This is a genomic window from Streptomyces sp. Ag109_G2-15 (assembly GCF_900215565.1).
Taxonomy (GTDB): domain Bacteria; phylum Actinomycetota; class Actinomycetes; order Streptomycetales; family Streptomycetaceae; genus Streptomyces; species Streptomyces diastatochromogenes.
This window is the reverse complement of the sequence record NZ_OCNI01000001.1, coordinates 172,442-230,112: the sequence shown is the minus strand read 5'-3', so window position 1 is coordinate 230,112 and position 57,671 is coordinate 172,442. Positions and strand designations below refer to the sequence as shown.

The following is a 57,671-nucleotide window of genomic DNA, read 5'->3' as shown; positions in this document are numbered from 1 at the left end:
CACCACACCGGGAACAGGCTGTACGCGCTGGCCAGCACCAGCCCGAGGAGCAGGAAACGCTGGCCGCCGCGGGAGCGGGAGGCGGGATCGGGGCGGGTCAGGCGGCGGACCGGGCTCGCCTGGCGGCGTTCTTCGGTGAGCGTCATCAGTCGGCCTCTCGCGCGGTGAGCCGGTAGAAGAGGAAGGAGGCGACGCCGAGGATCAGGGCGAGCAGCACCGAAAGGGCCGCCGCGTAGTGGTAGTTGCCCGCGTTGAACGCCTGGTTGTAGATCACCATGATCGGGGTGAAGCTGTCGCCGACCGTTTGGGGAGTGACGTTCCGGAACAGGGCCGGCTCGTTGAAGATCTGCAGCATCTGGATGATCGACAGCATGCCGGTGAGGACCAACGCGCCTCGCACGTACGGGACTTTGATGCTCAGGGCGATCCGCGGCTCGGAGGCGCCGTCCAGTCGGGCTGCCTCGAACAGCTCGCGCGGTACGGCCTGCAGTGCCGAGTAGATGATCACCATGTTGTAGCCGATGCCGTGCCAGGTCAGCAGGTTGCCGATGGACGGCCAGACCATGGACGGGGCGAAGAAGTTCCAGGTCAGACCGAAGACCTTGCCCAGCGGGGTCAGCGGGCCGACGTCCGGGCTGTACAGGTTGATCCACACGATGGCCGCGACCACCCCGGGGATCATGTACGGCACCAGCAGCAGAATCCGGAACCGGCCCGCCACGCGCGAGGACAGCGCGTCCAGGAAGAGTGCGAGGAGGAGGCTGATCAACAGCATGACCGGGATTTGTACGCAGGCGAACAGCAGCACCCGCAGCACGGAATGGAGAAATGCCGAATCCGTCAGGCCCTGACGGTAGTTGGCCAGTCCCGAGAACTTCTCGGTGGCGCCGCCGAGGCCCAGCCCCGACTGGTGCTCGCGGTACAGGGACTGGTAGACCGCATAGCCGATCGGGATCAGGTACAGGAACACGAAGCCGAGCTGGAAGGGCACGGTGAAGGCGGCGCCCTTCCAGCGCTGGGAGCGGACCATCGGCCTCTCGCCTCAGCCCTTGACGCTGATGCCGCGGGACTTCAGGTCCTTGACCGTCCACTGCTGCATGTGCGCGAGCAGGTCGGTGACCTTCTGCTGCTTGCTGACGACCTTCGCCCAGCCGCTCTGCAGCTCGGTGAACATCGCGGTCCAGTCCGGGCCGAACGTCCAGTTCGTGGTGACCGTGTTCAGGCTGTCGGTGACGACCTTCTTGGCGGGCTCGTAGTGGGGGCCCAGCAGCTTGGCGGAGATCGCCTCGTCGACGTAGGCGGCACTGTTCCTCAGTGCCGGCATCACACCGTTGCCGGTGGTCGGGCTCGCCATCGTCTTCACCGCGCCGGCGTCGGTGGACATCCACAACGCGGCCTCGGCGGCCTGCTTCTGGTGCGTGCACTGCTTGGTGACCAGCGTGACGCTTCCGGTGAGGTTGGTGCCGGCCGGGGTCTTCGCGGCCTCGCCGGTGTAGGCCGGCCAGGGGGCGAGCGCCCACTTGCCGAAGGACTTGGTGAAGTTCTGCACCATGCCGGCCATCTGCCAGGTGGAGATCTGGCGGGTGGCGGTGCCGCCGTTGTCGTAGTTGCGCTGGACGGCCGCGTAATCGGCGAACGACAGCTTGGAGTTGAGGTCGTTGTCGATGATCTCCTGGATGACCTTGGCGGCCTTCAGGGTGCCCGGGTCCTGGAAGTCCACCTTCCAGGAGTTGCCGTCGATGCCGTACCAGTGGGCGCCGGCCTGCATGGCGAGCACCTCCAGCGTGCTGGGGTCCTCACCGGCGTAATTGGTGATCTTGATGCCGTGCTTCTTCAGCACCTTGCCGGCCGCGATGAACTCGTCCCAGGTGGTGGGGGGTTTGATGCCGTACTTGGTGAAGAGGTCGGTGCGGTAGATCGTGAAGTTCGGGGCCGAGCTGGTGGGGACGCCGTACAGCCGCCCCTGCACCTGCGCGGCCGCCCAGGAACCGGAGTTGAACTTGTCCTGGGCCGGGCGCACATACGAGGTGATGTCGGCGAGGGCGCCCTGGGAAACCCAACTGGTCACGTACTCGGCGGTGTTCTGCACCAGACAGGGGGCGTTGCCCGCCTTCACCGCGTTGGTCAGCTGCTTCTGCATGGTCAGCTGGTCGGTGACCTTCGTGTACTTGAGCTTGACGTCCTTGTGAGCGGCGTTGAACGCCTCGACCACGGCGTCCTGGCCGTTCGCCCAGCCCCAGAAGGGCAGGGTGACCGGGCCGTCGGCCGATGCGGAGTCGCCGGAACCGGATCCGCCGCAGGCGGAGAGCAGACCTGTCAGTGCGAGGCCCGCGACGGCGGCGCTGAGGAATCTTCTCCGGGGGCTGGTGGAGTTCATCTGACCGTGTTCCTTCGGAAGTTGGCGCTCCAGTGATTTAGAAACCGGTTTCCACGGGACAGTAGGATGGTCGAGCGGCTCCCAGCAAGGGGTATGAAGCCGATTCTTTCGGCGTACGGCCGGTCGAACGGCCCATCTGTAGCAACCGGTGCGCATGAGCAACCGGTTGCCGCCGAACGGTTTTCGAAAGTCCGCCATCCCTCTTGACGTCCCTTCTGCGCGGGATGACGCTCCCTTCATCGTTCATAGCAACCGGTTGCTCCCCGCGGTTGCGCTCTCGCTGTCCAGTTGCGTTCTCGCTCTCCACAGGAGTTGCTCATGAACCCGTCCCTGTCCCGCCGTACCGCCCTCCAGGCGGCGGGCGCCACCGCGCTCGCCGTCGGCATGTCCGGACTGAGGGCCCCGGCCGCCCGGGCCGACGACGACAACTCCCCGCCCAAGCTGGTCACTTATCCCCGCCCGGCCACCATGCCGACCAACACCGGCTTCAAGGTGCGGGTGCGCAGCGCCCCCGACGGCGACTGGCAGGCCCTGGACATCTGGCGGCCCCAGCTGGAGGAGATCAACCCCAGCACCGGCTCCGGCAAGGTCTACAACACCTCGATGGTGTACTTCGACTTCCACGGCGCCGTCGAAGTCGAGGTCACCTACCTCAAGGGCGGCACCACCAAGGCCCGGGTGAGACCGGACGCGCTCGGCATCTCACCCGAACTCCTCGGCGACACCCTGCGGTTCACCCTTGACGAGCCCAAGGACGTCGTCGTACAGATCAACGACGAGATCTTCGACTGTCTGCACGTCATCACCAACCGTGTCGAGCATCAGGCACCCTCCGCCGACGACCCCGACGTGCTCTACTTCGGCCCCGGCGTGCACACCGTCACCGGCGGCGTCCTCACCGTGCCCAGTGGCAAGACCGTCTACCTGGCCGGGGGAGCGGTCCTGACCGCCCAGGTCTACTTCAAGAACGTCGAGAAGGCCTGCCTGAAGGGCCACGGCATCCTGTACGCCAACCCCGGCGGCGCCATCCTCTGCGAGGGCAGCAGCAACATCCGGATCGAGGACGTCATCATCCTCAACCCGGCCGGCTACGCGGGCACCTTCGGCGAGAGCCACAACGTCCATGTCAGAAAGGCCCGTTCGTTCAGCTCCAAGGGCAACGGCGACGGCTTCGACGTCTTCTCCTCGACCGGCGTCCTCTTCGACGGCTGCTTCATGCGCAACTCCGACGACTGCTTCGCCATCTACGCCCACCGCTGGAACTACTACGGCGACACCCGCGACATCACCATCCAGAACTGCACCCTGTGGGCCGACGTCGCCCACCCCGTCAACGTCGGCACCCACGGCAACACCGACGCCCCCGAGACCATCGAGAACCTGGTCATCAGGAACGTCGACATCCTCGACCACCGCGAACCTCAGATGGGCTACCAGGGTTGCATCGCCCTCAATCCCGGCGACTCCAACCTGATCAAGAACGTCCGCATCGAGGACGTACGGATCGAGGACTTCCGCTGGGGCCAGGTCATCCACCTGCGGGTCATGTACAACACCAAGTACAACACCTCGGTCGGCCGCGGTATCGAGGACGTGTACGTCAAGAACCTCACCTACACCGGCACCCACGCCAACCCGTCGCTCCTCCTCGGCTACGACGCCGACCACGCGATCAAGAACGTCACCTTCGAGAACCTGGTGATCAACGGCAGGGTCATCGCGGACTCGATGCAGAAGCCGAAGTGGTACCAGACCACCGACGCCATCCAGTGGTTCGCCAACGAGCACGTGCTGAACCTGCGCTTCCTCACCACCGCCGAGGCGGCCGCTCAGTGAGCCCGATCAGCCGACGGGGCCTGCTGCGGACGTCGGGGGCGGTGCTGCTCGCGGCGGGCGCGAACACGCTCTTCGTGCCCGGGGCCCGGGCGGAGACGGGCGGGGAGGGCCGGGCGCGGCGGTTCGCCCACCCCGGCATCCTGCATACAGCCGACGATCTCACCCGTATGCGGTCGGCGGTCGACAGTCGGCAGTCGCCCGTGTACGACGGCTACCTCGCTCTCGCCGCCCACCCTCGTTCGCAGACCGCATACAGCATCCAGAACACCGGCCAGATCACCTCCTGGGGCCGGGGCCCGTCGAACTACATGAACCAGGCCGTCGCCGACTCGGCCGCCGCCTACCAGAACGCCCTGCTGTGGGCCGTCACCGGCGAGAGCGCACACGCCGACAAGGCCCGGGACATCCTCAACGCCTGGTCGGCCTCGCTGCAGATCATCACCGGCGCCGACGGACCCCTCGGCGCGGGCCTGCAGGCCTTCAAGTTCGCCAACGCGGCCGAACTGCTGCGGCACACCGGCTACGACGGCTGGACGGACGCCGACATCGCCCGCTGCGCACGCTCCTTCCTCGACGTCTGGTATCCGGCCGTCTCCGGCTACATGCTCTACGCCAACGGCAACTGGGACCTCACCGCCGTCCAGACCATCCTGGCCATCGGCGTGTTCTGCGAGGAACCCACCCTGTTCGAGGACGCCCTCCGCTACGCGGCGGCCGGCGCCGGCAACGGCAGCGTCCGCCATCGCATCGTCACCGACGCGGGCCAGGGCCAGGAGTCCGGCCGCGACCAGGGCCACGAACAGCTCGCCGTAGGCCTCATGGGCGACATCGCCCAGACCGCCTGGAACCAGGGCGTCGACCTGTGGGGCCACGACGGCCGCCGCATCCTCGCGGGCGCCGAGTACGCCGCCCGCTACAACCTCGGCGGCGACGTCCCCTTCACCCCCGACCTCGACCGCACCGGCAAGTACATCAAGAGGACCGTCTCGGCGACCGGGCGCGGCACCCTGCCACCGGTCTACGAGATGTACTACGCCCACTACGCGGGCGTCCGCGGCCTGGACGCCCCCTGGACCGAGGCCGCCGTCTTCCGCGGGCCCTCGGGCGCCCGGATCGTCGAGGGCAGCAACGACGACCTGCCCAGCTGGGGCACCTTCGCCTACGCCGGCGCCACCGCCCCCGCACCGAGCGCGCCCTCGGCACCGGCCGGGATCACCGCCGCAGGCGACGACCACGCGGTCACCGTGTCCTGGCTCCCCTCCGCCGGAGCCACCGGCTATCGCGTACGGCGCGCCGAGCACCCGCAGGGACCGTACGAGGAGATCGCCTCCGGGCTCACCGAGCCGACGTACAGCGACGCCGGCGTGCGGACCGGGCGGACGTACCACTACACGGTCGGCGCGACCAACTCATCCGGTGTGAGCGGCACTTCGGCCGTCGTCTCGGCCACCGCCGGGCTGCCCGGGCCCTGGGCCACCCAGGACATCGGGGCCGTACGGCTCCCGGGGGCGGCGCACTTCGACGGCGAGCGGTTCGTGCTGGAGGCGAGCGGCACCGCCGACTCGTACCGCCTGGTCCACCTCCCGCTGCACGGCGACGGCACCGTCACCGCGCGGATCGTGTGGCCGCTCAGCTCGCAGTACTCCAAGATCGGCGTCACCCTGCGTGCCGGCACCGACCCGGCGGCGGCGCACGCCTCCATGCTGATCCAGGGCCTGCCGCTGCACACCTGGAGCGGGGTGTGGACCGTACGCCCGCGGGACGGCGGGGAGGTGTCGGCGACCGGCAGTACACCGGTGCCGCCCGGCCAGCAGCAGACGATCACCACCGGGGCGGCCTTTCCGATCTCCGACCTGGGGGAGCTGCCCGAGTCGGCGACCCCGCTGGAGGCTCCGTATGTCGAGGGTGCCGGTGACGGATACCGGATGCGGGCGCCGTACTGGGTGCGGGTGACCCGCGCGGGCAACCGCTGCAGCGGGGCGATCTCGGCGGACGGTATGCGGTGGACCGAGGTGGGGTCGACGGTATGCGATCTGCCGCATACCGCCTACGCCGGCCTCGTCCTCACCTCCTGCCTCGGCGTCGACGAGGAGTACGCCGAGACCGGCACCGGCGCCTTCGACAACGTCAGCGTGACCTCGGGCGAGCGCTCCGTCTATCGCGTCCCCCGCCCCGCCCGCACCGTCACCGACCTGCGCGCCACCACGGACGCCGCCGGAGTCGACCTGGCCTGGACCGACCCCGACCCCGCCGCCCGCTACACCGTCCTGCGCTCGCTCTGGGCCCACGGCCCCTACATCACCCTCGCCACCGGCGTCGGCGCGGTCGGCTTCGGCACCCGCGTCCGGTACACCGACGCGAGCGGCGACCCCGGAACGGCGTACCGCTATGCCGTCACCAAGACCAACTGTGCGGGAAACGGCCCCCGTTCGACGCCTGTGCGTGCCGTGATGCCCAGCGTCACCGTCAGTGCACCAGAGACCGAGTCGGCCGCCTCAGCTCTGCCCGCGCCCTGGAGCAGTGGTGACCTCGGTGACGTGGTCCGCGACCGTCGGGCCTTCGGGACGCTCGGTGTGGTCGCCGTGCTCCCCCCGGGCGACGCCGCCTACGCCGACGGCACCTTCACCGTGCGCGGCGCGGGCAGCGACCTCAATGTCAACTCGCAAGGGATGACAGCGCAGTTCGTGCGCCGGCCCGTCGCCGGGGACGCTGAGATCACCGCGCGGCTCGTCTCCCGCTCCGGGGCCGGTGCCGATCGGGTCGGGTTGCTCATGGCCAAGTCGCTGTCGCCGTTCGACCAGGCGGCCGGGCTGATCGTCACCGGCGGCGCCAGCGCCCAGCTCATGCTGCGGCCCACCGTCGCCGGAGCGTCCGCCTTCTCCGGCACCACCCCCGTCCAACTCCCCCTGCTGCTAAGGCTTAAGCGCACCGGGACCGCCTTCACCGCGGCCGTCTCCACCGACGACGGCGTCACCTGGACCCCTCTTTCCACCGGCGCGATCCCGTCCTTCGGTGACGCCCCCTACTACGCGGGCCTCGTGGTGTGCTCCCGCACCCCGCAGGCCCTCGCCAGCGCGCAATTCGAAGAGGTGAGCATCACGCCCACCTGACCTTTCCCCACGAAGGAGAACCATCGCGATGAGCCGCCGCGAGCAACACCACCCCCACACCGACGAGTTGAGCCGCCGCAGTCTGCTGAAGGCCACCGGCGGGCTCGCCGCCGCCCTCGCCGTCGGTTCCGCGTCCGCCGCCTCCACGGCGCACGCGGCACCGGCGAGCTTCACCCACCCCGGCATGCTGCACAACTGGGGCGACATCAACCGGGCCAAGGTCAGGGTCGCCGCCGGCACCGACCCCTGGCTGTCCGGCTGGAACAAACTCACCGCCAACTCCCACGCCCAGTCCACCTGGACCCCCAACCCCCAGTCCACGATCGTCCGCGGCGGCACCGGCGAGAACTACGGCATCCTCTACAACGACATCGCCGCCGCCTACCAGAACGCCCTGCGCTGGAACGTGGCCGGCACCTCCGCGCACGGCGACTGCGCCGTACGGATCCTCAACGCCTGGGCGTCCACCCTCACCACCGTCACCGGCAACGCCGACCGCTTCCTCGCCGCCGGGATCTACGGCTGGCAGCTCGCCAACGCCGCCGAACTCGTGCGCGGCCACGCCGGCTTCGACCTCGCCGCCTTCCAGAAGATGATGGTCAGCGTCTTCTACCCGCTCAACAACCAGTTCCTGACCGGCCACAACGACGCCTGCATCACCAACTACTGGGCCAACTGGGACCTGTGCAACATGGCCTCGATCATGGCCATCGGCATCCTCACCGACGACGCCGCCAAGTACGACCAGGCCGTCACCTACTTCAAGTCCGGCGCCGGCAACGGCTCCATCGGGCATGCCGTGCCCTACCTGTACACCGACTCCGCCGGATACGCCCTCGGCCAGTGGCAGGAGTCCGGCCGCGACCAGGCCCACAGCATCATGGGCATGGGCCAGATGGGCGCCCTCTGCGAGATGGCCTGGAACCAGGGCGACGACCTGTACTCCTACGACAACCGTCGCTTCATGAAGGCCGCCCAGTACGTGGCCAAGTACAACCTCGGCCAGGACGTCCCGTACACCACCTACACCTGGGGCAGCGGCCAGAACTGCGCCCAGCAGTCCCAGACCGCCATCTCCGCGGCCTCCCGCGGCCAGGTCCGCCCGGTGTGGGCGATGCTCCACTACCACTACAACCGGCGCCTCTACCTCGACGACCAGTACATCGCCCAGATGTGCTTCTCGGTGGCCCCCGAGGGCGGAGGCGGCGACTACGGCTCCACCTCCGGCGGCTACGACCAGCTCGGCTTCGGCACCCTCATGTACGCCAAGTAGGGGGTCGTCCATCCCAGGACGCCCGTCGCGTGGTCCGCGCTCCCGCCCCGGGCGGGGGCCGGACCACGGGCTCTCACAGTGCGCGCTGTTCGGCGCGCATCGGCAGCGGGCCCGGGGAGAGGGTGGTGAAGGCACGCGGGCGGACGGTGTACGACGGCTCCGGGCGCAGGCGCCACCGGGGCAGGATGGTGGCGAGGGCCAGGTGGACCTGGGCGAGGCTGAACGCGTTGCCGATGCACTTGTGCGGGCCCGCGCCGTAGGGCAGGAAGGCGTGGCCGGTACCGGTGTAGGACAGCTCCCCCTCGGGGCGGTCCGGGTCGAACCGGTCGGGGCGGGGATGGTGGCCGGGCGCGTGGTGGAGAGCGTACGGGCTGTAGAAGACGTAGGCGCCTTCCGGGATGCGGTGACCGCCGAGTCGAGCACCGGTCGCGGCACGGCGGGGGGTGAGCCAGGCCGGTGGGTACAGACGCAGGGTCTCGGCGACGACACGGCGCAGCAGGCCGAGACGGGGCAGGTCCTCCAGAGTAGGAGGTTTGTCGCCGAGTTCGCGCCGGAGTTCGGTGTTCAGGCGCCGGTCGACGTCGGGGTGCGCGCCGAGCAGGTGCAGGGTCCAGGCGAGCAGGGCGGCGGTGGTGTCCGTACCCGCGAGGAGGAGCGTCATGACCTCGTCGTGGATCTGCTGCTCGGCCAGGGGCTGACCGGTGTGTTCGTCGCGGGCGGCGAGCAGCGCGGTCAGCAGGTCGGGGCTCGGGGTGGGGTCCTGCCGACGGCCGTCGACGAGCTGCGTCACGAGGGCGTGCAAGCGGCGTACGGCGGTGGTGTAGGCGCGGTTCTCGCGCGTGGGCAGCGCGTGGAGCCAGCCGACCGGGAGCGCGGCGCGCTTGCCGACGCCGGCGAAGGCGACGGGCAGGTGCGTGGTGATCTCGTGCACCGCGTCGTCGGGCAGGCGTACCGAGTACAGGCAGCGGGTCAGCGCGGCGGCGGCGATCCGGTACATCTCCCGGTCGACGCGCAGGAGTTGGCCGTTCTGCCACGCGGCACCGCGTTCCTCGGCGACGGCGGTCATGATCCGGGCGTAGTGCTCCATGCGGTGGGGATGGAACAGGGGCTGGAGCGCGCGGCGCTGTCGCAGGTGCGTCTCGCCCTCGCTCGTCCCCAGGCCGTTGCCCACGAGGACACGCACGGTCTCCCACAGCGGGCTGCCGGTCTTGGTGAACTCCTGGTGCCGTACGACGAGCAGCTCGTGGACCAGCCTGGGGTGGTTGACCAGGTATCCCGGGACCGGTCCCAGCCGCAGGGCGACCAGATCGGCCTGTCCGCACAGCGAGTCGAGGAACCGCAGGGGACGGAAACGCAGTTGCCAGGCATGCCCCAGCAACGGAAGAGCCCCCGGGGCGGCGGCCAGGGTCGCGGCGCGGTCCGGGGGTTCGGTGTCAGGGGTGGAAGGCTCGGCAGTCATCGTCAAAGGGCCCCTCTCCCGTGTCGGACGCGGCCGGGAAAAGACCATCACCCGCTCCCACCACCCCGAAAGCCGCTCCGCCACGCGCACGGGCGCACGCGGGGGAGCACGGCAGGCCGGACACGTTGGCCTGATGGCGTCGCTGCGGCGACCGTCAGGGCCTTCGTACGCCCGAACGGCCCAGCGTGGGGTCTGTGCACCGGAATACATCCGGGCGATGTGGTGCTCTGATGTGAGCGGTGTACGCGCACGGTGAAGGGCTGGTGGGCGATGACGGCAGACCAGACGGGCCCCGTGGTCACGACGCCCCACGGGGCCGTACGCGGTCGGTACGAGCAGGGCATCGCGGTGTTCCGGGGCATTCCCTACGCGGCCCCGCCCTTCGGCCCCCGGCGGTTCCGGCCGCCCGAGCCGCCCGAGCCCTGGGACGGGATCCGCGACGCCGGAGCCTTCGGGCCCACCGCGCCGAAACCTCCGTACTCCGAGGCGTTCGCCCAGTACCTGTCGGACCCGGTCATCCCCGGCGACGACTGCCTCAACCTCAACGTGTGGACTCCCGAGCCGGGCCCCGGCGCCCGGCTCCCGGTCCTGGTGTGGCTGCACGGCGGAGCCCTGACCAGGGGATCCTCGGCCGTACCCGTGTACGACGGACGCACGTTCGCCCGTGATGGAGTCGTCTGCGTCTCGGTCAACTACCGGCTGGGAGTGGAGGGCTACGGGCTGTTCCCGGACGCACCGCCCAACCCCGGCCTGCGCGACCAGCTCGCCGCCCTGCGCTGGGTGCACCGGAGCATCGCGGCCTTCGGCGGCGACCCCGGCAACGTGACCCTCTGCGGACAGTCGGCCGGTGCCATCAGCGCCGGCGTCCTGATCGCCGCACCCCAGACCCAGGGCCTGGTACGCCGGGCGGTTCTGCAGAGCGGGCCGCCGGAAGTCTCGGAACGCGACAAGGTACGGCGCATGGTGCGCCGCATGGCCACCCGGCTGAGGATCCCCGCCACCGCCGAGGCCTTCGCCACCGTCGACCGCGACCTGCTGCTGCGCACCCAGGCCGAGGTGGGGCGGCTCAGCAGCCCCGTCCTGGGCGGCCCCTCCTTCGGCATCGTCGTCGACGGCGACCTCGTACCCCGCGACCCGCTCCAGGCCCTCATCGACGGCAAGGCCGCCCAGGGCGTGGACCTGCTCCTGGGCTGGACCCGGGACGAGTACCGGCTGTGGCTGGTGCCCGGCGGACTCCTGGAGCGCGTCGACCGGCTCGGCCCGGTCGCCCTGGCCGGAGCCATGGCCCGCTGTCACGTCGGCCACGAGGTCCCCCGCGGTTACCGCACCCTGCACCCCGACGCCGGCATCGCCGAGATCGTCGGCCAGATGGTCACCGACCACCTGCTGCGCATCCCGCTGCACCGGCTGGCCGACGCCCGCCCCGGCACCTCGTACCTCTACGAGTTCGCCTGGCCGTCCCGCCTCCCCGGCCTCGCCGCCTGCCACGCCCTGGAGCTGGGGTTCGTCTTCGACACCGGCGACGTCCCGGAATCCGCCCGGCTGGCCGGCGAGGGAGCTCCGCCGGAGCTGTGCACCACGATGCACGCGGCCTGGGTACGGTTCGCCGCGACCGGGGATCCGGGCTGGCAGGCCTGGGACGCCTCCCATCCGGTACGGATCTTCGACGAGGGTGTCCCGCATACCGCATACGGTCCACGGGATCCGGAACTCGACCTCTGGTCGACCGCCGCCACGGTCCCGGATCCGACCCCCGCCTCCGACGCCCGGGCCCCCGGAGCCGAACTCGCCTCGGCGGTACGGCGGTTGCGGCGCTCGGTGGGGGCACGGCGCCGCTGACTCGTCGACCCGTCAGTCACCTACCGCCGCCACCGACCCCCGCACCACCACATGCGTGCCCAGCAGCAGATGCTCGTCGGCCGTGTCGGCGGTGTGGTCCAGCGCGGTGCGCACCGCCAGCCGGCCCAGCTCCTCGTACGGCACGTGCACCGTCGTCAGCGCCGGGTGCAGGTCGCGGGCGAACGGTATGTCGTCGTACCCGGCCAGCGACACGTCCCCCGGCACGTCCAGGCCGGCCTCGTGCAGCGCGGTCAGCGCGCCCGCGGCGACCATGTCGGTGGCGGCCACCACGGCCGTGAACTCCAGGCCGTGCTCCAGCGCCTGGCGCATGAGGCGGTGGCCGGAGTCGCGGGTGAAGTCGCCGTGGAGGAGCAGTTCCGGGTCCGGGTCCAGGCCCCGCGCGCGGTGGGCGGCGAGGTAGCCGCGCTCGCGGCCCTGGGCCGTGGTGTGGTCCGGTCTGCCGCCCAGGAACAGCACGCGCCGGTGGCCCTGGGCCAGCACATGGGCCACCAGGGCGCAGGCGCCGCCCTCGTTGTCGTACTCGATCACCGTCACCGGCGCCCCGGGGCCGAGCGGCGGCCGTCCGCACAGCACCAGCCGGGAGCCCGCCGAGGCCAGCGAGTCGGCGATACGGCGCGTGCGCTCGCGGTACTCGGGGGTGTCCGCGGTGCCCCCGACGAGGATCACCGCGGCCGCCCGCTGGGCGCGCATCATCTCGATGAACTCCAGCTCGTGCCGCACGTCCCCGTCCGTGCTGCACACCAGGCACAGATGGCCGAGCCGGGCCGCCTCACGCTCCACACCCTGCGCCATGTGCGCGAACGACGGCCCCGTGATGTCCTCCAGCACGAACGCCAGCGTCGGCGTCCCCGCCCCGGCGATCGCCTTCGCGCGCGCGTCGGCCACGTAGTCCATCTCGCGGACCGCCCGCAGCACCCGCGTCCGCGTGGCCGCACTCACCGGATACACCCCGCCCAGCACCCGCGACACCGTCGACGCGGACACTCCGGCCCGCGCCGCCACGTCCCGGATGGTGCTGCGCCCGGCGTCCTCGCTCTTCCTCGTCATGCCCGCCTCGTCCCTCCCCGGGCAGGGTGGCCCGCCCCCTCGGGAACTGCGGCAACATGACGGCAACCGGTTCCCGGTCGGAGGCTAGCAGTGGGGAGGGGCCGGAGCGGTGGCCTGCGCCGGGCCGGGCCCCGCCCAAGGGGCGGTCGGCCGCCGCGAGTTCAACGGGTGAGTGCCCTGCGCAGCGCGGCCAGTACGTCCCGCGCGGAGTGCAGCAGGAGGACGAGGACGCGGTGGGCGGCGTTGCGCCGGTGCCGGTGGTGGGACCACACGGCCGGGACGATCACACCGGCGAACAACAGCAGGAACATGACGAGGAACAGCGTGCCGAACGGGGTGAGGAACTCGGCGGACCAGACGACGACGGCCATGGGCACTCCCGGATCGAGGGTGGGCGGGTACGGAAGCCGCGTGCGGCGGCAGACATGAAGGTGTCCGTCCAGCGGGGCGTTCCGCGACCGTCTGCGCACCTTGGCCGGCCGGCCCGCGAAGTGCCTGTTCAGCGCCGTAGACTTCCGGGGCGTCCAGTCCCGTCCGCTGGACGGTCGAACGCTGGGGGAGCGGGTGGCGAACGGAACGCGCGAGGGGGGCGCGGGGGAGTCCTTCCGGGCAGGACTGCGCCGGCTCGGGGAGTTGCACCGGGTCCGGCTGGCCGGGAGCCCGAGCCTGTCGGTGCTGGCACGGGCGGCCGGGGTGAGGTCCAAGTCGACGGTCAGTGCGTGGCTGGACGGCGACCGGATGCCGAACGATGTCGAGCATCTGCTCGGCGTGGTCCGGAAGTTGCGCGAGCAGGCGAGCGCGCTGGAGCAAGCGATTCCTGCCGTGGACCAGGAGTTGCTGCAACCGGCCTGGTGGCGTGAGCGCTACACGGAGCTGGCGGGCGCACGGAACCACGCCACGGGGCTGGCGGTGCAGAGTGCGCAGGCCGCCCGAGCCGTGGAACGGTACGACGCGGAATCCCGCCGCGCCGCGCTGCCGGACCTGCCCCGGCCGGTCGCCGACTGGCATCCCGGCGGCCTCGGAGTGCACCCCGCCGTCCCCGGCACCGCGGGTGCTCCCGGCGGCACGACCGGCGCGGCGTCGACGGAATTCACCCTGCCCACCCATGTGACCGACTTCGTCCTGCCCACCTATGTTCCGCGCGACCACGACCGACACCTGCGACACCGGCTGCGGCGGGCGGCGCTCGGTCAGGATCCGGCCCTCGTGCTCGTCCTGGGCGAGTCCTGCACCGGCAAGACACGGACCGCGTACGAGGCGGTACGGGGCTGCCTGCCGGACTGGGACCTGGTCTTCCCGAAGGACTCCGACAGCCTGCTCGGCCTGCTCGACGCCGGCCTGGCACGTCCACGGACCGTGCTGTGGCTGGACGAAGGGCAGAACTTCCTCGCCCGGGAGCGGGGCGAGGAAGGCGCCGCACAGCTGCGCCGACTTCTGGAGCGGCCCCAGCCGATCGTCGTGCTGATGACCATGTGGCGTGAGCACCACCGCGCGCTGACCGCCCAGCCCGACGCCCCCGGCAAGGACCCGCACCCGCAGGCGCGGGCCCTGCTCACGCAGGCGATCGGATTCCGGGTTCCGGCGGCCTTCTCGCCCGATGCCCTGCGCGACATCAGCGGCACGCGCGATCCCTCCCTGGCCGTGGCGAGCCTCGCGAGCCGGGACGGCACCCTCACCCAGACGCTGGCGGCCGGACCGCAGCTCGTCGAGTACTACGAGGCCGCCGACGGCTCACCGGCCTGCTACGGCAAGGCGGTTCTCACGGCGGCGATGGACGCGCGGCGCCTGGGCCACGGTCCCGCGCTCCCGGACCGCTTCCTGGAAGCGGCCGCCCCGGCGTATCTCAACGAGACACAGCGGGCCGGAGCCGCAGCCGACTGGTTCGCCGGGGCGCTGGACCACGGGCGGCATCGGATCAAGGGAGTCGTGGCCCCCTTGGGCGAGGTGGCCGCGGCCGGCGGGATGGGCGCGCGGCCGGGGCAGCGAAGGCTGGCCGACTACCTCGACCAGTACGGTCGCCTCGCGAGGTCCTACGTCTGTCCCGGCGCGCCTTTCTGGGAGGCGGCCGAGCGGTTCGCGGCCGACGCCGCCGACCTGTACGAGCTGGCGAACTCCGCCCGCCGCAGAGGACGGTACGCCGTCGCCGACACCCTCTTCCGGAGGGCGGCCGAGCGAGGGCACGCCCCTGCGTGGACCGCGATGGCGAGCCTTCGGGAGACCCGCGGATGCCGGGAGGAAGCCGTCGAGCTGATTTGGAAGGGGCACGACGCGGGTGACTCCACCGCACTGCTCGATCTCGTCACCTGGCATGAGGAGGACGGCGATGTCGAGGCGGTGCGACGGCTTGTTCCTGAGATCATCGGGACCGGCCATCCGGAGGCCCTGCTCTTCGTCGCGGAAGGCAAGGAACTCGCGGGCAGCGAGTACGAGGTGGAGCGGCTGGCCAAGGCCGCGGCCGAACTCGGCTGGGCCGCGGCGCTGACCTTCCTGGGCCGCCGTCGCATGCTCGCCGGAGAACTGCGCGCGGCGGCGCGGTACTTCCGCACGGCCGTCGCCGCCGGAGACCACCATGCCGCTTTCGAACTGGCCCGTATGCGGCTGGTGGACGAAGACGACGTGCCCGGTGCCGTCGCGGCGGCGTATCAGGGGGCCGAGCTGGGCGACTTCTTCGTCCTGGGGACCATGGCTCAGCTCGTGATGAGCGTCGACCCGGCGGAGGGGGAACGCATGGCCCGGAACGCCGCGGCTCTGGGCGGCCTGAGCCCGGCACGGATGGTGAACCTGTCGTTCTGGGAGTACATGGGCCGACAGCAGGGCCTGGCCGTGCTCGCGGACCACGCCGAGGCGACGGACGGAGCCGGAGCGGGAGAGGCGATCCTGCGGGCGGCGGCCGACGAGGGAGACATGCACGCCATGGCGTGGCTGGCGCAGCGGCAGCGGGACTTCGGCGATCCGGTGGAGGCGGAGCGCCTCTACGAGCAGGCCGCCGAGGGCGGTCACGCCCCGGCGTTGTTGTCGCTTGCCCGCATCCGACGCGAGGCCGGTCACGTCTCCGAGGCCGAACGGCTGTGCCGGGTGGCGGTGGACGCGGGGGAACCGTCGGCCGTGGGGGAACTCGCCCAGACGTGGGAGGCCGCGGGCATGCCGGAGCGCGCGGGCAGCCTCATGGTGCACGGGCTGGACGCGGACGGTGAACCGGCCCTGCCCTGGCTGCCGAGCCGGCCGGAGCACGACACGTCACAGGGAATCCACGCGGTCAAGGGCTGGATCCAGATCCGGCACGGACGGGCGATCGAGCAGGACGAGCCGGACGAGCAGGACGAGCCGAACGAGCGCTGACAGAGCCCGACCGGGCGGGCGTTGCTCCAACCGGCTCGACCCGCCCTACACAGCCAGCGCCCCCGCAATCCCCGCAATACCCTCCGGCCCCACCCGGCAGCACCCCCCGATCAACCGCGCCCCCGCATCCCGCCACCCCTTCACCTGCTCGGTGCTGAACGTGGTCCGCCCCGTCCAGGCACGCGCCTCCGCGTCCCACGCCTCCCCGCTGTTGGGATAGACGACGACCGGCTTGCCGGTGACCCGGGCCGCGGTCTCGACGGCGTACTCCACATCCTCCGGGGCGCAGCAGTTCACACCGACCGCGATCACCTCGTCGACGTCGGCAGCCAGGGCGAAGGCCTCCTCCAGCGGCTGCCCGGCGCGGGTGCGCCGACCGTCGACGGTGTACGAGAGCCACGCCGGCACCCCGAGCCCCCGCACCGCCCGCAGCAGTGCCGCCGCCTCGTCGGTGTCCGGGATCGTCTCCAGGGCCAGTACATCCGGACCGGCAGCGGCGAGCACCTCCAGCCGCGGCCGGTGGAAGCGCTCCAGCTCGTCGACGCTCAGCCCGTACCGCCCCCGGTACTCGGAGCCGTCCGCGAGCATCGCCCCGTACGGCCCGACCGACGCTGCCACCCACAGCGGCCCCGCGACCCCGGCGTCCTGCGCCTCCCGTACCGCCTCCCGGGCCAGCTCCACGCTCAGCCCGAGCAGCCGGGCCGCCTCCGCGTGGCCGATCCCGCGCTTGGCGAAGCCCTCGAAGGTGGCCTGGTAGCTGGCGGTGATCGCCACGTTCGCGCCCGCCGTGAAGTAGGCGAGGTGCGCCTCGGTGACCGCCTCGGGCCGCTCGGCCAGCAGCCGCGCCGACCACAGTTCGTCGCTGAGGTCGTGCCCCGCGGACTCCAGCTGGTTGGACATGCCGCCGTCGAGCACGACCGTCCCGGCGGCAAGGGCTTCGGCGAGGCTGGGGGAGGTGTTGCTGCTCATGTCATGACGCTAGTCGATGCGGATACGGGTCCCGGATTGTGTCCACCTGATGAACAAATAGACCAGCATGTGGAACGCCGGGATACGATCACGGCCCCCATCCCCGCTGCACCCCCGTACGCCGCGCCGCGCCCCCGCGCGTCCCCACGCACCCCCGGAACCGTCATGACCGCCCCGCACACAGCCGACTCCACCGAGGCCGCCGAGCCCGAGGCCCGGCCCGCTTCTCCCCGCCGCACCTTCGGCCTGGCCGCCGCCACCGCCCTGGTGATGGGCAACATCATCGGCGGCGGCATCTTCGCGCTGCCCGCCACCGTCGCCCCGTACGGCACGGTCAGCCTGCTCGCCTTCGTCGTCCTGTCCGTCGCCGCCGTGCTACTCGCCCTGCTCTTCGGGAAGCTGGCCCGGCGCAGCCCGGTCACCGGCGGGCTGTACGTGTACCCGCGCGACGCGTTCGGCCCGTTCGCGGGATTCCTGTCGGCGTGGTCGTACTGGACGATGTGCTGGGTCAGCATCGCCGCGCTCGCGGTCGCCTTGGTCGGCTACGTCGACGTCCTCATACCCCTGCACGGCAACCACCTCGCCGAGGGCCTGGTCGCGCTCGCCGCGCTGTGGCTGCCCGCCGCGGCGAACTTCGCCGGCACCCGCTGGGTCGGCGCGGTCCAGATCGTCTCCACGATCCTGAAGTTCGTCCCCCTGCTCCTGGTCGCCACCATCGGCCTGTTCTTCGTCGACGCCGACAACTTCGGCCCCTTCAACGCCTCCGGCGACAGCGTCCCCGGCGCCCTCGCCGCCTCCGCCGCGCTGCTCCTGTACAGCTTCCTCGGCGTCGAGTCGGCGGCGGTCAGCGCGGGCGAGGTGGACGACCCGGAGCGCACGGTGGGCCGCGCGAGCATCCTCGGCACGCTCGGTTCCGCCCTCGTCTACATCCTGGGCACGGTCGCCGTCTTCGGCCTGGTCCCGCACGACAAGCTGGTCGCCTCCGGCGCGCCCTTCGCCGACGCGGTGGACGCGATCACCGGCGGCCACTGGGGCGGTACGGCGATCGCGCTGGTCGCCGTCGCCTCGATCGTCGGCTGCCTGAACGGCTGGATCCTGATGGCCGCGCAGATGCCGTACGCGGCCGCCCGCGACGGACTCTTCCCGGCGCCGTTCGCCAAGGTCGGCAAGGGCGGGGTGCCCGGCTTCGGGGTGTGGGCCTGCGTGGCCCTCGGCACGCTGCTGATCGCCCTGAACTACACCGCAGGGCCGGACACCACCTTCCGTGTCCTGGTCCTCATCACCACTTTCACCGGCTGCGTCCCGTACCTCCTCTCGGCCGCCGCCCAGCTGTACTGGCTGGCGCGCGGCACCCGCGAGCAGGTCCGCCCGGCCGGTCTGGCCCGCGACCTGATCGTCGCCGCGCTCTCCTTCGCCTTCTCCTTCTGGCTGATCGCGGGCGCCGGGTACGCGGCCGTCTACCAGGGCGTGCTGTTCCTGTTCGCGGGCATTCCGGTGTACGTGTGGCTGCGGGGGCGCCGGGAGCCGGCTGACGCGTCCTGAACTGCGTGAACCGCAGACGTTGCATGAAAATGCGAGATGCTGCATAATCTTGCCATGTCCAAGGTCCTCACCTCCCTCCCCACCGGCGAGCGCGTCGGTATCGCCTTCTCCGGCGGGCTCGACACCTCGGTCGCCGTTGCCTGGATGCGGGACAAGGGTGCCGTCCCGTGCACCTACACCGCCGACATCGGTCAGTACGACGAGCTCGACATCGAGTCGGTGCCCGGCCGCGCCTTCGCCTACGGCGCCGAGATCGCCCGCCTCGTCGACTGCCGTGCCGCGCTGGTCGAGGAAGGCCTGGCGGCGCTCGCCTGCGGCGCGTTCCACATCCGGTCGGGCGGGCGCCCGTACTTCAACACCACGCCGCTGGGGCGTGCCGTGACCGGCACGCTGCTGGTGCGGGCCATGCTCGAGGACGGCGTCCAGATCTGGGGCGACGGCTCCACCTTCAAGGGCAACGACATCGAGCGGTTCTACCGGTACGGGCTGCTCGCCAACCCGCACCTGCGGATCTACAAGCCCTGGCTGGACGCGGACTTCGTCACGGAGCTGGGCGGCCGCAAGGAGATGTCGGAGTGGCTGCTCGCGCACGGGCTGCCGTACCGGGACTCGACGGAGAAGGCGTACTCCACGGACGCCAACATCTGGGGCGCCACGCACGAGGCCAAGACCCTGGAGCACCTCGACACGGGCATCGAGACCGTCGACCCGATCATGGGTGTGCGGTTCTGGGACACGTCGGTGGAGATCGCCACGGAGGACGTGACGGTCGGCTTCGACCAGGGCCGCCCGGTCACCATCAACGGCAAGGAGTTCGCCTCCCCGGTCGACCTCGTCATGGAGGCCAACGCGATCGGCGGCCGGCACGGGCTCGGCATGTCCGACCAGATCGAGAACCGGATCATCGAGGCGAAGAGCCGCGGCATCTACGAGGCGCCCGGCATGGCGCTGCTGCACATCGTCTACGAGCGCCTGGTCAACGCGATCCACAACGAGGACACCGTGGCCGCGTACCACAACGAGGGCCGGCGCCTCGGCCGGCTGCTCTACGAGGGCCGCTGGCTGGACCCGCAGGCGCTGATGGTGCGGGAGTCGCTGCAGCGCTGGGTCGGCGCGGCGATCACCGGTGAGGTGACCCTGCGGCTGCGGCGCGGCGAGGACTACTCGGTCCTCGATACCCGTGGCCCGGCGCTCAGCTACCACCCGGACAAGCTCTCCATGGAGCGGACCGAGGACTCGGCGTTCGGCCCGGTGGACCGGATCGGCCAGCTGACCATGCGGAACCTGGACATCGCCGACTCCCGTGCCCGGCTGGAGCAGTACGCGGCCCTGGGTCTGGTCGGCACCGACCACCCGGCCCCGATCGGCGCGGCCCAGGCGGCCTCGACCGGTCTGATCGGCGCCATGGACCAGGGCGGCGCCGAGGCGATCGCCTCGCGCGGCGAGGCCACGGAAGAGGAGACGATGCTCGACCGTGCCGCGATGGAGTCCGGCACGGACTGACCCCGCGGTCGTACGTCCTCAGGCAGTGGGCCCCGGCGGATTCCGTTCCGCCGGGGCCCACTGCCGTATGCCCTCTACCCCTGCGCCGCGTGCCGGCCGCCCCTGCGCCGGCCCCTGCCCCGACGGGTGCGCAGGGTCGCCGGGAACACCAGACCGCCGAGCAGGCCGAGTGCGAGGACGTACGGCCACCAGCCGAACCCGTCGGCCGCGGTGTTCGCGGTCCGGGTGGCCACGGAACTCGGACCGGCGGCGGCATTGACGTGGGCGCCGGGGGCGCGGCTCGCGCCGGTCGCGGTCAGGACGACGTCGTTGCCGTCGCCGCCGTTGTAGCGGATCCGGTAGTCGGTGTCGGCGAGCTTGAGCTTGGCGCCCTCCGGCAGACCGTCGAAGGCGCCCGTGGTCCGGGAGCGGCTGCCGTGCTCGACGACGGTGATCTCGGGCGCCGGGTCGGTCCCGGCGGCGGACATGTCGAAGGACCCGGCCAGACGCAGCCCGCCCGTCACCTTCAACGGCCGCTCCCGCAGCACCAGTTCGCCCTTCGCGTGCTGCGTGTAGTCCCCGGCCACCGTCAGACCGCCGGTCACCAGGCCGTCGTTGGTCACGGCACCCCGCACTGTGCCCTTGCCGGAGAGCGAGGTGGCCACCCGCAGCCCCGAGGTGCCCGCGTCGAGCCGCGCGCCCGCCGATGTGAGTCTGATCGCCCTGCTGTGCAGCAGGGTCGCCCCGGAGCGCAGGGCCAGCGTGCCCTTCGTCACGGTCGTCGTCCCGGTGTACGTCACCGCGTCGCCCGTGAGCGTGGTCGTCGCGGCGCCCGACTGGACCAGCGCGCCGCTCCCGCCGACCTGGGCCAGCCGCACGGGGGTCGAGACGTTCCGTACGAACAGGGTCCCGTCGTTCACGATCCGCCGGCCCGCCGTCCCCGTCATCAGGGAGCCGTCGCCGCCCTTCGTGCCTGAGCCCAGCCGCAGCACCGCGCCCTTCCCGACGGTCGTCGAGCCGTCGTAGTACTGCGCGGCCGCGAAGGTCACGTCGTTCCCGCGCGTCCCCGCGATCACCACGTCCCCGGCGCCGGGCGCGGCGAGCGTGTCGTGGTACCTGCCGCCGCCGATGGGGGCGCCCAGCGTCACCGGGCCGTTGTAGTCGAAGGTCAGCCGGGACCGCCGACCGCTTGCGGCATGCAGATTGATGTACACGGTGTCCCGCGTACCCGGCATGAAGATCCGGTGCGTGGTCCCGTCGCCCCACCGCACATCGGCACCCTCGATGTTCGTACCCCGCTTGTTCAACTGGTGCGGAACGGCTCGCCAGTTCAGGGCCGGGACGCTGAGCGAGGGGTGGGTGTCGCCGCCCCGGTCGCTGTAGCTGTACTGCCCGGTGAGCACCACCTTGCTGCCCGGCCGGGTGTGGACGTTGATGTCGCTGCCGTACTCCCGCTGGTAGAAGTCCTGCCGCAGGGTGATCGTCTGGTAAAGCGGGGTGTCGATGATCCACGAGCCCTGGTTGAGGATCGCCCGGGCCCGCGGCAGCGCCACCGGGAACTCGGGGCGGCCCACGGCCATCCCGGTGCCGTTGTCGATGACCCCGGAGAAGGGGTGGGTGCCGGCGAGGTCGAGGGTGCCCCACATGTTGCGGGGCTGGGTGACCAGGCCCGAGCCACTGATGGTGCCGATGTTGAAGGTGCGGGTCAGGGACAGACGGAGGGTGCCGTCGACGCGGACGTTGAGCTGGTTCAGCTGATAGCCGGGGGTGTTGTAGGGGAAGTGGCCGATCAGGCCGGTGCCGCCGCCGGTGCCGTACTGCAGGGTGGCCCCGCGTTCGACCGTGATCGCGGGCGGGTCGGGGTTGGTCACGGTGGTGTACGGGTGGTTGCCGCCCTGGGTGCGCACGACCTGCCGTTGCCGGGACTTCGGCAGGGTGAAGTCGCTGTCCTTGGTGAGGATCAGCGTGCCGCCGCCGCGCACGGTGAGCGTGCCCTCGCCGTGGAAGACGCCGTCGTACGTGGTCGTCCCGGACGGGACGGTGACCACCGCGTCTCCGGTGAGCGTCACGTCCCGCCCCGCGAGGACGTCGGCGGTGACGTCCTGGGTGCCGGCCGCGGCGGAAGGGGAGGGAGCGCCGATCGTGAAGGCGACCGCCGCGAGGGCGCCTACGGCCGCTGCTGTCCTGTGGGTTTGGGTGCGCACGACTGGGAGACGTGCGGACCTGCCGACGGATAACAGAAAATCGGACCCCGTTAGAAATCGCTTACCCCCTTGTCCGTCAGACCCGTTGACCTCCTGGTTGCTCACCCTTACCTTTTCGGCGTTCGGAATGGCAGATGGCGTTCGTGATATCGAACTCCTCGCTTTCCCCACCGAGAGGCAATCCGCATGAGCCGCGACCCCCACCCCCTTCCCCAGCCGCCCACCCGCCGCCTGCTGTTGAAGGGCGCCGCGGCCGCCGGCGCCCTGGCGGCCACCTCCGCGAGCCCCGCACTCGCGTCCCCGACCTCGTCCACCTCCCGCGAGACGGCCCCCTTCGTGAACCCCCTCGTCCTTCAGCGAGCCGACCCCCACATCACCCGCCACACCGACGGCCGGTACTACTTCACCGCGACCGCCCCCGAGTACGACCGCATCATCCTGCACCGCTCCCGCACCCTGAACGGGCTTTCCACGGGCGCCGAGTCGGTCATCTGGCGGGCGCACGCCACCGGTCCGATGGGCGCGCACATCTGGGCGCCGGAGCTGCACCGGATCGGCGGCAAGTGGTACATCTACTTCGCCTCCGCGCCCGCCGAGGACGTGTGGGCGATCCGCATCTGGGTGCTGGAGAACGCCAACCCCGACCCCTTCCAGGGAACTTGGGTGGAGAGGGGGCAGGTCAAGACGGCCTGGGAGACCTTCTCCCTGGACGCCACCACCTTCAAGCACCGCGGCACCCGCTACCTCGTCTGGGCCCAGCACGAGCCCGGCATGGACAACAACACCGCGCTGTGGATATCGAGGATGGCCAACCCCTGGACGCTCACCGGACCCCAAGTCCGGCTGTCCACACCAGAGTTCGACTGGGAGTGCGTCGGCTACAAGGTCAACGAGGGCCCGTACGTCCTCCAGCGCCACGGCCGCGTCTTCCTCACCTACTCGGCCAGCGCCACCGACCACCACTACTGCATGGGCCTGCTCACCGCCGACGCCGGCAGCGACCTGATGAACGCGGCGAGCTGGTCCAAGTCCCCGACCCCGGTCTTCACCAGCAACGACACGACGAAGCAGTACGGGCCCGGCCACAACTGCTTCACCGTCGCCGAGGACGGGCACAGCGACGTCCTCGTCTACCACGCCCGCCAGTACAAGGAGATCACCGGCGACCCGCTGCACGACCCCAACCGCCACACCCGCATCCAGAAGCTCGGCTGGAAGCCGGACGGCACCCCTGACTTCGGCAGCCCGGTCGCCGACACGGTCAAGGAGAGTGTGTGAAATGAGACGCGCGTACGCCATCCTGCTCGCCCTGTGCTGTGCGCTCGCCGCGGCCCTGGCGACCGCCGGACCCGCCCAGGCGGCACCGCAGACGATCACCAACGGCACCCAGTTCACGGACACTTCGGGCAACCCCGTGCACGCGCACGGCGGCGGGGTCGTCAAGGTCGGCTCCTACTACTACTGGTTCGGCGAGGACCGCAACTCCGACAACACCTTCCGCTCCGTGGACGCCTACCGCTCCACCGACCTGAAGAGCTGGGAGTTCCGCGGCCACGTCCTGTCCCAGTCCTCCGCCACCGAGCTGGCCACCGCCTACATCGAGCGCCCCAAGGTCATCTACAACGCGTCCACCGGCAAGTTCGTCATGTGGATGCACAAGGAGAACGGCGTCGACTACAGCGAGGCCCGCGCCGCCGTCGCCGTCTCCGACACCGTCGACGGCTCCTACACCTACCAGGGCAGCTTCCGGCCGCTCGGCCAGTACATGTCCCGCGACCTGACCACCTTCGTCGACACCGACGGCACCGCCTACATGGTCTCGGCCGCGAACGAGAACTACGACCTGCACATCTACAGGCTGACCGCCGACTACACCGGCATCGAGAGCCGGCTCGCCAACCCCTGGCCCGGCGGCCACCGCGAGGCACCGGCCCTCTTCAAGCGGGGCGGCGTGTACTTCATGCTGACTTCGGGCGCCACCGGCTGGAACCCCAACCAGCAGCAGTACGCCACCGCCACGTCCCTCGCCGGTCCCTGGACCGCGTGGACGAACATCGGCGACACCACCGCCTACGGCTCCCAGACCGCCTACGTCCTTCCCGTGCAGGGCAGTTCGGGCACCTCGTACCTGTACATGGGCGACCGCTGGGGCAACTCCTTCGGCGGCACGGTCAACGACTCCCGGTACGTGTGGCTGCCGCTCACCTTCCCGACCTCCACCTCGATGTCCATGTCCTGGTCCCCGGAGGTCACGGTCGACACCGCCGCCGGCACGGTCACCGGCACGAGCGCCACGTACAACACCCTGGTCGCACGGCACAGCTCCAAGTGCGCCGACGTACCGAGCCAGTCCCTCTGGCAGGGCGTCGCGATCAGCCAGTACACCTGCAACGGCGGCGCCAACCAGAAGTGGTGGTTCAAGGACCTGGGCAACGGCTACTACGAGCTGATGGGCCGGGGCAGCTCCCTGTGCCTGCAGGAGAACGCCTCCGACGTCGCCCAGGAGAACTGCACCGGCGCCACCACCCAGCAGTGGTCGCTCGTCACCTCCGGCTCGTACGTGAACCTCAAGGCCCGCGCGAGCGGCGAGTGCCTGGACGTGTCCGGCGCGTCCACCGCCAACTCCGCCGCGATCATCACGTACACCTGCAACGGTGGGACCAACCAGCAGTGGACGCGGGGTAGTTGAGCGCCACCGCAGTCCGCGTCCCTGAAATCACTTCGCCCGTGCTCGCCTCGTCCGGTACGGTCGCGGGAGTTCCCAGGCTGAGAGCAGGTTTCTTCATGGCATGTCGTATCGGTGAGCTTGTGCTCGGTTGCCGCGACCCCGAACTGTTGGCGCAGTTCTGGTGCGAGGTCCTGGGCTACGTCGTGGTCGGCCGCGAGGAGGGCTGCGTGGAGATCGGGACGCCGGAAGGGTTCGGCGGTCCGCAGCCCACGATCTTCTTCAGCGTCCGGGACGAGCCGGAGCCGGGGAAGTCCCGGCTGCACATCGACGTCAACCCCACCGACCGCGACCAGGACGCCGAGCTCGAACGCCTCCTGAAGCTCGGTGCCCGCCGGGCCGACATCGGCCAGACCGGGGACGAGCAGTGGCATGTCCTGGCCGACCCCGAGGGCAATGAGTTCTGCCTGCTCAAGGCCCGCATCAAGCCGCTCTGAAGTTCGTGAGGTCTCCGGCGGAGGGTTCATCGACCAAGAAGAACCTGAACACCGGAGACCTCGTGGCCACCCTCACTCCTGCGTCGCCTTCAGCGCCGAGAGGGTCAAGGTCAATATCTCCCCGATCGTTTCCGCTTCCATGACGCCTTCCTCGTCCAGAACGACGCCGAAGCACCGCTCGATGACGCCCACGGCTTCGAGCACCGTCAGTGAGTCGGCCGCGATCTCCACCAGAGGCACGTCCAGCTCCAGCTCCACTTCACGCTGCCTGACCTCCATCTGCTGTGCGAAGATCGCGACCACTTCGTCCCGCACCTCACGCTCGTACGGATTCAGCAGCGACCGCTGCCGCGACGCGAGGACCCAGAGGGCGTGCACCTCGGGCAGGACCTCCTGAGGCGACGTGCCCGGAGCGCGCGCCGCGAGGATCTCGACCAGCGCGTCGACGGTGTCCCACGGCGGAAGCCGCGGCTCCGTGAAGGCGTCGTGCAGGCGGGTACGGGAGATCCGCTTCTGCAGCAGGCGGTGCATGATCTCCAGACTCGGCTGCCCCGCGATCAGATGCAGTGCGTGGAGGGCGTCGTTGAGATCGCGCAACCGGCCTGCCGGCAGAGACGGCTTCTTGAACTGACCCGGAACACCCACCCTGTTCCCCCGTCCGGTTGTGTCGGCTGCCGTAGGAATTCGTCCGTACGGCCGCCGGGTGGGACGACAGTAATGCACATGAGCGTCACTCACATCCTGGCCGCCCTCGGAGGACTCAGTGTGATCCTCGCGGCGGCATCCCGTCTTCCCGAAGCAGCCGCAGACGTGCTCCGCGGCTGCGTCGGCCTCGTCCGCGCCGTCCACGAACTACGGGCCGCCTGGCGTCAGCCCGACCCTGAGGGTGACACTTCTGACCGAGCCGGCTGACGGGATCACCGGCTCGCCGTCAGGCCAGCAGATCGATCGCGTCGATCGCCGTGCCCGCGCTGAGATAACCCGTCGTCCCCGAACCGCTCACCACGTTGATCTTCAGCACGTTGTACTGGCTGGTGTCCGTCAGCCAGGCGCTCGCCGGGATGCTGTAGGTGAACGTGTAGTTGTTGCCCCGATAGGAGCCCACGGTCAGGGACCGGGTGCTCGGCTGGGTGGGCGGGGAGGGGATCGCCGAGGTCCAGGTGTCGTTGACGGTGATCTGCGGCCGGCCGTTGGCGTAGGCCGTCGTCACGCCGATCCGCAGGGTGTGCGCGGCGGCGGCCTGGGCCGCGGTCAGCTTGAAGTAGACCAGCAGACCGCTGTTCACGTCCTTCCAGAGGTAGGCGGGGAAGGCGGAGGTCTCGCTGCCGCTGCCGATCACCACGTTGCCGGTCCAGGAGGCGGCCCGTACGTCGGACGGATGCGCGTACGTCATCAGGTCCGCGTTCTTGAAGCCGCTCGGGGTGCCGTTCCAGTCACCGATCCGCCAGATGGCCGTGGCGTTGCCCGGATCGTTGGAGGACGGGATCGTGAGGGTGTTGAGGGTGGTCGTCGCGCCCGCCGAGACGGTCACCGAGCCTGTGTAGACGGCGAGTTCACCCTTGAAGACGGTCAGGGTGTACGTCCCCGGCAGCACCCCCGCGATGGAGAAGTAGCCGTCCGAGGCGCGCGCCGAACCCCAGTACTGCGCCGCCGAGTTGGCCAGCCCGACCGTGTACGCGTACGCCGTGTTCCGCCCGGAGATCCCGACGCCCGCCACCCGGCCCCGCCCGCTCGCGCCGACGTACCCGGAGATGCCGAGCGAGTCGGCCCACGAGGTGGTGAGGTTCGCGTGATACAGCGAGGAGGAGGGCGCCCCGCCGTCCGTGAAGGCGATGACGTACGGCCCCTGGAGGCCGAAGCGCTGGTCCTCCGTCTGGTTCTCGCCGTAGTACAGGATCTCGTACAGGCCGCCGCCGTCCGCGCTCTGGTGGCGCAGCAGCGAGCGGTAGAACGGGCCGCCGGAGGCCTTCTCGTGGTTGCTGCGCACGATCCACAGGCCGACGCTGCCGGTCGTCCAGCCGATGTAGTCGTAGTCGATGACCCGGAGCTTCGAGTAGTGCTTGGACCGGGTCTGCCCGTCGGACTTCGCGAACACGTCCGAGGCCTCGATGGTGCTGGTCGTGTACGTGTAGGAGTCCGGCTCGTCGTTGAGGAACAGCCCCGCCTTGACGCGCACGATGTAGCGGGTCGCGGAGACGGAGGTGTCCGCCTTGTTGGTCCACAGGTAGACGTTGTTCTCGCCGCTGCGGGCCGCGTAGTAATGCCTGAGGGTGCCGTACGCGACCGAGATCAGGATCGTCGAGCCGGACTGAGCGATCGTCACGGCCGAGGTGCCGAGACCGGATTCGACGTGCGAGTTCCTGCCGCCGTAGCCCTGGTACTCGGTGCCCTTGTAGACCAGAGAGGTCAGGTCGCCGTTGGTCTTGCTGACCTTGAAGACGAGGTTCGCGCCGGTGTCGACGACGTAGTCGGAGCCGTCGTCCGACCAGCCGAAGCCGGCGGCCGAGGCGGCCGGGGCGAGCGGGCCGGCGAGGGCCGCGGACCCGGCGGCGGCCGCGGCGCCGAGCACGAAGGTACGGCGTCCGACCGAACTGCTCTCAGATGCGGACATGGGGGTGCCTCCTTCGGAAGCGGGTGGGGGTGCGGGTGTTGGCAGGGTGGCAGTTGAACCGATTTCGCGAAAGGGCTTTCGCTTGCGGAAGGTTGGCAGCCTTGTGAAATCACTCCAGGGGCTAGAAAGCGCTTGCCAAAGGCGGTACGGTCCAGCCGCCACCTTGTCGGCGTGACGGAGGAGCCCCGAGTGAGACGTTTCAGCACCGCCCTGCTGGCGGCGGTCACCCTGAGCGGCGCGCTGTCGGCCGTACCCGCGCAGGCGCACGACCGGCAGCCGCCCCTCGGTATCGACCACTGCACCGCGACCGCCTGCCACTTCGACGTCCCGCCCGGCACGTACGACGTCCGGGTGACCCTCGGCGGCGAGGCGGCGTCGAGCACGAGCATCGGCGGCGAGACCCGCCGCTCCCTGCTCCCGGAGACCGCCGTCGACGCCGGCGAGCAGGTCACGCGCAGCTTCACCGTGAACGTCCGCACCCCCGAGGGCGAACCGACCGGCCCCGACGGCACCCCCGGCCTCGACCTCACCCTCGGCGGCTCCGCACCCGCCCTCGCCGGCATCCGGGTCACCCCGGCCCGGCACGCCCGGCAGATCATCCTGATCGGCGACTCCACGGTCTGCGACCAGCCCGGCGACCCGTACTCCGGCTGGGGCCAGCAGCTCCCGCAGTACCTGCGCAGGGGACTGTCCGTCGCCAACTACGCGGACTCCGGGGAGAGTACGGTCACCTACCTGCAGAACCCGCAGCTGTGGGCCACCGTCCAGCCACTGATCCGGCCCGGCGACCTCGTCCTCGTGCAGCTCGCCCACAACGACAAGACCACCGACGAGGCGACCTACCGGGCGAACCTGGAGACCCTGGTGGCGGGCATCCGGGACCGGGGCGGCGAGCCGGTGCTCGTGACCCCGATCGTGCGCCGCTGGTTCAACGCCGACGGCACCCTGAACAACAACACCGCCCTGCTGGTCAACGGCCTCGGCGTCGACCACCCGGCCGTCATCCGCTCCGTCGCCGCAGCGGAGAGCGTCCCGCTGATCGACCTCACGGCAAAGACGAAGGCGCTGGTGGAGTCGCTCGGCGTCGAGGGCTCCAAGGCGCTCTACCTCTACAACGAGAAGCGGGACAACACGCACACCTCCGTGCACGGCGCCACCGTCTACGCGGGGCTGGTCCGCGACGAACTCCTCGCCCAGCATCTGGTGCCGGAGGGCAGAGTGCGGGTGGGATGAACTCCTGGGGCGCCTCGACCGGAACCGGGGCGTCCCAGGACCGCCCAAAGCGGGGCGCGCGCCCTAGGCTTGCCGGTCGCCGGTCGCCGGTCGCCGGTCGCCGGTCGCCGGTCGCCGGTCGCCGGTCGCCGGTCGCCGGTCGCCGGTCGCCGGGTCGCCGGTAGACGGTCGCCAGTAGACGGTAGACGGAAGCCCCAGGGCCACCGGACCCGAGCGTCCCGGGCCCGTCAGGAAAGGAAAGCCACCCGCCGTGATCGAACTGCCCGCCGACGACCGCTCCGCGAGCCCGTACACCGGCTACACCCGCGCCCACTGGGAGGCCGCCGCCGACGCCCTGCTCGCCGCCGTCGAGCCCTACGCCACCGCCGACCGCGCCCTCTACCACCTCCCCGGCGACCACGTGAGCCACGCGGGCCACCTCTCCGACGGCCTTGAGGGCTACGCCCGGACCCTGCTGCTGGCCGCCTTCCGCCGGGACGAGACCGCGCTCGGCCGCTACGCCGAGGGCCTCGCGACCGGCCCCGGCGGAGTCTGGCCCGAGATCGCCGACCGCAGCCAGCCGCTCGTCGAGGCCGCCTCCATCGCCCTCGCCCTGCGGCTGACCCGCCCCCTGCTGTGGGACCGCCTGGACCAGCCGGTGCGCGAGCGGACGGCGGCCTGGCTGGCGGACGCGCTGACCGCCGAACCCTGGCCCTGCAACTGGGAGTTGTTCCCGGTCACCGTCGGCGGCTTCCTCGCGGAGATCGGCCACGCGCCCGAGGCGGCCCGCAAGGCGATCGACCGCGGCCTCGCGCGCATCGAGGACTGGTACGTCGGCGACGGCTGGTACACCGACGGCGACGGCCGCAAGTACGACTACTACAACGGCTGGGCCATGCACCTCTACCCGGTGCTGCACGCCTGGCTGGCCGACGACGCCGAGCTGCTGGAGCTGTACGGCGCCCGGCTCGAACGGCATCTCTCCGACTACGCCCGCCTGTTCGGCGGCGACGGCGCACCCCTGCACCAGGGCCGCTCGCTGACGTACCGTTTCGCGACCACGGCCCCGCTGTGGCTGGGCGCGCTCACGGGTCGTACGCCACTGGCGGCCGGTGAGACCCGGCGGCTGGCCTCCGGAGCGCTCAGGTACTTCCTGGACCGGGGCGCCGTGGACTCCCACGGGCTGCTGACCCTCGGCTGGCACGGCCCGGACGAGTCCGTCCTGCAGACCTACTCGGGGCCGGCGTCCCCGTACTGGGCGAGCAAGGGCTTCCTGGGGCTCCTGCTGCCCCCGGACCACGAGGTGTGGACGGCCGCCGAGGAACCGGGCCCGGCGGAGCGCGCCGACGCGGTGACGCCGATCGCGGGTCCCAACTGGCTGCTGCAGTCGACCCGTTCGGACGGCGTGGTCCGCCTCCACAACCACGGCAGCGAGGACGTCCGCTACGACCCGTACTACACGCGTTTCGCGTACTCCACGGTCACCCGGCCTCTCGGGTCGCCGCCCGACAACATCGTCATGGTCGACGGCGACCCGATCCGCACGGGCATCGTGCCACTGGGCGTGGGGAAGGACTGGGCGGCCTCCCGGTACACGGTGGGCTCCGGGGCGGAGGTGACCAGCCTTGTCGTGGCCGACGGCGCGGTGGAGGTGCGGGCCCATCTGGTGGCCGGGGCGGACCCCGGCACCGAGGTGCACATCACCGGCTGGGTGCCGTGGGAGGACGAGCAGGCCGAACTCGTCCCGGTCCACGGCCTGTCGGACGGCTTCGCCCCCTCCGGCACGACCGGCGCCACCCCCACCCTGTTCGTGGCCCTCGTCCGCCTCACCGCGGAACCCGACCCCCTGCCCCTCCGGGACCTGGTGACCGTGGAAGTGCGGGGCGACTACGACCTGAGCGTCCGCTGGGCCTCGGGAGAGGTCAGGCAGTTCCGGTTCACGGCTTCAGACGGGCGATCCGCAGGGTCGTCGTGGTCGGTGACGCCCCGGTGATCGGGGTGGCGTAGGACGGGGTGACGGGCGCGTAGGCCCAGGTGAGGGAGCCGTCCTTGAGGACCGCGATGTCACCGGTGATCCGCGCGCCCACCACCTTGTCGGCGCTCACGAACTTGCCGTTCCAGTCGACGAGTCGGAGGTGGGTGCCCGTGAAGGTGCCGGTGCAGGTGCCCGCCGAGCACTTGGCGTTCTTCAGGGACTCCCAGGACAGCAGCAGCTTGTCCTTGCCGTACGGGGCGAGGTGCACGTTGACGTGCTCGGTGCCCTTGGTGTTCGACAGGTAGATCGCCTTGCCGGGACCGGAGTTGCGGTTCTTGAGGAAGGCGATGGCCACCTGGCGGGTGCTGGTCTTGGGGGTGACCGTCCAGCCGCGGCCGCTGGAGTCGTCCGGGTTCTTCTTGGCGGAGGCGGCGCCCCGGGAGGCGAAGGCGGTCGCGTAGCGCCCGGAGGCGGACTTCACCAGGTCACCGGTGCGGCTCGGGAACGTACCCCCGCAGTACCCCGCCCAGCACTGCTCACGCTGCACCACCGGAGCCTCGTCCGGGGCGCCGATGCCGGTGGAGACGAACAGCCCCGAGCGCCAGTCGTCGAAGCAGAGGGAGGTGAACGCGCCGGAGGCCTCGGCGTGCAGCGCGATGCCCTCGTTGTGGCTGCAGCCCCAGCTCCAACCGCCGCTGAGCTTGGTGCCCTTGGCGCTGATGTACGACAGCTTGTCGCCGTAGTGTCCGTCCGCGAAGCCGCCCGCGCCGTGGACGACGAAGTAGGCGCCGTACTTGGTGCCGTTCCAGGTGAGCTGGCCGTCCAGGGTCGGGGCGGTGTCGTGCGAGGCGGTGCCGGTGAGCTTGGTGCGCCAGGCCTGCTTGCCGCCGGTGTAGCGGACGATGGCGGCGGCCGTCTCGTTCCACTTGTTGCTGTCGGAGACCCGGGTGAGGAGCGCGAAGCCGTCGTTGTGGGCGACCAGGCCGCCGACCTCCTTGGTGCCCTTGACGACCGTGTCCGCGCCGGAGCGGCTGCCGGCCGCCGTGAGCGGGGTGACGTGGACGCCGTCCGCGGCCGGCCAGGCGACCCGTAGGGTGCCGTTCGGGGCGACCGCGGTGGCCGTGCGGTTCCACTCGCGGGTGTTGTTGTAACCCGCGGACAGGTAGGGGTACTTGGCGCTCAGGTTCACGGCGGTGCTGGTCACCGTGAGGTCGGGGGAGCTGGTCGTCGCCGCCCCGGCGGTCGCGTACCACGCCCCGGCGAGCACCCCGGCCGCCGCCAGGGCACCGATCGCGGGCTTGCGGGCCACCCGGACCCGGCGGTGGCGTGTCGTGCGTCGTGCAGATGTCATGGCCTCTGGTCGCCGCCGGATCGGGAAAGGTTGCCAAACTCGTTTTCCATTTCTGGGGGCGACCACCAGAATCCGATGCATGACTTCCAAGATCCGGCACGTGACGATCGACTGCGCCGACGCCTACGCCCTCGGCAGCTTCTGGTCCCAGGTCCTGGGCCAGCCCCTGCACGAGGACGACAATCCGGGGGATCCGGAGGCTCTGATCGAGGCCGCCGGCCTGCTCTTCGTGACCGTGCCGGAACCCAAGACCGTCAAGAACCGCGTCCACGTGGACCTCCAGCCGCAGGACCGCACCCGTGACGAGGAGGTCGAGCGGCTGCTCGCCCTCGGCGCCACCCTGGTCGACGACCACCGCAAGCCCGACGGCACCGGCTGGGCGCTCCTCGCCGACCCCGAGGGCAACGAGTTCTGTGTGGAGCGCAGCGCGGCGGAGCGCGGGGAGTGAGGCCAGGGGCTCGCTCCGACCGTTCGCTGACGGAAACCAGGTGGGGGCTCGGCTTACTACCTGGGTAAGGTCGGGCAATGCCCGAGCTGAAGCGGCTGCATGCCGGTCATGCCCCGGCGGTCCTGGCCTTCGAGCTGGCGAACCGCGCCTACTTCGCTGCCTCGGTCTCCGACCGCGGCGACGACTTCTTCGACCAGTTCGCCGACCGGTACCACGCCTTGCTGGCCGAGCAGGAGGCCGGCATCTGTGTCTTCTACGTGCTCGTGGCCGAAGACGGCTCGGTACTCGGCAGGTTCAATCTGGTCGACATCGAGGACCATACTGCGGAACTCGGCTACCGGGTCGCGCAGCACGTCGCCGGCCGCGGCGTGGCGACCGCGACCGTCCGGGAGCTGTGTCGGCTGGCGGCGGCCCGGCATGGGCTGCGCACACTGCGGGCGGCGACCGCCCGCCAGAATGTCGCGTCCCAGCAGGTGCTGGCCAAGGCCGGGTTCGTCCCCGTCGGGCCCGCCGACCCGGCCCACCTCGGCGGTAAGCCAGGGACCTGGTATCAGCGCGACCTGGTGCTCCAGCCGTACGGTGCGATCTTGCCGGGGGCCGGCTGAGGCAAGCATGGATCTTCTGTGTGGAGCGCAGCGCGGGGAGGAGGACCCGGGACAGCTGGTCCGCACAGTTCGGCCGGCGCCGAAACGACCCGCGCCTACCGTGGGCGTATGACCGCAGAGCCTGCCGTGACAGCCTTCGCCGCACTCCACCACCGCCCCGGCGAGCCGCTGCTCCTGCCCAACGCCTGGGACCACGCCTCGGCCGCCGCCCTAGCGGCTCGCGGCTTCCCCGCGATCGGCACGACCAGTCTCGCCGTGGCGGCGGCTGTCGGACTGCCCGACGGCGAGGCGGCGACCCGCGACCACACCCTGCGCCTCGCCCTCACCCTCGGCTCGGAGCCGTACCTGCTCTCCGTCGACGCCGAGGACGGCTTCTCCGACGATCCCGACGAAGTCGCCGAACTGGCACACCAGTTGTGGGCCGTCGGGGTCGTCGGCATCAACTTGGAGGACGGGCTCGGGCCGGCCGCCCGGCACGCCGCGAAGATCGCCGCGGTGAAGGCGGCCGTGCCCGGCCTGTTCGTCAACGCCCGTACGGACACGTACTGGCTGGGCGACGGCGACGAGACGGACACCCTGCGCCGCCTCGACGCCTACCAACAGGCGGGCTCCGACGGGGTGTTCGTGCCTGGACTGACCGATCCGGCCCGGATCGACGCCCTCGTCCGGCGCGTCGACGCCCCGCTCAACATCCTGTACTCGCCCGCCGGCCCCACCGTGCCCCGGCTCGCCGACCTCGGCGTCCGCCGCGTCAGCCTCGGCTCGCTGCTCTACCGGCGGGCGCTGGGCGCGGCCCTGGACGCGGTGTCGGACATCGCCGCCGGGCGGGTGCCGGGCGGTACGACACCTTCCTACGACGAGGTGCGTGCGCTGGAGAGGAGTGTTTCGGCGAGGACGTCGGCGAACTCCACGGGGTGATCCAGGGTGCCGAGATGCCCGCCCGGGAACTCCATCAACCGGCTGCCGAAGAGGTCGGCGAGCAACTCGCCGGTGCTGTAGAGGAGTTGTCCGCGTGAGTCGGCGCCGACCGCGACGGTGAGACGGTGCTCGGGGGCGGTGAGGGAGGGAAGGTGGGCGGAGAACGGGCGCAGGACGTGGGCGAGGAAGACGCCCATCGGGGTTGCGTCGGCGCCCTCGGCGGGCGGCCGTCCGGGTCCGTCCAGTTGCCCGATCAGCTCCTCCCGCCGCTCCCGGCCGTCCGGCAGTACCGTCACGCACGGCGGCTCGTGCGCCACCACATGCGCCAGCCGCCGCGGGTGCCGTGCGAGCAGGTCGAGGACGGCGATGCCGCCGGAGCTGGTCCCGAACACGTACGCCTGCTCGTCCGGGGGCAGCACCGTCTCCAGTACCCGGTGCGCCCCCTCGCTCCAGTCCGCCGGCCGCTGGTCCGGGACCGGCAGGCCGAGCCGGCCGTGGGCGAGGCCCAGCGGGTCGTACGTCACCACGGTGAAGCGCTGCGCCAGCCGCTCGGTGAGCGGTCCGAGCCCCATGGGGTGCCCGGCGCCGCCCGGCACGAGCAGTAGGACGGGACCGCTGCCCGTGACGTCGTAGGAGTCGTAGGACAGGGACTCAGTCATCGTTCTTCCGCTCCCGGGGCCAGTGGCTGAGGGCGAGGTGCAGGGCTTCGACCGCCTTGTCCCAGGAGGCCTGCACGTCGCGGGCCGCGCCGAAGCCGCCCGTGGACTCCAGGGCGCAGTAGCCGTGGAAGGTGCTGCGCAGCAGACGGACCGCGTCCGTCAGATCCGGCTCGTCCAGGCCGTAGGCGCGCAGCATGCCGTAGGTGATCTCGGCCGTGCGGCGCATGGCGGGGGAGTCGGCGATCAGGGCCTGCTCGATGCGGATCTGGGTGGCCGCGTACCGGCCCGGGTGGTCGAGCGCGTACGCCCGGTACGCGCCCGCGAACGCGGCCAGCGCGTCCTGCCCGGCCCGGCCCGCCACGGCCGCCGCGATCCGGTCGATCAGCTCGCCGCCCGCGTGCAGGGCGAGCCGGGTGCGCAGGTCGTTCAGGTTGCGGACGTGCGAGTACAGACTCGCGTCCTTCACCCCGAAGCGCCGGGCCAGCGCGGACAGGCTGACGTTCTCGAAGCCCGCCTCGTCGGCGAGGTCGGCGGCGGCCGCGACCAGTCGGTCGACGGTGAGTCCCGCACGGGCCATCTGACACCTCCTCCTTGGTCACCTAGGGGCAATCCTAGGGGCTCTAGGTTCAAGGTGTCACTCAGGCGCCGCAGCGCCTGCCGCCGGCGGCGGCCAACTGCACGTCCTCCGCCCGCACGCGCAGCGCATGGCGGGACGTGTCCTCGCCCCGGGCCGGGTCCGGGTCCCAGAGCCAGACGGTGTCACCGCTCGCCTGGAAGACGAGGACCGGGTGGGTCGTCGGTACCGGCCCGTTGATGACGGGAATCTTCGGATTGAGCGGTGCTACGCAGACGAGTTCGCCCCGGATGCCGAAGTACGCGGCGGGGTAGCGCTTGCCGGCGGTGGCGTCCGCGATCGTTCGGTCGGCGGCCTGGTCCACACCGGTCAGCGCCTCGATCGCCACGGACAGGACCGCGACCAGCACCATCAACGGCAGGACCCATCGGACGAGCCCGCTCGCCCCCGTCTGGAGGTTGAAGTGACGGGCCCAGCCGCCCAGCGCGACCAGCACCAGCGAACACGCCACGGCCAGTCCGAGCGGCCGCAGCGCCACGGCGTACTGCCAGTAGAAGGCCACATGCACCGAGTCGGCCGGGATCCCGAAGCGCTCCTCCAGGTACATGGAGTGCAGATACGACCCGGCCCACGGCAGCACGAACGGCAGCGGAGCCGCGAGTACGGGCAGGAACCACTGCATGTTGCGGCTGAACCAGGACTCGCTCAGGGCGTACCACAGGCCGAAGACCGTGAAGCCGATGAGCAAGGTGAGGAGAATCCCGGCGAACTGTCTGGACAGTCCCCCCGGCTGGGAGTCCCCCCAGATGAACCCGAAGGCGGTCAGGCCCCAGACCAGGGCCACGCCGATCCCGAGCCGGACGAGCCACGGCCGGGGCTCGTTGGCGGACACCCACGTACCCACCGGCCAGCACATACCGAGCGGCCAGGCCAGTGCCAGGAACCGCCAGGGCGTGGTCGACGCCCCAAGGGTGATCCCGCACGCGAGACTCACGAGTACGACCACACCGATGACGGCGAACTGCAGCGCCTTACGGTGTCGATCCGTCGATCCGTCGCGGGGCCGGGGACCGATCGCCCTACGGATGTCGTGCGCATCGGGGTCGAACGGCGCGCCGCCGAGGTTCCGCCCGCTCAACTCGGCGAGCGCGCGGTCGCGTTGCTCTTCGGTGTGCTCGCCACGCAGATGCAGCGTATGGCGTACGTCCCACCCGCCGACGGCTATCCAGTGCTCGGCGAGCCACCGCAGAGCGGGGCTCGCACCGTCCGGCACCTTGTGATGGACGTGGTACGTCGTGTTCGGCTCGGCGGGCTTGGGCCGTACGAGCTTGGCCTCGCGCACCCACACGTCCAGCTTCCGCCGGGCGGCGAGTGTCGTCACCTGCTCGGCGGCCATCGACCTGGCCGTCAAGCGGGAGCCCCGGAGCGGAACTTCGACGATCAGCCCGGAGTATCCGTCGTCCGCGCTGACCGCGTCGCCGTCCCGCGCCGGGCGAACCCGCCATCCCTGAGCGGCGAACACGCCCTCCGCCAGCTCCAGTTCGTCACGGTCGTCACGTACTTCGACGACCAGCCGCACCCGGCGGTTGAAAGGCTCCGACCTCACCCGCGGTCGCGGGCGGCGAACGCCAGGAACTCCGTCCAGGAGGCCGGGGTGAGGGCGAGCTGGGGGCCGGTGGTGTTCTTGGAGTCGCGGACGTGGATGGTGGTGGGGCAGGTGGCGACTTCGATGCATTGGCCGGAGTCGTCGCCGCTGTAGCTGCTCTTGAACCAGACCAGTTCGGTTGTGCTCATAGCGCTCCTCGCATCCGCTGCAGCAGGCTCCTGGAATCCTCGGGGGTCAGAGCCTGTGAGCGAAGTTTCGCATACCGCATGTGGAGTGCGCTGATCTTCTTTGCGTCAGTGATGAACTGGCTGTTCTCCTGTCCCTCGCAGTAGGCGAAGCACTCGTTCTCCGGCGTTTCCAGCAGCCGGATGGGACCGTCCATACTGGCGTGGGCGCCGCGCGCCATCGGCAACACCTGGCACTCCACGTTGCGCGGCTCCGTCGCCTCCAGGACGTGTTCGATCTGCTCGCGCACGACCTTCACGCCGCCGGTCTGACGCAGGAGCACATGCTCCTCGATGATGAAACTGAAGGCTGTGTTGGGGCGCTCCCTCAGCAGCGACTGGCGTGCCAGCCGTGCCGTGATTTGAGCCTCGATCTCGGAGTCGCTGAGCATGGGGACGCGTTCGCTGAAGATCGAGCGCCCATACGCCTCCGTCTGCAACAACCCCGGCACCAGCCGGTTCTCGAACGTGTACAGACTGATCGCCTGCTCCTCCAGCTCCGCCCACTGTCGGAACCATGAAGCGAGCCCCTTCTCCCTCGTCGCATGCCTGTACACCCCCCTCAACACACCGAACGCGTCCAGGACTTCCTCCGCCCGCTCCACGAACACCCGGGGCGGAAACCGCCGCCCCTGCTCGATGGAAGCGATCGTCCCCGGCTGGTACCCGACCAGCGGCGCGTACTGCTCCTGCGTGTAACCCGCCCGCCTGCGAAAGGCCTTGTGTGCCGCGCCGAACGCCTTCAGGCTGTCGGACGGCTCGGGCTCGTTGGTGGTCTGCTCGATGCTGATGGTGCTGTCGGTCATGTCGACCAAGGGTCACGGAACGTCACGGTGACTGTCCAGAGCGTGAACTCGTACAGTGCGCAGCGTACGAGTTCTGTCGCTGGCCGACTCCCGTGTCAGGCGGGACGGTTGGGGCATGCAACGTACGTTCACCCAGCTCTTCAGCGCGACACCGCACGGCGCCCGGCGGGCGCGGCAACTGGTGGCGAACCGGATGGATGTATGGGGGTTCGCACACGGGAGCAAGGTGAGCGACACCGTCACGCTCGTCGCCGCCGAACTCGCCGCGAACGCCGTACGACACGGTCGGGTCCGGGGGCGCGGCTTCCGCGTGCGGCTGTTACTGGAGGGGGACGTCGTGCGCGTCGAGGTGCTGGACGCGCGCGTGGAACGGCTCCCCATGCGGGCGCAGGGGGAGCCGGACGAGGGTGGGCGCGGGCTGCTGATGGTCGAGGCGTTGGCGGAGAAGTGGGGCGTGGAACTCCGCCCGGACGGCGTGCACAAGACAGTCTGGGCGGACGTCCCGCTCAGCTGATCGGCGCGTACAGCACCCCGAGCTTGTCGATCTCGTCGCCGGAGCGGCCGGTGAAGCCGACGATCTGCCAGCCGGACGGCGCGGTGAAGGTGACGGTGTCCGTGGTCGCCGTACCGGCGGACAGGGTGTGTCCCTTGTCGGTGCCGAAGGCGGCCGAGAAGATCCGGGTACGGCCGTCCTTCTGGCCCTCCGTCAGCTTCACCGAGGTGAGGTGCTCACCGGAGGCCAGGGTCAGGGAGGTCGCCGTACCGCCCGTGCCGCCGTGGCCGAGGACCGTGCCGCCGTCGTGGGTGAGGGAGACCGCGTCCAGGCGGGCGTCGCCGCGCAGGGTGAGCGTGCGGGGGGCGAGGGTGGCCGGGAGGTCGTCGGCGTCGTTGAAGGCCGTGCCGTGCGGGCCGCCGAGGAAGTCGCTCGCGCGGAGCTTCGTGTTGAGGGTGTACGAGAAGTCGACGGTGTGCGGGAAGTGGTCGGAGAGGTTCCCGCCGGACGAGTCCAGGAATTTCGCCCACTCGTCGTTGTACCGGGTGGCCGTCAGGTTCACCAGGTTGCTGCCGCGGTAGAGGACCTTGTCGACCACCTCGCAGTCGTTCGTCGGGGCCGACGTCGGGCAGAGCAACGGGTCGGCGCCCTGCGTGGGAGCCGTACCGCCCTTCACCAGCTTCACCCACGCGTCGGTCAGCCCGTTGTCGTCGACGAGCGTGCGGATGTTGTCGCCGGCGCGGGTGTAGCGGGTGTTGGTGTCGCCCATGACGATCACGGCGTTGCCCGCCGAGTTGGCCTTGATGAAGGCAGACACCTGGGCGATGTTGGCGCGGCGGGCGGCGAGGGCGTCGTCGGTGTCGTCGGCGTTGGGGTGCAGGTTGTACAGGTCGACGAAGACACCCTCGGCCAGGCGCACCCGGGTCAGCGTGAAGCCCTTCGGGGTCAGGCAGTTGGTGCCGGTGCAGTTGTTCCACTTGACCCTCTCGAAGTCCTCGAAGGGGTACTTCGAGAGGGTGTTGAGACCGTCGCCGATGCCCGCGCCGCCGCTGGTGGCCGTGCGGTACGGGTGGTTGTCGCCCGCGTACAGCGCCGCGTGGTAGTTGAAGTCCTCCTGGACGTTCACGATGTCGTAGCCCGCCAACCGCGGTGAGATCAGCGGGGTGTTGGTGGCCGGATGACTGGAGCTGAGCCCCTCCGGGAGGCCGGCCACGTTGTACGTGAGCACGTTGAACGTGCCGGAGGTCGCGGCCTGGGCGGTGCCGGTGGAGGCGGTGAGTCCGGCGATGGCCAGGGCGCCCGCCGCGAGGGCGGTGAGGAGTCGTCTCATGGGTCGCATGGGCACCATGTTCATGCCAACCTGTTTGATTTTGAAGGATAGTTGAGAAAATTGTTCAACATCAGTGCGTGACGCGAAAGTTCGTAGCGCTCGGGCACGTCCCGCCAGGGCGAGCCGGTTCGCTCCCGCCACCAGTTCCCGTCGAAGACCTGCCGAAGGTCGGGTGGCGGTCGGCCCATCTTCGGTATCGGCAGCGCGACGCCGGCCGCGACCATCCTGACCGTCGTCGGGAGCAGCTTCGCGTCGAACATGGCAGGGCGCATCCGGACGCCATGCGCAGCAGGAACGCGCTCCTGCGGATTGACGGTATTTCGCCTTCGCCCGTGTCGGCCGCGAGCCCGCGCCCCTCAGGGTCCGGTGTCATCCCCACGTCTGACACGGCTTCGCGCGGTCCGACCGAAGTCGCCCATCGGAACGGGAACTGCGGCTGACTTCACGGCCCGCTTACGCCGATGTTCGCGCAGTTCAAGGAGAAGACCGGGCCCATCGTCCTGGCCAACACCTTCGTCGTCCCGAAGGAGAGGACTGAAGCGTTCCTGACTCTCTTTCGCAGGCAGGCGGAGTTCATGAAGGGTCAGCCGGGATTCGTCTCCCTGCAGATGCACAAGGGAACGGCGGACAGTCAACTTCTGATGAACGTCGCGGTCTGGGAGTCGACCGAGGCGCTCGCCACGGCGTTCGGCAGCCCGGAGTTCCAGCGCATGGCGGCCGAGTTCCCCGACGACATCGTGTCGTACCCGCACATCTTCGAGCAGATCGACGTATGACACGGCAGCTGCAGCCGGGGGAGGGCAGCAGGGAAGCCCTGCCCTCCCCCGGGTAGCCACGCATCCCTGCACCATGCCGGGTCGCCAAGGCCGCCGAGCACCCACCACGCGTAGCCCCGCCCCTGAAGAGGAGTCACTATGACCGTGGAACTGAATCACACCATCGTCCCCGCCCGTGACCCGCAAGCCTCGGCGCAGTTCCTGGCCGAAATCCTCGGCCTGAGCAGGAGTTCGACGCCGCCCTCGCCCGCATCCAGCACGGCGGAATCACCCACTACGGCGATCCCGCGTGCCAAGAAATTGGGCAGATTTATCACAGCGAGCGCACCATAGGCCGCAGGGGCACCTACTTCCACGACCCCGACGGACATCTCATGGAAATCCTCACCCCGGGCGGCGCCGGGTCGTGAGACCGATGGCGGCAAACTTGAATACCGGCAACAAGACCCCTCTCAAACACGCTCCAGTCGGGTTCGAGGTCGCAGGTTGTCGGCGTCATCGACACCACCTTCGAGCAGCGGGTGACGGTAGGACCACCCCCCATCCGGTGTCCAGCCCCAGCGACGAGGAGCGCCGGGAGCGGCAGGATTCACCTCGTCGGCAATGAACCGACGAGGAACCCAGCACACGGACAACCCAGGGGGACACCCATGAACGAAACCATCGCCAGGCGCCTGACGGGCCTCGCCGGAATCGCCGCCGCGGCCGCCTTCATCGTCGAAGTGCCCCTGTACTTCATCTACTCCGGCCCGCCGCCGGACTCGAACGTCCTGGCCAGGCTGCTGATCGCAATGGTCGCGCTGGCGTTCCTGGTCGTGTTCGTGACGGCCTTCCGCGAACTGGTCAAGCGCGTGAACCCCGCCTACGAATGGGTCGGCACGATGGCCTTCGCCACCGGACTGGTCTACGCGACGATCACCCTGGTCTCCAGCGGGCTGGAAGCCGGCGCGGTCATCGCCGCCGACCACCCGATCGACCCGACCATCACGGTCAGCGGCACCTACATCCTCTACGGGGCGATCGGCCGCCTCATGCTCGCGGTCTTCCTGATCACGGTGGGCTATGGCATCTGTCGTACGAACCTGCTGGCGCGCTGGACCGGCCGCTCGGCTTACGTCCTGGCCGGAGCCAACCTGATCTTCGTGCCGTCCCTGTTCTTCGGCAACAACCCCGCACACTTTTACGCGGCGAACGGCTGGGGCACCACCGCCCTGATGGGCGCGATCCTCAGCTACTGGCTGCTCGCGCTGGGTATCTCCACCTACCGCAGCGCCGCACGACGTGCACCCGTCGGCTCACCGGCCCTACCGCACTGACGCCGCCGTCACCCCTCCGGGGCGCCGCGAGCGCGCGGTTCGAGTGCACGCGGTGGTGCACGGGAGCCGAGCGCAAGATTCACCGGGCAGCGACGCCGTCACCCGTTCACCCCCGTGTAGTGCCCGGGGCTCCACCGCCACAGCAACCGGGAGAGCAGATACGCGACCAGGCCCAGCAGCGGCGATGCCGCCGCCAGCCAGTACGGTGCACCGGTCGTGTGGCCGTGGCCGGTCAGGACCGCGGCCGGGAAGTACGCGACGAAGGCGAGCGGGAGGCCGTAGGTCAGGAAGCCGCCCACCGCCCTGGGGAGCACGTTCAGCGGGTAGCTGCCGAAGGTGGTACCTCGTAGATGTCGCGCAGGATGGCGAACGACTCCCGCACCGGCAGGTCCCACCACAGCTGGGTGCGCTGCCCGAACACCGCCCCGATGTTACGGGCGTTGCGCTCCCGCTCCCGGTACGGCACCACACCGGCGACCCGCGCCTCACCGGACGTGGGCGTGAGGATGCCGGTGAGCATCTTGATGGTGGTCGACTTGCCCGCGCCGTTCGGGCCGAGCAGGGCGAGCAGTTCGCCCGCGGCGACGTCGAAGGTGATGTCGGAGACGGCGTGCTTGGCGACGCGCTCCGGGTTGACCAGGGAGCGCAGCGCGCCCGCGAAGCCCGGGCGGCGGACCGTCGTGTGTCAGGTGCGGGTCAGGCCGCGGACCTCGATGTTGCCGATCACTCGATATGTCTCCTCGTCCGCCGGATCCGACGCACGCGGGACGCGACCACGGCCGGCCGGGGGAACAGCCGCCGGCCGGCCGCGGAAGGTGTCAGGACCGTGTCGGTCACCTGGTCTCCGAGGCGGGGGCCTCGGAGAAGACGAACGAGAACTCCGCCGGCCCGGCCGCCAGGTGGTACTGGGGCAGCGGGCCGGGACCGCAGGACTGGGAGCCGAGGCCGTGCTGGCCGTGGTCGAGGTTGACCCACACAGTGCTGCCGGGGGAGAGGTCGGTGCGGTGGGACGCCGCGTCCAGCTGCTCGGTGGTCCAGCGGCGGGCGGTGAAGAAGAACTCCGGGTCGCCCTCGATGCGCAGGCCGCCGATCTCCGCCCAGCGGACGTCGGCGCGGGCGCCGTTCTCCTGCGGACGGACGTACGGCGTCTGCAGCTCGTCCACGGACGACTGCCAGCGGCCGACCGTCGACGCCGTCCTGCTGTCCGGATACGCCTCACCCGGGCCGCCGCCGTACCACCGCACACGGTCCGCCGCGGACATCCCGAAGCGGATGCCGAGCCGGGGCAGCGGTACGGTCCAGTCGCCGTCCGGTGTCACGGACACGGTCAGCTGGAGACGGTTTCCGTCCGACGTCCAGCGGTACACGGTCGACAGCCCCATCTCCCAGGCCGCCGGCGCCACCCGGGTGCGGACCGTCAGCGCGTCGTCGCCCAGCTCCACGGCGTCGAGGCGGTGCCGCATCCGGTGCAGGCCGAACTTGCGCCACAGCAGGCCGTAGCGGATGTCCGTCTGCCAGGCGGCGCCGTCGTCGTTGTCGGTCGTCGCCCGCCACACGTCCAGGCGCAGCCCGGTGACATCCACCCCGCCGACCGTCCTGAGGGCGCCGGTGCGGGCGTCGAAGGAGGCCGGGCCGAGGGTGATCAGCGCGTCGCCGAGCACCGGACCGTCGGTCGCCGCGACCGACGGCGCCTGGCGCGCGGACACGGCGACCTGGCCCCAGGCGACGACATGGTCGCGCGGCGCCCACGGGGTGTCGGCGGCGAGCAGCGCCCGTACCGCCCAGTGGGCCTCGCCGGCCGGGGCGGTGGCCGGCGGCTCGGGCAGCTTCACCTCGGCCGACTCGCCGGGCGCCAGCGCGGGCACCGTCAGGTCGCCGGAGCCGACCGTCTCGCCGTCCACCTGGTACGACCATGTGAACGCCAGCGCCGCCAGGTCGGCGAAGTCGTACTTGTTGGTGATACGCAGGGTGCCGCCGCCGTCGCCCTCGATCGCGACCGGCTCGATCACCTTCTTGTACTCGACCAGGCCGGGGGAGGGCTGCCGGTCCGGGAACAGCAGGCCGTCGCAGACGAAGTTGCCGTCGTGCAGCTCCTCGCCGAAGTCGCCGCCGTACGCGTAGCCGTACCGCTCGTCCTTGATGCCGTGGTCGATCCACTCCCAGATGAAGCCGCCCTGGAGCCGGTCGTACGACTCGAAGATCCGCTGGTAGTCGACGAGCCCGCCAGGGCCGTTGCCCATGGCGTGCCCGTACTCGCAGAGGATGAAGGGGAGTTCGCGGCGTTTGTGGGTGCCGCCGTCCAGGCCGCGGCCGATCCGCTCGACCTCGGCGTGGTCGGCGTACATCCGCGAGTACATGTCGGTGTCTCGGCAGCCCAGGTCGCCCTCGTAGTGCAGGAGCCGCGAGGAGTCCCGGCCGCGGATCCACTCGGCCATCGCGGTCAGGCCGCGGCCGGTGCCGGCCTCGTTGCCGAGGGACCAGATGACCACCGAGGGATGGTTCTTGTCCCGCTCGACCATCCGGGCGGCGCGGTCGAGCAGCGCCGGGGTCCAGCGGTCGTCGTCGACGGGGTTGTCCCGCCAGGCCTGCTCGGTGAAGCCGTGGGTCTCCAGGTCGCACTCGTCGATCACCCACAGGCCCAAGTCGTCGCACAGGTCGAGGAAGGCGGGGTGCGGCGGGTAGTGGGAGGTGCGGACGGCGTTGATGTTGTGCCGCTTCATCAGCAGCACGTCCTCGCGCATGGTCTCCAGGTCGAGCGCGCGGCCCCGCTCCGGGTGCCACTCGTGCCGGTTGACGCCCTTGAAGAGCACCGCCCTGCCGTTGACCTTGATCAGGCCGTCCGACAGCTCCACCGTGCGGAAGCCGATGCGCAGTGGCACCCGCTCGCCCTCGGTGGCCAGTACGCCGTCGTACAGCGTCGGCCGCTCCGCCGTCCACGGCTCGACCGGCACCGTCACCGGCTCGCCGGTCGCGATGTCGATGCCGAGGCCCGGGACGGTCACCCGGCCGTCCACGTCGGAGTCGACGCGCAGGGTGCCGGTGCCGGTCACGTGGTCGTAGGAGGCGTGCACGAAGAAGTCGAGGGTGCTGCCGGCCGGGCGGTGCAGCAGGGTGACGTCACGGAAGATGCCGGGCAGCCACCACTGGTCCTGGTCCTCCAGGTAGGAGCCGGCCGACCACTGGTGGACGCGGACAGCGAGCACGTTGCCGCTCGGCTTCAGCAGGTGCCCGACCGCGAACTCGTGCGGCAGCCGGGAGCCCTTGAACTCGCCGATGTCCGTGCCGTTCAGCCAGACCCGGGCGCAGGACTCCACTCCGTCGAAACGCAGTACGGCCCCGCCGTCGGCAGGCCAGTCCTCGGGCAGGTCGAAGACGCGCAGATGGTCGCCGGTCGGGTTCTCGGTCGGGACACGGGGCGGGTCGACCGGGAACGGGTAGAGGTGGTTGGTGTAGATGGGGGAGCCGTGCCCCTGGAGGACCCAGTGGCCGGGGACCGACACCTCCGCCCAGCCACCGGCGTCGTACCCCTCCTCCGCGAAGGAGTCGTCCTCGGCGTCGGCCGTGTCCGACAGTCTGAAACGCCAACTGCCGTTGAGTGAGAGGGACTTGGCGTCCGAGGACGCGTACCAGGCCCGGGGCGGCAGCGCCCCCGATCCCGGCGAGACGTCCTCGACGTACTCGGTGGCAGTGCGGAAAGTCATCGGTCTCCTAGCTCAGCCCTTGATGCCGGTCTGCGCGATCCCCTGGACCAGCCAGCGCTGGAGGAAGAGGAAGACGAACAGCAGGGGCAGGATGGAAATGGCGGTGGCCATGAAGATCAGGTGGTAGTTCACGGTCTGGTTGGTCATGTACGACGACAGCGCGACCTGGACCGTCCAGGCGCTCGGGTCCTGGCCGATGACCAGCGGCCACAGGAAGGCGTTCCAGCCGTTGATGAAGGTGATCGTGGCGATCGCCGCGAAGAAGTTCAGCGAGTTCGGCACCACGACACGCCAGTACGCGCCCCAGTAGCCGAGCCCGTCCACGCGCGCCGCCTCCTCCAGCTCCTTCGGGAACCCGAGGAAGTACTGCCGGAACAGGAAGCAGGTGAAACCGCTGAAGAGGCCCGGAATGATCAGACCCCGGTAGCTGTCGACCCAGCCGAGGGACGACACGAGGACGAAGCTGGGGACGAAGGTGACGGCCGTGGGGACCATCAGGGTCACCAGGACGCCGTAGAAGATCTTGTTGGCGTGCCGGTAGGGGATGCGGGCCAGGGCGTAGCCGGCGAGGGAGCACACGAGCAGCGTGCCGACTGTATGCAGGATGCCGACGACCAGCGAGTTCCACATCGACTGGCCGAAGTCGACCGTGGGGTCGTCGAATGGCTCGGTGATGTTGCCCCACTGGATGTGGGTGGGGAAGAACTTCCAGTTCTCGCCGGTGATCTCCGGGTCCGTGGAGAGGGCGTTGCGGACCAGCAGGTAGAACGGGATGAGGAAGAACAGGGCGGCGACGCTGGTGGCGATGTACAGGCCGGTGGAGCTCATCACGCCGCCGCGCCGGGCGCGCTTGCGGGTCTCGGGTGCGGTGGTGGTCACCTGGACTCGTCACCCCTTCCGAATCCCATGATCTTGCCCTGGAACAGGGTGACCACGCAGATCAGCACGGTCAGCACCATGGCGCCGGCGCTGCCCTTCCCGTAGTTCTGGTCCTGGCCGAGTGCGGTGTAGTACAGGTCGACGAGCGGCGGGCGGCCCCAGGTCGTCTTGGACAGCAGGTTGAAGAACTCGTCGAAGGCCTGGTAGGCGGCGACGAGCAGCAGCAGGACCACGGCCGTGGAGGTGGCCCGCAGCTGCGGCAGCGTGATGTACCGGAAGGTCTGCCAGCCGGGCTTGGCGCCGTCGATGGCGGCGGCCTCGTACAGCTCCTGCGGGATGTTCTGCAGCGCGGCCAGGAACAGGATCATGTAGAAGCCGGACTGCAGCCACAGCCGGGCGGTGACGATGACCAGCCAGTACCAGGGCGGGTCGGGGTTGGCGAGCCAGGCGATGTTGTCCACGCCGAACCAGCCGATGACGGTGTTCGCCAGGCCGAAGCGGACGCCGTTGAAGAGGGACATCTTCCAGATCAGCGAGGCCGCGACATAGCTGCACGCGGTCGGCAGGAAGAACACCGACCGGTAGAACGCCCGCATGAACCTCAGGCGGTTCACCAGCAGGGCGAGGCCCAGCGAGACCGCCCAGGTGGTGGGCACGATGAACGCGGCGAAGACGGTGAAGGTGACCAGCGAGCCGGTGAACTGGCTGTCCGAGAAGATGTCCCGGTAGTTGTCCAGGCCGACGAAGTCGCTGGGCGTGACGGTGAAGCGGGCCTCGAAGAAGCTGAGGTAGGCGCTCCAGATGATGGGGATGTAGACGAAGACGATCAGCCCGATCAGGAACGGGCTGATGAAGAGCCAGAAGTTGAAGGTGCGGCTGCCGCGCAGCCCCCGCCGCGGCCGGGGCTTGGTGACCTCGGCCGGGGCGGGGCTCGCGAGACCGCGCGTGGTGGTCGTCGACATGTCGTGGTCCGTCCGGTGGCCTATCCGAACAGCTTCTTCAGCTCGGCGCCCACCGTCTTGTCGCACTTGTCGAGCGCGGCCTCCGGGTCACCGCCCTTGCGGACGCAGTCGGCGAAGACGTTCTCCGTGGCGGTGATCATCGCCTGGGTCCAGCCGATGTTGTCGAAGTGCCCGTACTCGGTGAAGAGCTTCACGCCCTCCGCCGGCAGGCCCGACTTCAGCTTGGTCGCCGACTGGGCGATCGAGGTGCGCGGCGGGATGTGGAAGCCGTACGAGGTCGCCCAGTCCTCCTGGTACTTCTTCTGGTCGATCCACAGCCACTTCACGTACTCCTTGGCCGCCTCGACGTTCTTGCCCTTGGCGTTGACGAACATCGACCAGCCGCCGTTGTAGACGGACGGCTTGCCCGCGTCGGTGACCTTCGGGAACGGCATGATGCCGAGGTCGTCGCCGAGCGTCTGCTGGAACTGCGGCATGGCCCACATGCCGCAGAACTGGATCGCGCACAGGCCCTGGTTGAGCGCGGACGGGTCCCAGTAGTCGGCCGGGGCGTCGAGCAGGAGGTCGCCGCTGGTGAACAGCTTGCGCATCTTCTTCAGACCCTCGACGACGCCGTCCGTGTGGTAGGCGATCTGGTTCTTGTCGTCGAGGGTGTCCGCGCCGGCCGACCAGATCAGCGGGTTGATCACCGCGTGCAGGTCGTTGCCGAGGAAGAGGCCCTTGACCTTGCTCGTGGTGAGCTTGGCGGCCGCCTCGATCAGCTCGTCCAGGGTGGTGGGCGGCTGGATGCCCGCCTTCTCCAGCAGGGACTTGCGGTAGAAGAAGAACTGCGGGTCGTCGATCATCCGGACGCCGTAGATCTTGCCGTCGACGGTGTGCGACTTGATGTCGGCCTGGTTGAAGTCGTCCTTGACCGGCTCGATGATGTCGGTCAGGTCCGCCACCTGCCCGCTCTTGACGAGCTGGATCTGCGGGTGGAACTCGAACAGGTCGGGCGCCTGGTCGGTCAGCAGCGACGCGAACAGCTTGCTCTCGAAGTTCGAGCCGGTGATCCACTGCGTGGTCACATCGGCCTTCGAGTACGCCTTCGCGTACCGCTTGATGGCCTGCTCGGTGCCCGCCTCGCCGTACGCGTGGAAGTACTGGACCAGGTTCTTGCCCGAACCGGAGCTGCCGCCACGGCCGTTGTTGCCGCCGCACGCGGCCAGCGTGCCGGCGGCGGCCAGGCCCGCTGCGGCCCGGAATATCGATCGGCGGTCCCAGTTGCTGCTCTGTGCCGACATGCTGACGTCCTTGTCTGTCGAGTGCGGCTCGGCGGCTCTACGCCTGAGAGCCCAGTGGCTCAAATTGCGTTGCGGTGCGGGACGTTAACCTTCGGCTAAGGCTTCGGCAAGGGGTTGGACGAAGTCTGTGCGAAGCGTTGTGTCCGGTTCGGAATCCCGAACAGGGCTGTGGGCAAAGGGAGATGAGGGCCGCCGGGTCAGGGAGATGGCCGGCGGCCCTCGGTCAGGGGGATGCGGGGACTACTGCCTGGTCCACGCCTCGTTCGTGCCGCCGTTGCAGCTGTAGGCGATCACCTTGCTGCCGTCGGCGGTCGCCTGCCCGCTGACGTCCAGGCACTTGCCCGAGGCCTCGTTGACGATCTGCCCGTTGGAGTTCAGCAGCCACTGCTGCGTACCGTCACCGGTCGCGGTGGCCGACGTCAGCCCCGAACTGCCGTCTGTCAGATAGCCGTTGGCGCTCTTCAGCGTGCCCTTCGCGTCGTACGACCACGACTGCGCGGCCGCGCCCGTGCAGGTGGCGAGCGCCGCACCCGAGGCGTCGGCGGTCAGGCACTTGCCCGACTGCTTGCCCACCAGCGCCCCGGTCAGCGCCGAACTGCCGTGACCCCGCTGGTCGAAGACGTAGGTCGTGATCGAGCGGGCCGCGAGCGTCGCCGTCGCCGTACCGCCCTTGACGGCGGGCTTCGCGACCTTCGCCCAGTTCTCGTCGGCCGAGGTGCGCACGGCCTGCGTGGCCCGCATCGGGGTCGCGCTGTTGAAGTGCAGGTTCAGCTCGGTGTCCGTGGTGTTGTGGTTGTTCACCACGACGACCCACTTTCCGCCGCGGTCATAGGCCGACACCTCCACGCCGTCCGGCGTCCCGGTCACGTTGTGGGCGACCGAGCCCGGCTTCACGAACTTGCTGTACTGGCCCAGCGCGTAGTAGCGCTTGGTGAAGTACAGGGTCTGGTTGCCGTTCGTGGCGTAGTTCGGGTCGTAGTAGAGCAGGCCGTCGTTCCAGCCGTCGTCGTTCTTCGCCAGCGGGTCGCTGCCGATCATCTCCGACAGCGCCACCCACCACTGGAACGCCGAGTCATGGGCGGTCGCGAAGTCCTTGTAGATGATCCGCGACAGGTTCAGCCCGCCGTCGATCGTCGGGTCGTACTCCTGCGCCCAGCCCGTGCCGCCCTTGCCGAAGCAGCAGATCTCCGTCGACCAGGACTGCTTTCCGGCCGCCTTGGAGGTCTCGTAGACCTTGGCCCGGTTGGCGTCGCTGGGGTTGTCGTAGGTGTGGTGGGCCAGCTTGGAGACGTACTGGGCCGTGCCCGGCTGCGAGATCCACTGGGGTATCTCTTCGTTGAACTTGACCGTGCTGGTCGACTCGTCGGCGATGATGCTCGTCTTCTGGTGCCGGGCCCGCTGCTCGGCGCCGAGCGCGCGGACGATGTCGTCCCGCTGGGAGGGGTCGACGAGCATGCCCTCCTGGCCGCACGAGTCGAAGCTGTTCGTCGGCTCGTTGAAGGGGCTGATGTAGTCGAGCTTCACGCCCTGGCGCGCGAAGTGGTCGGTGACGTCGGCGACGTACTTGGCGAAGTCCTGCTCGTTCTCCGCCTTCAGATAGCCGCCGCAGCTCTTGCCGTTCGTCTTCCACGCGGCGGGCGCGCTGTTGACGAACCCGATCAGGTCCTTCACGCCGTACTTGGCGGCGGCGTACAGGAAGTACCGGCCGGCCTTGTCCTTGCTCCAGTCGTAGCTGCCGTCGGAGTTCAGGAAGTCCTCGGGGGCGCGCGGCGCATAGGTCACGCCGGTACCGCCGCCGCCGATGTTGTAGCGGTACGCGCTCAGGTCGAGGCCCTGGTGCGAGAAGAGCAGCTCGGCGACCCGTGCCTGGACCTTGGGGTCGAAGTTCTTCAGGTCGTTGACCCACCAGGCGCCCGAGGCGCCGATGTCGTCGATGGTCTGGGCGGCGTGGGGGGAGACCTCGGCCGTCGCGGGTTCGGCGGCGCTCGCGGCCGGGGAGGTGAGGAGCGCTCCGGAGACAACCAGTGCGGCCGCGGTTGTCAGCAGGACGGATCTCCTCGTGCGGAGGTGACCGGTGCGGGGGTGAGACACGTGCATCCCTTCCGTCGTCATGAAGGCGGTGCGGTACGGCTCCTTGCGGGTGGGGTGGTGCGCTTGGTGCCAGTCGTGTTGACCTTTTGCGGGGCGCCTTGAGCCGGCGTCGAGACCGCGACCGTGCTCAGCCCTTCGGGCCTCCGCGCGCTCGCGCCCTCGACACCGGCGCGCCCCGCTGTCCGACGGACTGCAGGGCCCCCTCCAGCGCGAACGTGGCCGCGCCCAGGGACACCGGGTCGGTGGGGATCGGGGAGAGGACGATCTCGGTGGCGGCCAGCGGCCGCCTCAGCGCGTGCCGGGCGACGGCCGCGCGTACCTCGCCGAGCAGCGGCTCGCCCAGCCGGGACGCCACCCAGCTGCTGAGCACGACCACTTCGGGGTTGAGGAGGTTGATCAGGTCGGAGATCCCGGCGCCCAGGTAACGGGCGGTGTCCCGGACCACCTTGAGCGCCACCGGGTCGTCCGTGGCGACCGCCCGGGCCAGCGCGTCGATGGTGGCCGTCTGGTCCTCGGGGTGCAACAGCGTGGACTGCGGGCTGAGTTCGCGCAGATTCTGCATGATGCCGGGCGCGCCGACGTAGGTCTCCACGCAGCCGTGGTTGCCGCAGTGGCACAGCCGTCCGTCCAGCACGAGCGTGGTGTGCCCCCACTCGCCGGCGCTGTTGCTCACGCCCCGGTGCAGCCCGCCGCCGAGCGCCAGACCGGCGCCGACGCCCGTGCCGAGGTTGACCACCACGGCGTCCCCGCGGCCCCGCGCGGCTCCGAACCACAGCTCGGCGACCGCGCAGGCGCGCAACGGGTTGTCCAGGTACAGGGGGTACGAGATGTGTTCGGCGAGCAGGTCGAGCAGCGGGACGTCGTGCCAGTTCCAGTTGGGCGCGTACTCGGCGATCCCGGTGTCCCGGTCCACCTGGCCCGGCACGCTCACCCCGACGCCGAGCACCCGGGCGGCCTCGACCCCGGCCTGGGCGACCACCGAGCCGACGGCGGTGGCGACATGGCCGACCACCTGCTCGGGGCGGCTCTCGCCGGGCCGCATGTCCTCGTCGGCGCGGGCCAGCACGTTCAGCGCCAGGTCGAACAGCTCGACATGGACGTACGTCTCCGCGATGTCGACACCGATCAGCGCGCCCCCCGCCGCGTTGACGGCGACCAGACCCCGGGGGCGGCCCCCTGCCGAGTCCTCGAAACCGACCTCGGTGATCATGCGCAGGTCCAGCAGCTCGCCGACGAGCGTGGCGACCGTGGCCAGGCTCAGCCCGGTGGCGGCCGCGAGTTCCTGCCGGGAGGTGGGAGACTCGGCGATGATCTGGCGCAGCACCTCGTAGCGGTTCGCGGTGCGGATGTCACGTGAAGTGCGCTTCACGGAGCTGCCCCTCCCATCCCGTCAGGCCAGGCCGGGGCGAGGTGGGCACCGGCGCGGCGTCAGGCTATGGGCTGGGAGGGACTTTCGACAAGGGGTTAGGAAAGGGGGTGGAGAAAGTCTGTCACCCGTCGACGTCCGTCAGTCTCCGAGGACACCCCGGACGAAGGCGTTGGTGAACTTGCCGGTGGCGTCGAGGGTTTGGGCCAGGGCGCGGAAGTCGGCCAGGCGTGCATACCGTCCACGGAGTACCGTCGACGGCACGGTGAAGACCTTCCCCCAGTGCGGGCGCGGATCGAAGGCGTCCAGCGCCTCCTCCACCCGGCGGACCACCGGCAGCACGGCCGCCGCGTCCTCCACCCAGGTGAAGTGCAGGGCCACCGAGTCACGGCCGTGCGCCGGACTGAGCCACTGCGGGTCGGCGGCGACCGTCCGCACCTCGCAGGTCTGCAGTACACCGGCGACCGCCGACCGGATCCCGTCGATCGCATGCAGCGCCTCGACGGCGGCCGACCGCGGCAGCAGATACTCCGACTGCAGTTCGTCACCGCTGCTCGGCGTGAACTCCGCCCGGAAGTGCGGCAGCCGCTCGTGCCACGGCCCCGGCACCCCGAACTGCTGGGTGCAGTTGCCCGCGGGCATCCCCGGCACCGGGTGCATCGCCTCGGTCGCGGGCGCGGCCCACGGGAAGTCCACCGGCGCCTGATCGGTACGGCGCTTGACCCACACCTGCCCGAAGCCCGGCTTGCGCCAGTCGGTGAACAGGCTCACGCTGTACGCCGCCCCCGCCACCGCCCCGAAGTCCAGCCCGTCCAGCGGCAGTTCGGTGAACACGTACTGCTCCACCTCGTACGACGGCTCCAGGTCGAGGGTGAGCGCGGTGACCACGCCGAGCGCGCCGAGGGAGGTCACGGCACCGTCGAAACGGGCGTCCCCCCGGGCGATCGACACCGTCGAGCCGTCCGCGGTCGCCAGCTCCACCTCCCGCACCGCCGCCGCGAGCGGTCCGTTGCCCACCCCCGAGCCATGGGTGCCGGTCGCCACCGAGCCGGCCACCGAGATGTGCGGCAGGGAGGCCATGTTGGGCAGCGCGAGGCCGTGCGAGTGGACCGTGCGGGCCAGTTCGGCGTACCGGACGCCGCCCGAGACCCGTACCGTACGGGCCGTGGTGTCCACGTCGATCACCGGCGGCAGGTCGGCGATCGACAGCAGGACGCCGTCGGCGCCCGGGTCGGCGATCTCGTTGAAGGAGTGGCCGCTGCCCAGCACCCGCACCCGCGCGCCCCGGGCCACCAGGGTCCTGAGCGCGTCGAGCGAACGCGGGCGGTGGAACTCCTTGGCCGCATAGGTGATGTTGCGCGCCCAGTTGGTGGTAGCCGTGCCGGCCGTTCCCGTCATCCCTGTCGTCCCTCCGGGTGAGTGCGTGTCCATTGACCCTCTCATTCGCCGCGACCTACCGTAGAGACCGGTTGCTATCCGTGCGTCACCGAGCCGGAAGGTCACTTCGTTGCCCGAACGTCCGCAGGCGTTGTTCGCCATGACCGCCCAGAACGTGCCGCACGTTTTTCCGCCGGAGGTGCTCGCGCGGCTGCGAGCGTGCGTAGAAATCGATCCCACTCTGGTGGCGCACGACTTCACCGGACCACGGGTGCGGGAGACGCTCGCCCGCACCGAGGTCCTCATCACCGGCTGGGGCTGCCCCCGCCTCGACACGGCCGTCCTGGATGCCGCCCCCAAGCTGCGCGCCGTGCTGCACGCGGCCGGCTCGGTCAAGGGGTTCACCACCCCCGAGGTCTGGCAGCGCGGCATCGCCGTCTCCTCGGCGGCCGCCGCCAACGCGCTGCCCGTCGCCGAGTACACCCTCGCGATGATCCTGCTCGCCGGGAAGGACGTCTTCGCCTTCCGTGACCTGCTGCGCGCCCGCCGCACCTTCCCCTATGGCGACATCGTCCCCGGCATCGGCAACCACGGCCGCCGGGTCGGTGTCGTCGGCGCCTCGCGCATCGGCCGTCGCCTGATCGAACTGCTGCGGCCCTACGACCTCCGCGTCAGCCTCGCCGACCCCTACGTCGACGCGGCGGAGGCCGCGCGGCTCGGCGTACCCCTGCTGCCCCTCGACGACCTGCTGCGCACCTCGGACATCGTCACCCTGCACGCCCCGCAGACCCCGGAGACCAGGCACCTCGTCGGCCCCCGCGAACTGGCCCTGATGCCCACCGGATCGGTGCTGATCAACACCGCGCGCGGTGCCCTCGTCGACCACGACGCCCTGGTCGAGGAACTGCGCACCGGACGCCTGAACGCCGTCCTCGACGTCACCGACCCCGAGCCGCTGCCCGCCGACTCGCCCCTGTTCGACCTGCCCAACGCCTTCATCACCCCACACCTCGCGGGCTCCCAGGGCAACGAGGTGGCGCGGCTCGGTCTGACGGTCGTGGAGGAGGCCGAACGGCTGTTGTCCGGCGGCGAGTTGGCGTACGCGGTGGACCACACGGCGCTGGAGCGGGCGGCGTGACGGACCCTCGCCTCATAAGGTGACCTGAACATGTGAGGAAGGGGGGCCGAGCGGTGGTCAAGCGGACGCAGCCCGCACCGAACGGGGACGCCTCGACCGTACGGGACGTCGCCGCGCGGGCCGGGGTGTCCGCGTCGACCGTCTCGCGGGTGCTCGGCGGCACCTACCCGGTGGCCGCGGCGACCCGCGCCCGGGTCCTCAAGGCGATGCGCGAGCTGGACTACGTGGTCAACGCGCACGCCCGCGCGCTCGGCGGCGCGACCAACAACACGGTCGCCTTCGTGGTGGACGACGTCACCGGCCCCTTCTACGCGCACATCGCCCGCGGGGTGGAGGAGCAGGCCTCGGTGGAGGGCCGGCTGTGCATGCTGTGCACCACGCACGGCGACCCGAAGCGCATCCTCGCCGTCGTCGAGACCATGCGCGAGCAGCGCGCCGACGCGGTGATCGTGGTGGGCGGCGCCTGGGAGGACAAGGCCTACCAGGACCGCATGACCCACTTCGCGCACGCCCTGGACCGGGCCGGATCCCGGCTCGTCCTCGTCGGCCGCCCGCCGCTCGGGCCCGGAGTGCCCGCCACGGTCGTCGACTACGACAACGAGGGCGGTGCCTTCGCCCTCACCACCCACCTGCTCGCCGCCGGGCACCGCCGCATCGCCTACCTCGGCCGGGTGCCCGGCCTGTCCACCAGCGCCCAGCGCATCAGCGGCTTCACCCGGGCCCACGACCTCCTCGGCCTGGCCCCCGATCCCCGGCTGATCGTCGACGGCCCCTTCTCCCGCTCGTACGGCTACCAGGCCACCCGCGAACTCCTCGCCTCGGGACCGGAGTTCACCGCCGTCTTCGCCGCCACCGACATGATCGCCACGGGCGTGATCCAGGCCCTGCGCGAGGCCGGCCGGCGCATCCCGGACGACGTGGCGGTGGCGGGCTACGACGACATCCCGGTCGCCCGCGACGTCTACCCCGCCCTCACCACGGTCCACGTCCCCCAGGAGGAACTGGGCCGCGCCGCCGTCCGCCTCGCCCTCCACCGCGAGGAACTGCCCGACGGCCAGCATCTGGTGCTGGGCACGCATGTGGTGCTGCGGGACTCGACACGCAGAGCGGAGTAAACAGCAGCGGTACTGTCGTGGGGGTTGTGATGGGTGTTCGGAGCTGTGCGCCGTTCCCCTGGCTTGCGGGCCTGACGGTGCCCCTGGCCGGCGCTGTGGGGCTCAGTGTGGTGCTGACGTCCGCCTACCGGGGCACCGACGCCTGGCTCATCTGGAGCTGTGCCGCGGTCGCGCTGGCTGCCGCGAGCGGGGCCGCCTTGGTCCATGAGCTGCGGCGCTGGGCAGAACTCGCCGCGCTCGGTGACGTACCGCCGCAGGTGGTGGCCAGCGCTCGCCGGCCTGGGGCTCGCCCCGGGGGCGGCCACCATGGTCGGTGTCGGCCATGTGGTTGATCGCTGAAGCCACCAGCCGGCGTATGCACGAGCAGACCAGCATCGAGACCACTCTGGTCTTCGGAGCCAGCAGTTCCGCGCTCGTTGCGATCGTGTACGCACCGGTGGCGAAACTACGTCAGCGCGGTCGCGAACTGGTCGACATCTGCCATCCTTTGGGGCCACTTGCACCCGATGAACTGGCCGACGCCCTGGACAAACGTTCCCGGCTCGAAAGCGCTGGTCGTCGTCGGCCCGCTCCTGGCGGGTGCGGCGTCCGCCTTCCTGTCTCGACAGTAGTACGGATTTCGTTGCCTAAATGACTTTCATCTGCGGAATCCGAAAAATATCTGGCCGTATCGTGGCTGTTTCGGTAGCTTCCGCTGCATGCCCTCTGAATCCTTCTCTGCTCGACTCCCGGAAACCGACCGCACCCGCCACCGCCGCCTCCGCGACCAGGGCAGCCTGGAGCGGGCCGATCTGGACGCGATCCTGGACGCCGGGTTCGTCTGTCACCTGGGGGTGGTGGTCGAGGGGCGGCCGCTGGTCGTGCCGACCGTGTACGGGCGGGACGAGCGGCAGCTGTACCTGCACGGGTCCGTGGCCAGTCGCAGCCTGGCCGGTGATCTCCCGGTCTGTGTGACCGTCACGCACGTCGACGGGCTCGTGCTCGCCCGGTCCGTCTTCGAGCACGGGGTGAACTACCGCAGTGCCGTGATCCATGGCGACGCCCGCAAGGTCACCGACCCGGACGAGAAGCTGGAGGGGCTGCGCCGGCTCACCGAGCACGCGACGCCCGGGCAGTGGTCGTACGCCCGGCGGCCGAACCGGAAGGAACTCGCCGCCACCACGCTCCTCGCGCTCTCCCTGGAGGAGGCCTCCGT

Annotated in this window: 47 protein-coding genes and 3 pseudogenes (2 of these 50 running past the window's edge); 23 read left to right on the top strand and 27 right to left on the bottom strand. The window is 70.4% G+C overall.

Features of this window, described 5'->3' with window-relative positions; genetic code table 11:
* The 3 genes in view from CRP49_RS00940 to CRP49_RS00930 are tightly spaced (at most 12 nt apart) and all read right to left on the bottom strand, a layout consistent with a single transcriptional unit that may run on beyond the window.
* Positions 1–146 carry the 5' portion of a carbohydrate ABC transporter permease gene (locus CRP49_RS00940; protein WP_097251699.1) on the bottom strand. Its footprint begins 760 nt before the window's first position, so only the first 146 of its 906 coding nucleotides appear in the window; the start codon lies at positions 144–146; its stop codon lies off the left edge, out of view.
* Positions 146–1,030: a carbohydrate ABC transporter permease gene (locus CRP49_RS00935; protein ID WP_097251698.1), complete on the bottom strand. Its 885-nt coding sequence runs from the start codon at positions 1,028–1,030 to the stop codon at positions 146–148. Before CRP49_RS00935 ends, CRP49_RS00940 begins: the two co-directional genes overlap by 1 nt.
* Before the next feature lie 12 nt (positions 1,031–1,042).
* Positions 1,043–2,377, bottom strand: coding sequence for an ABC transporter substrate-binding protein (locus tag CRP49_RS00930; protein WP_097251697.1), 1,335 nt, complete (start codon positions 2,375–2,377; stop codon positions 1,043–1,045).
* A 318-nt stretch (positions 2,378–2,695) separates the two neighbouring features.
* Here CRP49_RS00930 and CRP49_RS00925 point away from each other — a divergent pair, with 318 nt between their 5' ends.
* The 3 genes from CRP49_RS00925 to CRP49_RS00915 are packed head-to-tail and all read left to right on the top strand — an operon-like array spanning position 2,696 to position 8,596.
* Positions 2,696–4,213 (top strand): glycosyl hydrolase family 28 protein, encoded by a 1,518-nt coding sequence (locus CRP49_RS00925; RefSeq protein WP_097251696.1) that lies wholly within the window; start codon positions 2,696–2,698, stop codon positions 4,211–4,213.
* Positions 4,210–7,323, top strand: a complete 3,114-nt coding sequence (locus CRP49_RS00920) for an alginate lyase family protein (RefSeq protein WP_097251695.1) — start codon at positions 4,210–4,212, stop codon at positions 7,321–7,323. The genes CRP49_RS00925 and CRP49_RS00920 overlap by 4 nt, the downstream gene beginning before the upstream one ends.
* Before the next feature lie 28 nt (positions 7,324–7,351).
* Complete coding sequence (locus CRP49_RS00915) at positions 7,352–8,596, top strand: alginate lyase family protein (RefSeq protein WP_097251694.1); 1,245 nt, start codon at positions 7,352–7,354, stop codon at positions 8,594–8,596.
* Positions 8,597–8,669: 73 nt separating this feature from the next.
* On the opposite strand, the gene CRP49_RS00910 is transcribed toward CRP49_RS00915, so the two are convergent.
* Positions 8,670–10,055 (bottom strand): cytochrome P450, encoded by a 1,386-nt coding sequence (locus CRP49_RS00910; RefSeq protein ID WP_179851457.1) that lies wholly within the window; start codon positions 10,053–10,055, stop codon positions 8,670–8,672.
* Between the two features lie 270 nt (positions 10,056–10,325).
* On the opposite strand from CRP49_RS00910, the gene CRP49_RS00905 reads away from it, so the two are divergent.
* Positions 10,326–11,894, top strand: coding sequence for a carboxylesterase/lipase family protein (locus tag CRP49_RS00905; RefSeq protein ID WP_179851456.1), 1,569 nt, complete (start codon positions 10,326–10,328; stop codon positions 11,892–11,894).
* Between the two features lie 12 nt (positions 11,895–11,906).
* Here the strand turns inward: CRP49_RS00905 and CRP49_RS00900 are convergent, their stop codons facing one another.
* Positions 11,907–12,962 (bottom strand): LacI family DNA-binding transcriptional regulator, encoded by a 1,056-nt coding sequence (locus CRP49_RS00900; RefSeq protein ID WP_097251692.1) that lies wholly within the window; start codon positions 12,960–12,962, stop codon positions 11,907–11,909.
* Positions 12,963–13,123: 161 nt separating this feature from the next.
* A complete protein-coding gene (locus CRP49_RS00895) occupies positions 13,124–13,333 on the bottom strand; it encodes a hypothetical protein (protein ID WP_094219952.1) in 210 nt (69 codons plus the stop codon).
* Between the two features lie 193 nt (positions 13,334–13,526).
* Between CRP49_RS00895 and CRP49_RS00890 the strand changes: the two genes are divergently transcribed.
* On the top strand, positions 13,527–16,301 hold the full coding sequence (locus CRP49_RS00890; RefSeq protein WP_097251691.1) for a sel1 repeat family protein: 2,775 nt from the start codon (positions 13,527–13,529) through the stop codon (positions 16,299–16,301).
* A gap of 45 nt (positions 16,302–16,346) precedes the next feature.
* On the opposite strand, the gene mmuM is transcribed toward CRP49_RS00890, so the two are convergent.
* On the bottom strand, positions 16,347–17,270 hold the full coding sequence (gene mmuM, locus CRP49_RS00885; protein ID WP_097251690.1) for a homocysteine S-methyltransferase: 924 nt from the start codon (positions 17,268–17,270) through the stop codon (positions 16,347–16,349).
* A 165-nt stretch (positions 17,271–17,435) separates the two neighbouring features.
* Between mmuM and CRP49_RS00880 the strand changes: the two genes are divergently transcribed.
* Both CRP49_RS00880 and argG read left to right on the top strand, forming a co-directional pair.
* Positions 17,436–18,812, top strand: a complete 1,377-nt coding sequence (locus tag CRP49_RS00880; RefSeq protein WP_097251689.1) for an amino acid permease — start codon at positions 17,436–17,438, stop codon at positions 18,810–18,812.
* A gap of 54 nt (positions 18,813–18,866) precedes the next feature.
* Positions 18,867–20,315 (top strand): argininosuccinate synthase, encoded by a 1,449-nt coding sequence (argG, locus tag CRP49_RS00875; RefSeq protein ID WP_097251688.1) that lies wholly within the window; start codon positions 18,867–18,869, stop codon positions 20,313–20,315.
* Between the two features lie 74 nt (positions 20,316–20,389).
* On the opposite strand, the gene CRP49_RS00870 is transcribed toward argG, so the two are convergent.
* On the bottom strand, positions 20,390–22,498 hold the full coding sequence (locus CRP49_RS00870) for an autotransporter (protein ID WP_097251687.1): 2,109 nt from the start codon (positions 22,496–22,498) through the stop codon (positions 20,390–20,392).
* Between the two features lie 186 nt (positions 22,499–22,684).
* Here CRP49_RS00870 and CRP49_RS00865 point away from each other — a divergent pair, with 186 nt between their 5' ends.
* The 3 genes from CRP49_RS00865 to CRP49_RS00855 all read left to right on the top strand — a co-directional run bounded on the left by CRP49_RS00865 (position 22,685) and on the right by CRP49_RS00855 (position 25,660).
* The gene (locus CRP49_RS00865) at positions 22,685–23,776 is read left to right on the top strand and encodes a family 43 glycosylhydrolase (protein ID WP_097251686.1); all 1,092 of its coding nucleotides are present in this window, start codon (positions 22,685–22,687) and stop codon (positions 23,774–23,776) included.
* 1 nt (position 23,777) lies between these two features.
* Complete coding sequence (locus CRP49_RS00860; RefSeq protein ID WP_097251685.1) at positions 23,778–25,187, top strand: RICIN domain-containing protein; 1,410 nt, start codon at positions 23,778–23,780, stop codon at positions 25,185–25,187.
* Between the two features lie 95 nt (positions 25,188–25,282).
* The gene (locus CRP49_RS00855) at positions 25,283–25,660 is read left to right on the top strand and encodes a VOC family protein (RefSeq protein ID WP_054228059.1); all 378 of its coding nucleotides are present in this window, start codon (positions 25,283–25,285) and stop codon (positions 25,658–25,660) included.
* 72 nt (positions 25,661–25,732) lie between these two features.
* Here the strand turns inward: CRP49_RS00855 and CRP49_RS00850 are convergent, their stop codons facing one another.
* Positions 25,733–26,509, bottom strand: coding sequence for an acyl carrier protein (locus tag CRP49_RS00850; RefSeq protein ID WP_143669941.1), 777 nt, complete (start codon positions 26,507–26,509; stop codon positions 25,733–25,735).
* An 82-nt stretch (positions 26,510–26,591) separates the two neighbouring features.
* Positions 26,592–28,271 (bottom strand): rhamnogalacturonan lyase B N-terminal domain-containing protein, encoded by a 1,680-nt coding sequence (locus CRP49_RS00845; RefSeq protein ID WP_097251683.1) that lies wholly within the window; start codon positions 28,269–28,271, stop codon positions 26,592–26,594.
* A gap of 189 nt (positions 28,272–28,460) precedes the next feature.
* Between CRP49_RS00845 and CRP49_RS00840 the strand changes: the two genes are divergently transcribed.
* Complete coding sequence (locus tag CRP49_RS00840; RefSeq protein WP_097251682.1) at positions 28,461–29,504, top strand: rhamnogalacturonan acetylesterase; 1,044 nt, start codon at positions 28,461–28,463, stop codon at positions 29,502–29,504.
* 253 nt (positions 29,505–29,757) lie between these two features.
* A complete protein-coding gene (locus CRP49_RS00830; protein ID WP_179851866.1) occupies positions 29,758–31,476 on the top strand; it encodes a DUF2264 domain-containing protein in 1,719 nt (572 codons plus the stop codon).
* On the opposite strand, the gene CRP49_RS00825 is transcribed toward CRP49_RS00830, so the two are convergent.
* Positions 31,421–32,809, bottom strand: a complete 1,389-nt coding sequence (locus CRP49_RS00825; protein WP_097251680.1) for a hypothetical protein — start codon at positions 32,807–32,809, stop codon at positions 31,421–31,423. The two genes, CRP49_RS00830 and CRP49_RS00825, sit on opposite strands and share 56 nt — an antisense overlap.
* 79 nt (positions 32,810–32,888) lie before the next feature.
* On the opposite strand from CRP49_RS00825, the gene CRP49_RS00820 reads away from it, so the two are divergent.
* The 3 genes from CRP49_RS00820 to CRP49_RS00810 all read left to right on the top strand — a co-directional run bounded on the left by CRP49_RS00820 (position 32,889) and on the right by CRP49_RS00810 (position 34,780).
* A complete protein-coding gene (locus CRP49_RS00820; protein WP_097251679.1) occupies positions 32,889–33,257 on the top strand; it encodes a VOC family protein in 369 nt (122 codons plus the stop codon).
* A 77-nt stretch (positions 33,258–33,334) separates the two neighbouring features.
* A complete protein-coding gene (locus CRP49_RS00815) occupies positions 33,335–33,862 on the top strand; it encodes a GNAT family N-acetyltransferase (protein WP_097251678.1) in 528 nt (175 codons plus the stop codon).
* 108 nt (positions 33,863–33,970) lie between these two features.
* Positions 33,971–34,780 carry an isocitrate lyase/phosphoenolpyruvate mutase family protein gene (locus CRP49_RS00810; RefSeq protein ID WP_097251677.1) on the top strand — a complete coding sequence of 270 codons (810 nt, stop codon included), beginning with the start codon at positions 33,971–33,973 and terminating at the stop codon, positions 34,778–34,780.
* Here CRP49_RS00810 and CRP49_RS00805 read toward each other — a convergent pair.
* From CRP49_RS00805 to CRP49_RS00785, 5 genes are all read right to left on the bottom strand, one after another.
* The gene (locus CRP49_RS00805) at positions 34,714–35,439 is read right to left on the bottom strand and encodes an alpha/beta fold hydrolase (protein ID WP_097251676.1); all 726 of its coding nucleotides are present in this window, start codon (positions 35,437–35,439) and stop codon (positions 34,714–34,716) included. The genes CRP49_RS00810 and CRP49_RS00805 overlap by 67 nt on opposite strands.
* On the bottom strand, positions 35,432–36,016 hold the full coding sequence (locus CRP49_RS00800; protein ID WP_097251675.1) for a TetR/AcrR family transcriptional regulator: 585 nt from the start codon (positions 36,014–36,016) through the stop codon (positions 35,432–35,434). Before CRP49_RS00800 ends, CRP49_RS00805 begins: the two co-directional genes overlap by 8 nt.
* Before the next feature lie 61 nt (positions 36,017–36,077).
* On the bottom strand, positions 36,078–37,619 hold the full coding sequence (locus CRP49_RS00795; RefSeq protein ID WP_097251674.1) for a hypothetical protein: 1,542 nt from the start codon (positions 37,617–37,619) through the stop codon (positions 36,078–36,080).
* On the bottom strand, positions 37,616–37,807 hold the full coding sequence (locus CRP49_RS00790; RefSeq protein ID WP_097251673.1) for a DUF397 domain-containing protein: 192 nt from the start codon (positions 37,805–37,807) through the stop codon (positions 37,616–37,618). Before CRP49_RS00790 ends, CRP49_RS00795 begins: the two co-directional genes overlap by 4 nt.
* Complete coding sequence (locus tag CRP49_RS00785; RefSeq protein WP_097251672.1) at positions 37,804–38,649, bottom strand: helix-turn-helix transcriptional regulator; 846 nt, start codon at positions 38,647–38,649, stop codon at positions 37,804–37,806. Before CRP49_RS00785 ends, CRP49_RS00790 begins: the two co-directional genes overlap by 4 nt.
* A gap of 115 nt (positions 38,650–38,764) precedes the next feature.
* On the opposite strand from CRP49_RS00785, the gene CRP49_RS00780 reads away from it, so the two are divergent.
* Entirely contained in the window at positions 38,765–39,163 is a 399-nt protein-coding gene (locus CRP49_RS00780) for an ATP-binding protein (protein WP_097251671.1), read from the top strand.
* Here CRP49_RS00780 and CRP49_RS00775 read toward each other — a convergent pair.
* Entirely contained in the window at positions 39,156–40,472 is a 1,317-nt protein-coding gene (locus tag CRP49_RS00775) for a jacalin-like lectin (RefSeq protein WP_097251670.1), read from the bottom strand. The genes CRP49_RS00780 and CRP49_RS00775 overlap by 8 nt on opposite strands.
* A 20-nt stretch (positions 40,473–40,492) precedes the next feature.
* Positions 40,493–40,732: a transposase gene (locus CRP49_RS49020; protein WP_218892949.1), complete on the bottom strand. Its 240-nt coding sequence runs from the start codon at positions 40,730–40,732 to the stop codon at positions 40,493–40,495.
* 201 nt (positions 40,733–40,933) lie between these two features.
* On the opposite strand from CRP49_RS49020, the gene CRP49_RS00765 reads away from it, so the two are divergent.
* From CRP49_RS00765 to CRP49_RS00755, 3 genes and pseudogenes are all read left to right on the top strand, one after another.
* Positions 40,934–41,248 carry an antibiotic biosynthesis monooxygenase gene (locus CRP49_RS00765; RefSeq protein ID WP_097251668.1) on the top strand — a complete coding sequence of 105 codons (315 nt, stop codon included), beginning with the start codon at positions 40,934–40,936 and terminating at the stop codon, positions 41,246–41,248.
* Positions 41,249–41,386: 138 nt separating this feature from the next.
* A pseudogene (locus tag CRP49_RS47615) lies at positions 41,387–41,658 on the top strand (VOC family protein).
* Positions 41,659–41,898: 240 nt separating this feature from the next.
* Positions 41,899–42,564, top strand: coding sequence for a hypothetical protein (locus tag CRP49_RS00755; RefSeq protein ID WP_097251667.1), 666 nt, complete (start codon positions 41,899–41,901; stop codon positions 42,562–42,564).
* A 98-nt stretch (positions 42,565–42,662) separates the two neighbouring features.
* On the opposite strand, the pseudogene CRP49_RS00750 reads toward CRP49_RS00755, so the two are convergent.
* The 9 genes and pseudogenes from CRP49_RS00750 to CRP49_RS00710 all read right to left on the bottom strand — a co-directional run.
* Positions 42,663–42,902, bottom strand: a pseudogene (locus CRP49_RS00750) (ABC-2 family transporter protein); the annotation flags it as partial.
* Positions 42,902–43,291 (bottom strand): annotated as a pseudogene (locus CRP49_RS00745) (ATP-binding cassette domain-containing protein); the annotation flags it as partial. The pseudogenes CRP49_RS00745 and CRP49_RS00750, both read right to left, overlap by 1 nt.
* A gap of 106 nt (positions 43,292–43,397) precedes the next feature.
* Entirely contained in the window at positions 43,398–46,265 is a 2,868-nt protein-coding gene (locus tag CRP49_RS00740; protein ID WP_097251666.1) for a glycoside hydrolase family 2 TIM barrel-domain containing protein, read from the bottom strand.
* Positions 46,266–46,277: 12 nt separating this feature from the next.
* A complete protein-coding gene (locus CRP49_RS00735) occupies positions 46,278–47,144 on the bottom strand; it encodes a carbohydrate ABC transporter permease (protein WP_097251665.1) in 867 nt (288 codons plus the stop codon).
* Complete coding sequence (locus CRP49_RS00730; RefSeq protein ID WP_097251664.1) at positions 47,141–48,106, bottom strand: carbohydrate ABC transporter permease; 966 nt, start codon at positions 48,104–48,106, stop codon at positions 47,141–47,143. Before CRP49_RS00730 ends, CRP49_RS00735 begins: the two co-directional genes overlap by 4 nt.
* 20 nt (positions 48,107–48,126) lie before the next feature.
* On the bottom strand, positions 48,127–49,389 hold the full coding sequence (locus CRP49_RS00725) for an ABC transporter substrate-binding protein (protein ID WP_097251663.1): 1,263 nt from the start codon (positions 49,387–49,389) through the stop codon (positions 48,127–48,129).
* A 240-nt stretch (positions 49,390–49,629) separates the two neighbouring features.
* On the bottom strand, positions 49,630–51,486 hold the full coding sequence (locus CRP49_RS00720) for a glycoside hydrolase (RefSeq protein ID WP_097251662.1): 1,857 nt from the start codon (positions 51,484–51,486) through the stop codon (positions 49,630–49,632).
* A 121-nt stretch (positions 51,487–51,607) separates the two neighbouring features.
* A complete protein-coding gene (locus CRP49_RS00715; RefSeq protein WP_097251661.1) occupies positions 51,608–52,849 on the bottom strand; it encodes an ROK family transcriptional regulator in 1,242 nt (413 codons plus the stop codon).
* Positions 52,850–52,987: 138 nt separating this feature from the next.
* Positions 52,988–54,244: an FAD-binding protein gene (locus CRP49_RS00710; RefSeq protein WP_097251660.1), complete on the bottom strand. Its 1,257-nt coding sequence runs from the start codon at positions 54,242–54,244 to the stop codon at positions 52,988–52,990.
* A 109-nt stretch (positions 54,245–54,353) separates the two neighbouring features.
* Here CRP49_RS00710 and CRP49_RS00705 point away from each other — a divergent pair, with 109 nt between their 5' ends.
* From CRP49_RS00705 to CRP49_RS00695, 4 genes are all read left to right on the top strand, one after another.
* Positions 54,354–55,361: a hydroxyacid dehydrogenase gene (locus tag CRP49_RS00705; protein WP_097251659.1), complete on the top strand. Its 1,008-nt coding sequence runs from the start codon at positions 54,354–54,356 to the stop codon at positions 55,359–55,361.
* A 53-nt stretch (positions 55,362–55,414) separates the two neighbouring features.
* Complete coding sequence (locus CRP49_RS00700; protein WP_097251658.1) at positions 55,415–56,476, top strand: LacI family DNA-binding transcriptional regulator; 1,062 nt, start codon at positions 55,415–55,417, stop codon at positions 56,474–56,476.
* Positions 56,477–56,831: 355 nt separating this feature from the next.
* Positions 56,832–57,110: a hypothetical protein gene (locus CRP49_RS46350; protein ID WP_143669940.1), complete on the top strand. Its 279-nt coding sequence runs from the start codon at positions 56,832–56,834 to the stop codon at positions 57,108–57,110.
* 64 nt (positions 57,111–57,174) lie between these two features.
* Positions 57,175–57,671, top strand: partial view of a pyridoxamine 5'-phosphate oxidase family protein gene (locus CRP49_RS00695; RefSeq protein WP_097251657.1) — the 5' portion only. Its footprint extends 178 nt past the window's final position; only the first 497 of its 675 coding nucleotides appear in the window; its start codon is at positions 57,175–57,177; the stop codon falls past the right edge of the window.

Coding starts and splice junctions, on each gene's coding strand:
- CRP49_RS00935 (WP_097251698.1), bottom strand. CDS start 1,030: ATGGTCCGCTCCCAGCGCTGGAAGGGCGCCGCCTTCACCGTGCCCTTC.
- CRP49_RS00930 (WP_097251697.1), bottom strand. CDS start 2,377: ATGAACTCCACCAGCCCCCGGAGAAGATTCCTCAGCGCCGCCGTCGCG.
- CRP49_RS00925 (WP_097251696.1), top strand. CDS start 2,696: ATGAACCCGTCCCTGTCCCGCCGTACCGCCCTCCAGGCGGCGGGCGCC.
- CRP49_RS00915 (WP_097251694.1), top strand. CDS start 7,352: ATGAGCCGCCGCGAGCAACACCACCCCCACACCGACGAGTTGAGCCGC.
- CRP49_RS00910 (WP_179851457.1), bottom strand. CDS start 10,055: ATGACTGCCGAGCCTTCCACCCCTGACACCGAACCCCCGGACCGCGCC.
- CRP49_RS00905 (WP_179851456.1), top strand. CDS start 10,326: ATGACGGCAGACCAGACGGGCCCCGTGGTCACGACGCCCCACGGGGCC.
- CRP49_RS00900 (WP_097251692.1), bottom strand. CDS start 12,962: ATGACGAGGAAGAGCGAGGACGCCGGGCGCAGCACCATCCGGGACGTG.
- CRP49_RS00895 (WP_094219952.1), bottom strand. CDS start 13,333: ATGGCCGTCGTCGTCTGGTCCGCCGAGTTCCTCACCCCGTTCGGCACG.
- mmuM (WP_097251690.1), bottom strand. CDS start 17,270: ATGAGCAGCAACACCTCCCCCAGCCTCGCCGAAGCCCTTGCCGCCGGG.
- CRP49_RS00880 (WP_097251689.1), top strand. CDS start 17,436: ATGACCGCCCCGCACACAGCCGACTCCACCGAGGCCGCCGAGCCCGAG.
- argG (WP_097251688.1), top strand. CDS start 18,867: ATGTCCAAGGTCCTCACCTCCCTCCCCACCGGCGAGCGCGTCGGTATC.
- CRP49_RS00865 (WP_097251686.1), top strand. CDS start 22,685: ATGAGCCGCGACCCCCACCCCCTTCCCCAGCCGCCCACCCGCCGCCTG.
- CRP49_RS00860 (WP_097251685.1), top strand. CDS start 23,778: ATGAGACGCGCGTACGCCATCCTGCTCGCCCTGTGCTGTGCGCTCGCC.
- CRP49_RS00855 (WP_054228059.1), top strand. CDS start 25,283: ATGGCATGTCGTATCGGTGAGCTTGTGCTCGGTTGCCGCGACCCCGAA.
- CRP49_RS00845 (WP_097251683.1), bottom strand. CDS start 28,271: ATGTCCGCATCTGAGAGCAGTTCGGTCGGACGCCGTACCTTCGTGCTC.
- CRP49_RS00825 (WP_097251680.1), bottom strand. CDS start 32,809: ATGACATCTGCACGACGCACGACACGCCACCGCCGGGTCCGGGTGGCC.
- CRP49_RS00820 (WP_097251679.1), top strand. CDS start 32,889: ATGACTTCCAAGATCCGGCACGTGACGATCGACTGCGCCGACGCCTAC.
- CRP49_RS00815 (WP_097251678.1), top strand. CDS start 33,335: ATGCCCGAGCTGAAGCGGCTGCATGCCGGTCATGCCCCGGCGGTCCTG.
- CRP49_RS00810 (WP_097251677.1), top strand. CDS start 33,971: ATGACCGCAGAGCCTGCCGTGACAGCCTTCGCCGCACTCCACCACCGC.
- CRP49_RS00805 (WP_097251676.1), bottom strand. CDS start 35,439: ATGACTGAGTCCCTGTCCTACGACTCCTACGACGTCACGGGCAGCGGT.
- CRP49_RS00800 (WP_097251675.1), bottom strand. CDS start 36,016: ATGGCCCGTGCGGGACTCACCGTCGACCGACTGGTCGCGGCCGCCGCC.
- CRP49_RS00790 (WP_097251673.1), bottom strand. CDS start 37,807: ATGAGCACAACCGAACTGGTCTGGTTCAAGAGCAGCTACAGCGGCGAC.
- CRP49_RS00785 (WP_097251672.1), bottom strand. CDS start 38,649: ATGACCGACAGCACCATCAGCATCGAGCAGACCACCAACGAGCCCGAG.
- CRP49_RS00780 (WP_097251671.1), top strand. CDS start 38,765: ATGCAACGTACGTTCACCCAGCTCTTCAGCGCGACACCGCACGGCGCC.
- CRP49_RS00775 (WP_097251670.1), bottom strand. CDS start 40,472: ATGAGACGACTCCTCACCGCCCTCGCGGCGGGCGCCCTGGCCATCGCC.
- CRP49_RS49020 (WP_218892949.1), bottom strand. CDS start 40,732: ATGTTCGACGCGAAGCTGCTCCCGACGACGGTCAGGATGGTCGCGGCC.
- CRP49_RS00765 (WP_097251668.1), top strand. CDS start 40,934: ATGTTCGCGCAGTTCAAGGAGAAGACCGGGCCCATCGTCCTGGCCAAC.
- CRP49_RS00755 (WP_097251667.1), top strand. CDS start 41,899: ATGAACGAAACCATCGCCAGGCGCCTGACGGGCCTCGCCGGAATCGCC.
- CRP49_RS00740 (WP_097251666.1), bottom strand. CDS start 46,265: ATGACTTTCCGCACTGCCACCGAGTACGTCGAGGACGTCTCGCCGGGA.
- CRP49_RS00730 (WP_097251664.1), bottom strand. CDS start 48,106: ATGTCGACGACCACCACGCGCGGTCTCGCGAGCCCCGCCCCGGCCGAG.
- CRP49_RS00725 (WP_097251663.1), bottom strand. CDS start 49,389: ATGTCGGCACAGAGCAGCAACTGGGACCGCCGATCGATATTCCGGGCC.
- CRP49_RS00720 (WP_097251662.1), bottom strand. CDS start 51,486: ATGCACGTGTCTCACCCCCGCACCGGTCACCTCCGCACGAGGAGATCC.
- CRP49_RS00710 (WP_097251660.1), bottom strand. CDS start 54,244: ATGACGGGAACGGCCGGCACGGCTACCACCAACTGGGCGCGCAACATC.
- CRP49_RS46350 (WP_143669940.1), top strand. CDS start 56,832: ATGCACGAGCAGACCAGCATCGAGACCACTCTGGTCTTCGGAGCCAGC.